Here is a 44658-nt window from a genome sequence, read left to right as displayed (position 1 = left end):
CCGCATAGGGGATTTTGCGGAACGTACGCAGCCGTTCCAGGTTTTCAGGAGAAATCCTGTTATCAACCGGTTTATTCATATCCTGATTGATCGTCAGCTTCCATATGTCCAGTTTATCGGCATCTCTAAGCATGTGGGCCAGAGTGTGTTCGTCAGGTTGCAGGTTTTCCGGGACGATTGCATGGTTATGATGTATGATTGCTGTTCGGATAAGGTTTTGCTGAGCTTCCGGATGTTGAGACAACAGGTTGAATTGATCGATGATAACGGTGCCCAATGCTGCGTGATCGATAGAGGTTCGATCATCATATGTTCCAAATGAAGCATATTGCTGGAATCTCCCGATGTCATGGAGTAAGGCGGTGCATTTGGCGATGTCAGGGTGAATGAGTCCATTATTGCCGTGTTCGGCAATAGTGCGTATTTCACGGACAACGCGAAAAGTATGCGCTATTTTAAGTTTTATCGGAGCTGAAAAGGTATTGTTTTTGTCTGCAAAGCGTTTGAGATACATCATGAATGCTTTGTGAAGCGATGAAAAAAGTTCGGTTGTTCCTTGTTTCTGCATCACATCTCCGGAGTCTTGGGTCTTTCATACAATCAATAATCGCTCGATGCAGGTAAAAGGTTCACATCTGAACTTCCTTTGTCCTACATTAAGAAGAAAGCGCTGCGTTCACCGAAGTTTTTGTTGTGAACCGGAAGATGGTGTGTCATTTGACTTTTTTTCCTCATATTTTTCTGAAATGTTGCTATAACAATGTGTTATGGATATTTGTGTATGAACGGGATGAACAGGTTTACAAACAGGATATTTTCCTTTTTGCAAAAAACAGTTGCTGTTTTTTGTATCGCGATCACTGTCGTGCTTGTGACCGGGGTCGATGCTTTTTGTAACCCGGAAATCGACAAGATCATGAAAGAGCGGAAGAAGCTCGAGCAGGATCTGACGAGTTTAAAAAAGCAGCTGCAGGAGTATCAGACGAAACTCAAGCAAACAAAAAAGGAAGAGGCGCAGTCGATAAAAGCGCTGGAAAATTATAACACACAGCTCAAGTTGCTTGAGGAAATGATCGCGAAGAATAACGCCAAGTTGCGCAGTCAGGATATGGAAATCAAACTTCTCAAAGATCAGTATGCGAAAAACCAGAGCAAATATGAGCGGATTGTAGATGATTTCAGGCGTATAGCTGTGGCTGTTTATAAAAGTGGATCGAAACATGATATCGAGTTACTGTTTGCTGCGACATCTCTCAACCAGGCTATTGTCAGATCACGCTATATCGGTTTTTTTTCCGAGGCTGTTGTGAGAACGGTGAGTAATCTCCAGCAGACAGCAAAAGAACTCGAGAAAAACAGGGCGGCTCTTGAGAAAAGTTACCGCAAACGGTCAGGGGTTGTGAAAGAACAACAGACTCAGGTAAAGAGCTTCTCGGAAAAGAAAAAGGAAAAGCAGGTTGTTCTCGGTACTCTGCAGAAAGACAAGAAAAAGTTCACGGGAGAAATACAGGCCAATCGGAACAAACTGCAAAAACTTCAGACAAAAATTGAAGAGCTGATCAAGGCGGAGCAGATTGCGATTGAAAAGGAAAAAGAGCGGCAGAGACTCGAAGCCGAGCGCAGAAGAAAGGCAGGTCAGGTTCCTCTTGACAGTTCTTCTGAAGCGGATCTGGCAAAAATCTCCAAAGATTTCGATAAGGCTATCGGGTTGTTGCCCTGGCCGGTTGACAATGGTGTAGTTGTCAGGAAATTCGGTAAGGTTAATGATCCTGATCTGCATATTGTGACGACAAACAATGGTATAGATATCGCAGTACCTTCAGGGGCTCCGGTTCGTGCTGTTTCAGGTGGAAAAATTGCGCAGATTGCATACCTGCCGACCTATGGGAATATTGTTATTATGCGCCACACCAAAGCGTATCTGACGGTCTATGCTAATCTTGCCAAAATCAATGTTGCCAAGAACGACGTCGTTGCCAGTCGTGAAATTATTGGTTTATCCGGGTCCATGCCCGAGGGAGGTTCACTGGTTCATTTCGAGATATGGAAAGGAAAAGTGAAGCAGGATCCTCAGAAATGGCTTAAAAAATAGAGTACCATGAACTCACAGTACCTACATCTCAATTATGCTTTGGTTGAGGATATGTTGCTTGCATTTATCCGTAACGAGATCAGTAAATTCGGATTTCGGTCGGCATTATTCGGGCTTTCCGGAGGAATTGATTCGGCTGTTGTTTGCGAGCTTGCTGCAAGAGCTCTTGGGCCCGAAAATGTTCTTGCAGTACTCATGCCTTACAGGACAAGCAGCCCTGAAAGCGTTCGGCATGCTCGCATGATGGTCGAGAAAACAGGAATTCAGTCTGAAGAAGTTGATATTTCTCCTGTTGTCGATGCGTTTTTTCAGGGGATTCCCGATGCCGGCAACCTGCGTATGGGAAATGTGATGGCAAGGGCGAGGATGCTGTATCTCTATGATATTTCGGCAAGGGATGGCCGGCTGGTTGTCGGGACGAGCAATAAAACCGAGCTTTTGCTTGGTTACGGCACTTTGTTTGGCGATATGGCATCCGCTGTCAATCCGATAGGTGATCTTTATAAGACCCAGATATGGGGACTTGCTCGTCACCTGAAGCTGCCTGAGGAGATCGTGGCCAAAACACCATCAGCAGATCTTTGGGAAGGGCAAAGTGATGAAGAAGATCTCGGTTTTAGTTACGGGGAGGTGGATTTGTTACTCTACCTGATGCTTGAAAAAAGAATGGATAAAATTGCTATCCTGCAGGAAGGTATCGAACAATCGTTTTACGATACAGTCAGAAAAATGGTGGTGAGAAACCAGTATAAAAGGATGATGCCGGTTATTGCGAAGGTATCCGCTCGAACGCCCGGTATTGATTTCCGTTATGCCCGGGATTGGCAGGAGGTGAAGTGAGAGATCGCTCCGCTCAGTGACAAGTTAGTTTCCGGCTGTCTTTTCAGAACGACCGCTGCTCGGTGTCTGTGAGAAAATGCTTGTCATCGGTTTTCGGGTAGTCGGTCGTATAGTGTAACCCTCTTGATTCCCGGCGCATGATTGCTCCGTCTATAATGAGGTTGGCCACCTTGATGATGTTGCGGAGTTCGAGTATCTGGGTTGTAACCTTTGTTTTCTTGTAGTACTGCTCGGTCTCTTCCTTGAGAAACTCTATCCTTCGTTTGGCCCTCTGAAGCCTGAGGTCACTGCGTACGATGCCTACATAGTCGTTCATTACCTGCTGAGCTTCTTTTTTGTTGTGTGAAACAAGAATCCACTCTTCCGGGTTGACGGTTCCACTGTCATCCCAGTCCGGAAAGGGAGTGTCGTTATGGAGTGTTATAACGGCTTTCCTGATATCGGTAAAGGCCCGGTGGGCGAAAACAAGTGCTTCGAGAAGTGAGTTGCTCGCCAGCCTGTTCGCACCATGAACTCCCGTACAGGTTGTTTCTCCACAGGCATAGAGGCGGTTGATACTCGTTCTTCCGAAAGAATCTGTTTTAATACCTCCACATGAGTAATGTGCAGCCGGTACCACCGGTATCATCTCTTTTGTAAGGTCAATGCCATACTCAAGGCAGGTTTCGTAGATGTTGGGAAAGTGCTCGACGGTTTTCTGAGGGTCGAGGTGCGTAACGTCAAGAAAAACACACTCATCACCGGTTTTCTTCATTTCGGAATCAATCGCGCGTGCAACGATATCCCTTGGTGCAAGATTTTCCCGTTTATCGTACTTGTGCATGAATTCCTGGCCGTTTTTCAGCTTGAGAACCCCTCCGAAACCACGTACTGCCTCGGAAATAAGAAATGATTTTGCCTTGGGGTGATAGAGTGAAGTCGGGTGGAACTGAACGAACTCCATATTTGCTATTGTTGCCCCGGCCCGGTATGCCATTGCGATGCCATCTCCGGTCGCTATGGAAGGGTTTGTCGTATGCAGATAAACCTGGCCCAAGCCGCCTGAGGCGACCATGGTTATTTTGGCAAGTATTTTTTTCAGTTTCCTGTTTTTCGAGTCAAGCGTGTATGCGCCATAACAGTTGATATCATTGGTTTTGATGCCAAGATGGTGTTCCGTTAGAAGCTCTACTGCGAAATGGTGCTCGAGCAACGTTATGTTCGTATGATGGTTGACTCTTTCAAGCAGCGCCTGTTCAACTTCCTGACCGGTGAGGTCTTTGGCATGGACGATTCTTTTTCTGGAGTGCCCACCTTCTCTGCCAAGGTCCAGGTTTTCACCGTTTGTCGTCGTGAAATCAACACCAAGTTCAATCAGTTTTTTGATATGTTGCGGGCCCTCTCTGACCATGAGAGAAACCATTTCATGGTTACACAGCCCTGCACCTGCATCGAGTGTATCCTCTATATGAAGTTCGGCGCTGTCGTTTTCACCAACAGTTGCAGCAATACCTCCCTGGGCCCAATTGGTATTCGAAACACAGCTTTCTTTTTTTGTAATAATGGTTACATTTGCGTAGTCGGCGATGTGCAGTGCGAAATATAATCCTCCGATGCCGCTGCCGATGACCAGGACATCGGTTTTGATTTCTTCTTTCATAAATGACTATGGGGATATGTTACGAGGAATAGTCGGCGAGGTTGTTGTGTGTTTTCGCTGATACATATTCCAGGAAAAACACAAGAATCAGCCCTGTTGCCATCAACAGCATAACGGAAGTGACCATGGGGTCGGACCCGGTGGCCTGAAGATAGGTTTCCGGCATGACGTTGGATGAGAAGAGCAGAGCTTTTTTGCCGTCGGCTACTGCATCCGCAACAGCTATTTTCCATGGCCATACCTTGGTTAGTGAACCGATCATGATACCGGCAAGCAGCATCATTGTCTGGTCATGGTAACGTTGCAAGAGCTTTGAAAGAATTCTGACGAAACCAAGCAGTCCAACGAGGCATCCCACTCCGAAAACAGCAATGACGGCAACGTTGAACTCTTTGATGGCTTCAAGAACAAATGAGTATTTCCCCAAGAGCAGTAAAATGAAACTGCCGGATATGCCGGGTAGTATCATGGCACATATGGCGATTGCGCCTGAGAGAAAGATGAACCACCAGCTTTCAGGGGTTGCTACGGGGGAGAGGCTCGTTATTAGAAAGGCTGAAAGCATCCCTAGTAGTCCTGCTGTCCAGGCGATAAGGGAATGTGTTTTTACTTTCCGAACGATAACTACAGCTGATGCGATAATGAGTCCGAAAAAAAACGAGAGCAATAGCAATGCATGGTTTTCGAGCAGAAATACAATCGTATTGGACAATGTGATGATACTGATGAGGATACCGAGAAACAAACTCAGTAGAAAGCTTCCGTTGATGGTTTTCCAAAAAGAGCGAAATTCAAAACGGAATAACTTTCTTAGCGCCGAGCTGTTTATCGATTTCAGTGAAGCTATAAGGGTTTCGTAAATTCCGGTGATAAACGCAATGGTACCGCCGGAAACACCCGGAATCACATCTGCTGCACCCATCAGGATGCCTTTGATGGTTACAGGAAGATAGTATTGTACTATTTTTAAAACCATTGAGTTAATCGTATTCGGCGTCAGTTCCGGTTGTCGTTGTTTTTCTTCCTGAGATATTTCACTGAGTTGGCAATAATGATAATGATACCCACAAGAATAATATAATGTACAAAATCAACCAGATCGGGGAACAGGGCTGCAAGAAAATAACCGGCCGAAGTAAAGCATAGTACCCAGACGACAGATCCTGATATGCTGTAAAAAAGAAAAACCGGGTATGGCATTTTAGCCACACCGGCAAGTGTTGCGGTAAAGCTTCTTACCACAGGAACGAAACGTGCGAGAAAAACCGCTTTTGAGCCGTGCTTTTCGTAAAACCGTTCTGTTTTGTCGAGATGTTCTTTGCGGAAGAACATCGTTTCTTTTTTGTTCAAAAAGGCTCGTTGAAGCTGTGAGCCGATGAAATAGCCGGTCGAATCTCCCATAATTGCGCCGAGACAGAGTGTTGCAACAACAAGTGGGAAATCGAGCTGGCCGGAAGCTGCAATCAGTCCTGCTGTAATAAGCAGGGAGTCGCCGGGCAGGAAAAAACCTGCAAAAAGGCCTGTTTCTGCAAAAACGATTGCAAACAGCAGGGCGTAGCCTCCCCAGATGATAAGTTCTTCAAGCGTGTGAATGTCTTGCATAAAAAATAAGCCGCCATCATGGCGGCTTGGGTTTTAGTTCAACAAGGTATCAGGGTAACAATACTGCACAGGCGATTACGGTTGTCCATAAACCGTTTTCACCTTCTGCTGATTGTGTAATATTGAATGAATTGATGATCTTGCCGCTCATTTTATAGATTCCTTCCCGTTCATCCCAGTCTTTGTTCGGGTCAAACTCGATGCCGAGAGTTGTTGCAAGCATTGTTGCAGCAAGGTCTTCGGCATACTCTCCAGATTGTTCGGAGGTTTGGCCGTAGGGATGGTGTTCCGAAAGGTATCCGTAAAGTGATTCATCTGCCGGCAGTGCAACGCCAATTGATGATGCTATGAGACGGCCATGTTCGTTAGTGGAGTTCCTTGCCATGACAGCAAAGGTGATTTCACCGGGGGAAAGCAGTTTCAGCCCTTCTTCGACGTTCAACCGTTTGCATTTCGGAGGAAAAATACTTGATACCGTTACCAGATTGCATTTTTCAATTTTTGCGTCTCTCAATGCGAGCTCGAAAGAGGAAAGATACTCTTTGTGTTTTCCTACACCTTTGGTGAAAAATACTTTTTCAGGTACAAATGACAACGCCGTTCCCTCCCGATAATATATTTGTGAATGATGCTATAAAATTGAGCAAGTATAGGAAAAAGCCGGGTTATTCTAAATCATTTTTTCATGGCAATCTTGAAAAATTTTCGTTTTCCTGCTTTCAGTACCTTCGGTTCTTTTTCAAGACGAACCTCGAAGTTTATGTCATTGATTTTTGTTTCGTCGATCTGGACGGCGTTCTGGCTGATGAGTCTGCGCGCTTCACTTTTTGACGAAGCAGCGTTCAGTTCCACCAGCAGTGTCACTAATGGAATCGACTCGGCTTCAAATGTAAACTCCTCTATGTCGGTCGGCGCTTTTTTATGAACGAAAACCCTGTCGAAATGATCTTCCGCTTTTCGTGCAAGTTCTACAGAGTGGTAGGTCGATACGATCTCTTTTGCAAGTGTTCTTTTTGCTTCTCTCGGATTTTGTTTGATAATTTCTCTGAACAGCTCGATCGACTGTTTCGAGCTTGGCAGGAGAAGAGTGAAATAGGTTTCGATCAGTTCATCCGGAATGGAAAGGATTTTTCCATAAATATCTTCAGCTGTATCGTTGAAGCAGATGGCATTGCCGAGTGATTTCGACATTTTTTCCACGCCGAAAGTGCCGATAAGCAGAGGCATGGTGATGCAGACCTGAGGCTGAATACCATACTCGCGTTGCAGATCCCTGCCGACAAGCAGATTGAATTTTTGATCTGTTCCACCCAGTTCGATATCGTTGCGCAAATGGACCGAATCCATGCCCTGTGCAAGAGGGTAAAGAAATTCGTGTATCGAGATCGGCTCACGTAGCTTGTAGCGTTTTTCGAAATCATCTCTTTCAAGCATTCTCGCTACCGTATAATGACTGGAGAGCCGAATGACATCATCAAAAGTCATCCGGCCGAGCCATTCCGAGTTGTAGCATATGGTTGTTTTTTGGCGATCGAGAATCGTTGAGGCTTGTTCAAAGTACGTTTGACCGTTTTGCTTGGCTTCAGCTGCTGAAAGCTGGGGTCTTGTCTTGCTTTTGCCTGACGGATCACCGATCATGGCTGTAAAATCACCGATGATAAGAATTGCTTCATGGCCTAAATCCTGAAAGTCCCTCAGCTTTCTCAGTACGACGGAGTGGCCGAGGTGCAGGTCCGGCCTGGAAGGGTCGGCACCGAGTTTGATTTTCAGGGGTTTTTGGGTTTCAAAACTTTTGGTCAGTTTCCGTTCGAGCTCTTCTTCGCTTATAACCTCGACGGTGTTACTGACAATAAGGTCGAGCTGTTCTTTGACTGGTGGGAAACTCATGGTTGAAATCGTTCTTTATCTGGATTGTGACAGGTTTACATTACCCTGAAAAATAATCACAGGAGATGTAGTAATGCTTGTTGAATTATAGTAAGAGAAACGTCGGATCACCCTGTCGAAAAAGTGTTTTATTTTTCGGGAGGTATGACGATGAAAGAGAGAGGGCAAAGTTGTTCCTTTCCGTGCTCTCTTCGTGTTCGAGCCGGGGAATCATGGTTCCGGAAGGATTACGGCTAACGTGCCACATGCTGTGCGGCTGAACAATTTTGACTTTTTCGATCATTCGTTACAGGTTTCTTGTTCTGTTCACGGATAGTTCCACGTGCATCAGTACTGCTGTTTCAATCTCTGTAATTGGCGTTCGGTGTCCCGTGATTTGATGCTTTCACGTTTATCGTAGAGCTTTTTTCCTTTCGCGAGTCCAAGCTCCAGTTTCAGAACACCTCTTTTGTTGAAGAACGCTTTCAACGGTACCAGGGTGAGGCCTTGTTGCTGCAGCTTTAATTTGAGTTTTTCTATTTCATCACGTTTAAGAAGCAGTTTGCGGCTTCTTTTAGGGTCAAGTGGTTCGATATGGTTGTGTTCGTATGCCGATATCTGCATGTTTTCCAGCCATACCTCTCCTCTGTGAATTATCGCATAGCTTTCATTAAGGCTGGCTTTTCCCAGACGAACGGATTTAACTTCACTGCCTTTCAATGCAATACCAGCAACCATTGTATCGAGTATCTGGTACTCGTGTCTGGCTTTACGGTTGAGAATCGTTGTTACGTATTGTGCTTTTTTTTGCTCTTTTGCCACGGTTCGGTTGTCAGCCTTTCTTGGAAAAATACTGTACTGATAATGTAGAATTCCCGGTTCAGGTTTGGTAGTAGTGTTCCGGGATCAGGTTCCCCATGTTGAGGACAAGGTGCGGGTCGAAGGTCTTTTTTATTCTTACCATTTCCTGTATACCTTTGTCGCCAAACATCTTGACAAGATACCCCGCCTTTAGCTTTCCGATACCGTGTTCGGCTGAAAGCGTTCCCCCCAATTCAAGGGCTTTTTCGACAAAACCCTGATACAATGCTTTTGCGGTGATGAACTCGTCATGGTTGGCCGGCAGGATGTTCAGGTGGACGTGTGCGTTACCTATATGTCCAAAAATTATATAACGAAATCCGTGTTTTTCACAAGTATGCCGGTAAAAATTGAAAAGTTCGATGAAGGAGGCATCGGGAACGGCCATGTCGGTACTTATCTTGCTTTCCGTTTGCTTGCTCAGCCACTCGTTGACCTGGACAGGAAGTTCATGCCGAAACGTTTTCATCGCTCTTTGTTCATCGACATCGAGAGCAATCCAGGACTCATCTGTCATGGCATTGAAACTTTCCATGAGTTCGAACCATGCCTCGAGCGTTTCTTCCTCTTTTTCCTGCCCGGTTTCCTGTTCGAAGAAAACAGCCCCGGCTGTGTTCACAGGAATTTCGGGGTACACCTTGCGAAGAAAATCAAGAGAGTTGCGGTCGAAGAACTCCAGTGCTCTCGGGTCAACCTCCTTGTTTTTCCTTTTTGCATTGTCCACAAAAAGAAACAGGTCATCAAGAGTGTTGAAATAAACAAGGCACGAAATGATTTTTTCAGGGATCGGAATAAGCAGAAGGTCTGCCTCTACAATAACACCAAGGGTTCCTTCGGAGCCTATGAACAGATCGATAAGGTCCATGCTGCGGGCAGAATAATAGCCTGCATTATGTTTTGAGGTAAGAGGAAGGTGATAGCCGGGAACTTTGAACTCCATAGTGCCTGCAGATGGCAGGTCGAGACGAAAGGTGTCATCTTTTCCGGTACTATATTTTCCTCTCGGAATATCAAGAATGTCTCCGGACGCCAGAACAACGGTAATACGTGCTATGTGATTTCTCGTGGGTCCGTACTTGTAGGTGCGTGCACCCGATGAATTGTTGGCAATGGTGCTGCCGATAAAGCATAGTTTTTCTGTAGGGTCCGGAGGATAAAGCCAGCCGAAGCTTTCAGCTTTTTTCTGAATATCTTCAAGCAAAGCTCCCGCACCAACCGTCATGACAGCCTCGTTCCCGTCACATGAAACGGGATCTTCTATCCGGTTGAGTTTCTCCATGGCAATGACATAGTCACCGAAAGGTATCCTGCCTCCGGTGGTGCCTGTACCGTTCCCTGCTACCACGAACTTTTTTCCGGAAGAAACGCTTTCTCTCAGCAGCTTTGAAACATCCTCGATGGTTTCAGGAAAATACACGCCGGGCGTGTGGCCGGTTTTGATATTGCTGGTATCTTCCAGAAACCCTTGAATAAGATCAGGATCGTCTTTATAAATCATTTCTTTGCGGTTCATTTACACTGCTGTCCATGTGTCCTGCGGTCAACGATAAACTGTCAACGGCAGTGGTGTCAGGACCGTTAACATAATAATTAATCAGTTTTCCGGCTATAGGTGCAGAGACACTTCCACCATAGCCGGCATTTTCAACCAGTACGGTGATGGCAATAGATGGTTCTTCAAAAGGGGCGAATGCAACGAACCATGCATGATCTTCACCGTGCGGGTTCTGTGCTGTACCGGTTTTACCCGCTACCTTGACATTTTTCACCGCAGCAAGTCTTCCCGTGCCTCTTTCGACAACGCCAAGCATTGCCTTGCGGACCGTTTCAAACGTTTTTTCAGAGATCGGCAGTTTGTTTTTTCTGAAATCAAGCGTTTCGATAGTGTCACTCTCGTCAGGAAGGTAACCTTTGACAAAATGGGGCTGATACCAGGTTCCTTTGTTGGCTATTGTAGCGGTAAATGCCGCAAGCTGGAGTGGTGTAGTGTTCAATTCACCCTGGCCTATAGCCAAACTGACAAGGTAGCCTCTGGTCCACTTTCCCTTTCCGTATCGTTTGTCATAGTAGTCAACCGACGGTAGCGGGGATGAACGCTCTCCGGGCAGGTCGATGCCACTGGTTTTTCCGAATCCGAACATTCTTCCATACTCGGTCCATTTTTCAAATCCGAGATCGAAGATCAGATTGTAGTAATACGTGTTACACGACTCGATGATCGACCGTTCCAGATTGACCGGACCGTGTCCCTGTCCTCCATGGCATAGGAACCGGCCTCTACCCAACCTGAAAACCCCGGAGCAGTAGATCGTTTTTTCCGGTGTTATGGCTCTTTCTTCAAGAGCTGCAATTGCAAGCAAAAGCTTGTAAACGGAACCCGGTGGATACGATGCCTGCGTCGCACGGTTGAACAAAGGTTTGTCCGGGTTGCGAACGATCTCGAGCCACTTTTTGCTGTCGGTTGTGCCGTTCAGGATTTCAAGGTCATAGTCAGGCTGGCTCGCCATGGCCAGTATTCCACCGTTGCGGGGATCTATAGCTACGACAGCTCCGGATTTTCCGGTTTCTTTCAAAAGATCTTCGGCAAGTTTTTGGAGGCCGGCATCGAGCGTTAGATACAAGTCGTTACCTTTGATGAACGGACGATCCCTGGCTCCGTTTTCAAATTTTCCAGCGGACTTGCCGATTGAGTTGACCAGTTCGAACCGCGTACCTTTCTCACCTCTCAGATAGTCCTCGTATTTTTTTTCAAGCCCTTTGCTACCTGTTTTGTCATCCGGTGTATATCCCTTTTGAGACATCTCTTCAAGCTGGTTTTTGGAGATGAAGTTCAGATAACCGAGGATATGCGATGCTCCAAGTTCCAGTGGGTATTTTCTTTTATTTTCGACCTCTATCATAACTCCCGGCAGTTGCCAGAGATTTTCGCTGAGACGCATCATTTCCTGCGGCTCTATGTCTCTTCCTACAGCAACAGGAGCAAAGCGGTTATACTTGAATCCTTTCTGTATCCTTTCCGAGAGTTCTTCGAAGGTAATATCCAATAAGCCGGCAAGCATGTTTTTTTTCAACGAGTCGGTAAATTCTGCGGGGACGACCTTAACCGAATACAGCGGTTGATTGTCAACGATCACGGTATCGTTTCGGTCGATCATCCGTCCTCTCGGGGGTTGTACCCATACTCTTCTCAGGCTGTTGGCATCCGAAATGGAACCTAGTTCCTTGTATTCGAAGATTTGAAGATAAATGAGGCGCGAAAAAAGGACTGCAAAGACCGCTATGACAACCAGCGAGACGTTGAATGCCCTTTGCCGAATTTTATCCATGAGCTAAACCGTGCTTTTCAAATTTTATGGAAACAGAGCAACAAGCGAAGGATAGAAAAAAATAACCGGTAACGGTAGTTGATCAGAGCTTGTCACTACTTACTCGTTTCTTGGATATGAACTAATTGTTTACAAGGATTTTCTTAAAAAACATTTGATAGGCAAATACAGCAGCAATCATCGTCAACAAGGTTGCAATTCCTATGGAATAGGCCATGTGCAATGTCGCAGGTAACGAGAGTACATTGATCATGACAGTATACAGTACTCTCCCGGTTACAGCGGCAAGCAAAACACCTTTGTAGTACATTTGTTTTTTCTGTCGTGAAGATGCATGGCTGTCCTCCGGGATATAAAAATAACCGGCAATAAAACCTTCTATGGTTTTTGTAAGTGCTTCGGTTCCGATGCTGCCGCTCAGAATTCCGGTTGCAATGCCTGCAATGAACCCATACGTTGTGCCTTGTTTCTGGCCGTATTTTATGGCCGTAAAAGCAATGTAGATGGTAACTATGTCCGGAAAAACCCCGAAAATAACCAGGCGTGATACCGCATACTGTTGTACGATGCAGAGTACAATGAGCAGAAAGGTGTCGAGTATGGTATGTTTAAACACTTTTTTCTTATTGTTTCATACGTTTGAACGATCGTTTCCCCAGCTTGGTTCAAGGATTTGTTCTGTCTGCCTGTGAACTGTTTTTCCCGGTATCCGTGGCATCTCTCATCAATTCAACTTTTTCCGAATCCACAGTTTTTTCGGCTACCATGACATGAGTCAACGTTGAGAAATTCACGCCCAATTCGATATCGATTCTGTAAAACTGTTTTTCCGGTACGACCTCAATAACTTTTCCCACAGGTATACCTTGAAGGGCAAAGGTACTGAAATCGGCGGTATAAATCTTTTCTCCGTTATACATCGAACTGCTGAGCGGAACATAATGTATTTGTGCAATCTGTTCCTGTTCTCCATTCCACCTAAGGATACCATGTGTTTTGCTGCTGTCGGATACCACGCTGACACTGAATTCCGAATGTATTACCGGCATCACCTTTGCATAATTTCTTGAAACCTGAACGACCCTTCCTACCAAGCCATCCGGAGTGAGTACGGCCATATCTTTTTCTATACCCTGTTTGTTGCCTACATTGATGATCAACACGTTTTCACTCGTGTCGAACCTCCGCTCGACGACCCTTGCAGGAACAAGGTGAACAGGAGTGTCGTCCATAAAGTAAGCTGCACGGTTGATACTGGCCGTATCTCGCAAGGCGTTGCCTTTTACAATAACATCGGCAAGCAGTGCCGAGTTCTGCAGTGTCAGTTTTTCATTTTCTTTTTTGAGATTGACATAAAGACTTACATCATTCAAGCCCTTTGACAGTGTCGCTCTCAGTTCAGTTCCTCTTGACAAGAGGCTTTTAAGTGAGTAATCGTCCTCAAACCTGATGAGGAGGCCCGCTATACTGCAGTATAACAGGAGAAGCAGGTAGGCGTTGTTGTTGCTGAAAAATTTAAAAAGCTTCGGCACGTTATCAGAAGGTTGCTCTTGTTATTCTTTCATCTTTTCTTTAACGAGTCGTTCGTCCTCAAGCTGAATCGTCACATGATCAATATTATACTTTTCCTTCAACTCTCTATGGATGGGAGGCAGAAGTTTCTGCCCTTCCTGAAGGTCGTCTACCTGAAGATGGCAGCTTAGCGCATTGATCCCGTTCGTGAGCGCCCAGACGTGCAGGTCGTGAAGGTTTTGAACATGATCGAAGTGCAGCAACGTATTTTCTATATCTCCAATGTCCAGTTCTTTCGGAACAGATTCCATGAGAACATTGACTGCTTCTTTTATGATACCGAGTGAGCTTCTCACAATGAGCACTGCAATAAAGAAACTGATTAAGCTATCCAGAACCATCAAGCCTGTCAACTGAATCAGGAGTGCTCCTCCGACTACACCGACCGATCCTGCAAGATCGCTTACTATGTGAATATAGGCAGCCTTGACATTGACACTGTTATTCTTTTCTTTTCTAAGCAAGAGAGCGTTGATGCAATTTGCCGCAAGACCGATCATACCGAAAAAAAGCATCTCTATGGTTTGGATCTCTTTCGGCATTGCAATACGTTTCCAGGCTTCTATGGTGATAAATAACGCGGTTACACAAAGAATCACTCCGTTAATAAGCGCTGCGATGATCTCCAGCCGGAAATAACCGTATGAACGTTGTTTTGTCGATGGTTTAACGCTGAGTTTAATGGCAAGAAAGCTGATCAGCAGAGCGAAAAGGTCTGTAGCCATATGTCCGGCATCAGCTATGAGCGCAAGGCTCCCGGAAAGCCAGCCTCCGACAAGCTCAACAAAAAAGATTACGGCAGTGATTGCAACTGCATATTTCAATCCTTTTTTGGCTCTACCACTTCTGAAGGTTTGTTCCGAGCGAACCCTCTCGTTATGTTCCATTCTTCATCAGAAAATGCTTGCGACAGCATTGTTGCGGGAAAATGAATGTTCGATTCATGTGAATCGGCCGATTTGGCTGGCACCTTGATTTTATTAAATTTACCGGTTTATAGCAGTATTCAGGAATGATTTTAAATTATGAGTTTAAACGTAACTGACAAATTTGTCGTTGTCGGAGACCGGGTGCTGATCAAACCTCGATCAGGCGATGAGAGAACGAAGTCCGGTATCTACCTGCCACCCGGTGTTCAGGAGAAAGAGAAGATACAAAGCGGTTACGTGCTGAAAATCGGACCGGGATATCCTGTCGGTCCCCCTCCGGAAAGTGATGAGCCATGGATGGAGGAGATTTCAACCCCTCAGTACATACCTCTTCAGGCAAAGGTTGGTGATCTGGCGATATTTATTCAAAGCAGCGCTCATGAAATCGAGTACGAAGGGGAAAAATATCTCATTGTTCCTCATGCGGCGATATTGTTGCTCATCAGGGAAGACGATGAACTTGAGTATTACCTGAAGTAGCTGATCCCCCGGTTGTGAGTTTCACGTTTTTTAGCTGTTTCTAACATCACCGTTCCTGAAGGATCGGGTTCTGAAGAAATTTTTTTCGATTTATCATGGAAGCATTTGGTACAAGCAACGATATATCTTCCGATGCACGGACTAAAGAGTTTGTTCGGCGCATTGAAAATCTGAAACAAGAAATGCGGGCAATAATTCTTGCCCACTATTACACGGTTCCCGAGGTGCAGGATGTTGCGGATATCGTCGGAGACAGTCTTGCTCTTGCCCGTGCTGCGGAGAGTACCGAAGCCGATGTGATTGTTTTTGCAGGTGTGTATTTCATGGGAGAAACGGCAAGCATTCTCAATCCTGATAAGCTTGTGCTCATGCCCGATGACCATGCCGGGTGTCCACTTGCCGACAGTTGTCCTACTGAGGAGTTCAGGGCATTCAAGAGACAATACCCTGATGCGCTGGTTATAAGCTATATCAATTCGACTGCGGAAATCAAGGCCGAATCGGATATTATCTGTACATCTTCCAATGCAGAGCGTATCGTTCGGCAGGTTTCTGAAGACAAAAGGATTATCTTCGGTCCGGACAGAAATCTCGGGGGCTACGTCATGAGGAAGCTCAACAGAAAAATGATTCTTTGGCAGGGTTACTGTTATGTTCACGAAGCGTTTAACTGGGAGGTCGTTAAGAGCGCGGTCGAGGCACATCCCGGAGCCGAACTGATCGCTCATCCTGAATGCCGGGAGGATTTGCTGCAACATGCGGACTTTATAGGATCTACCAGTGGGTTGCTCGAATATGCAGGGCGGAGTTCGAGCGAAACGTTCATTGTTGCTACTGAACCGGGCATTTTACATGAAATGCGAAAACGTTCACCTCAAAAAACATTTATTCCTGCCCCTAAAGATGCTTCTCAGCCCTGGAGTACCTGCACACAGATGAAACAGAATACTCTTGAAAAGCTGTTGCGGTGCATGGAAAGCCGTCAGCCGCAGATAGTTGTTGAAGAATCTCTGCGCCAAGCAGCGCTGAAGTCCATCCGGCGCATGCTCGAAATGTCTTAGGAGGCCTCAAAAATGGTCCTTTTGCCCAATCTCTGCGCCGTGTTCAGACTTCCCTCACGTATTCAGACATACGCTCTGCTTCGGCTTCTGAACATTCTTTGATCTTGAAAAAAAACCTCATTTTTAAGGTATCCTCGCCCATTGTGCACTATTGACTCTCTTCCTGTCACTTGTTTCTCGCTTGCCCTTGAACCCTTTGCTACTGCTATTCAAGGCGATCGTTTTTTTTGCTGCCTACTATTTCGGTATTGAAATGCTCTGCTTCTCCATGTGCATAAATGAACCCTCCTCTGCCGAGTTTGTCGACAACTTCTTCGATTTTCGAGGGGGTAACGACAAAGCAGCCGTTACTTCGGCCAATTCTTGGACCATTGAACGTCAGAAGGTTCTCGATGATGACGGGGATGGAGACGTAGTCTGCCGAGTGCAGGACAATGTCTCTTGGAAAAGCGTTGCTGTTTTTCAATGAGTCGAGCCCGTGAAGCCTTATGGCGAGTCCGTGATCTCCCCTATAAACGTTGCCTGTTTTATAGAGGCCGAGGCTGCTCATGTTCGAGCCAGAGATGTTTGAAAATCTCCGGGCCTCGAGAGTGCCGCTCTTTGCTGCATGTGCAACGCGGTAGAAGCTTTTTGACCCGATGTTCATGTCGATGATGACCATACGTTTGAAAAAAGAGGGTTTTGTATAATCCACGATGGCCAAGTGCTGCGGAGCAGCATCATGGGGATGACTACTCCTGTATTTTGAAACAGCCCTGTATGCCGATTGGATCGCTTCATCCGAAACAGCGGGAAGAGAGAGCAGGAAGCCGGAAAGGGTGCCTGTGAAAAGAAGGACGGCTGTGATACTGAACGCAATAAGCAGGGCTTTTCTTGTCATGTGTCTGCCTGGTGCTCCTTGAGGAACGTTCCGTTATTGTACTCTTCGAATGCTGTTTGCAATTCTTTGCGGGTATTCATGACAATTGGCCCGTGCCAGGCGATGGGTTCGCGCAATGGACGGCCTGAAAATAACAAAAATCTCACAGGACTGTTTTCGGTTGACACATGGACGTGGTCTCCCTCGCTACGGTACAGTACCAGAGTTTCATTATCCATCAGCGGTCCGGTTTCCATGTCAAAGTAACTTACGCCTTCGGTATCAAAAGAAAACGGTTCCGTATTGTGACTGAAATAACCTTTTCCGGCAATGATATAGGAGAAAGCGGTGTGACCTTCTTGTATCGGATGATTCCAGGTTCTTCCGGCAGGGATCGTAACATCGAGGTACTCCGGATCGGTAGTGATTCCTTCGACCGGTCCGGTTACTCCTTCTGCTTTTCCGCAGATAACGCGAATAGATACACCGCTTTGCAGATGTATTTCCGGAATCATCTCTCTCGTAATGTTTCTGTAATGTGGCGGTATCATTTTCTGAGAAGCGGGAAGGTTCCCCCAAAGTTGAAAACCGGCAACGCTGCCTTTACTGTTGCCGAAGGGCATCTCTTCATGGATTATTCCGCTGCCGGCAGTCATCCACTGAACTTCGCCAGGGTGGATCACTCCTTTGTTCCCCAGACTGTCGTGATGTTGAACACTTCCGTCCAGAAGATAGGTGATGGTTTCGATGCCTCGATGCGGGTGCCATGGGAAACCTTTCAGATAATCCGTTGGATTGTCGGATCGAAAATCGTCAAGCAAAAGAAACGGGTCGAAAAGAGGTGTCTGACTGAAACCGAACGCTCGCTTGAGCTTAACACCAGCTCCTTCGGTAACCTGCGTGCTTTTAAAAACTTTTTTTATGATCCTTGGCTTTTCCATGTCAGCGTTTCCGTTCTTTCATCAGCGGTCGCCATATAAAAAACAATTCACGGGTTTCATTCGTTCAGCTCGATATTTTTCGGCCGTAATGCTTGTATCTACAATAGATTGTGTAAATTCACCCAAACTATAGGTCGGTATCCGGTCTTACAAAATTGTATAAACTGATCATGGGAAAAAACACCGCTACTATTCTGTTTATTGGAGATGTTGTCGGCAGGCCCGGCTTGCAAATTGTCGATCATCTTTTAAAGGGACTCATTACGAAGCATTCCATAGATTTTGTTATTTGCAACGGTGAGAATACTCATAACGGCAAGGGTATCAGCAAGGAAGCTCTGCACCAGTTGAAAGAAGCAGGCGTTGACGTTATTACGGGTGGTAACCATACATGGAATAACTTCAACTTTTTCGAAACACTCAAGAGTGATCCTTCTGTCATACGACCTTTGAACTATCCAAGAGGGGTATACGGAAAAGGGTACGGCATTTTTCATATGGGTAACGGCCTTGGTGATATAGCGGTGGTAAATCTTCAGGGAAGGACATTCATGTCTCCAATCGAATGTCCTTTCAGAACGGCTGACTGGGTGATAAAACAACTGAAAGAAAAGGTTTCCTGTATTGTTGTCGATATGCATGCAGAGGCAACTGCTGAAAAAATTGCACTGGGTTGGTATCTGGATGGGAGAGTTTCTGCAGTTCTCGGTACGCATACGCATGTGCAGACGGCTGACGAAAGAATATTGCCAAAAGGGACGGCGTATTGCTCGGATGTCGGTATGACAGGGCCTTTCGAGTCGATAATCGGTATGCAGATCAAAGCGGCAACGGATCGCTTTCTCTACCAGACACCTCATAAATACGAATGTGCCGAGAATGACGTTCACCTTTCAGCCGTTCTTCTGCAACTTGACGTTGAAACGGGAAAGGCTACCGGCATCAGCAGAATTTTCTATCCGGACTTCAACCGGGGAAATCTTTGAAATTTGAAAGAAAAGGCAAAAGTGATTCCGACATTCCACTTTTGCCCTTTGACTTTCCTCTTCTACCTTTTCCCCTGCTCGAACTCTTCGGCGATGAGGACGTCATCTTCACTGCCGATATAAAGCGGGGTACGCTGATGCAGTTCTGCGGGGTCGATATCGAGAATGCGTTCCCTGCCATTGGTAGCTCTGCCGCCAGCCTGTTCGCAGATAAAGGCAAGAGGGTTTGCTTCATACATCAGGCGAAGTTTGCCGTTGGGGTGCTTTTTCGTTGCCGGATAGACGAAGATGCCGCCCGTAAGAAGGTTGCGGTGGAAGTCTGCGACGAGCGAGCCTATGTAGCGGGTGCTGTAAGGCCGTCCGGTTTCCTTATCCTCTTCTTTCAGATAGTCGATGTAGTTGATTGTTGAATCATGCAACTGGTGAAAGGAACCTTCATTGATCGAGTAGTATTTTCCCTTTTTCGGTGTAGTAATATTCTCATGGGAAAGCAGGAACTCACCGATGGTTGGGTCATAGGTAAATCCGTGCACACCATGGCCGCTGCTGTAAACCATCACCACGGATGATCCGTAGATCACGTAACCTGCCGCGACCTGCTGTAACCCTTTTTGCAGGCAGTCGTTTATATCCGCTTTTTTGGGGTTGTCGCCTGTTAGGCGGTAGATGGAAAAAATTGTGCCGACACTGACGTTGACGTCTATGTTGGATGAGCCGTCGAGCGGATCGAAAAGAAGAACATATTTACCCGTTTCGTTTTTTGGCGGGGCGATAGTCCCTTCATTTTCCTCGGAACCCATGATTGCAAACCTGCCGTGCTGACCGATCGCATTGATGATTTTTTCATTTGCAAACAGGTCGAGTTTTTTCACCTCTTCTCCCTGGACATTTGTCGTTCCTGCCATTCCGAGAATATCGACCAGTCCGGCACGAACCACTTCTCTTCTGACAAGCTTCGCTGCAAAAGCTACATCGTATAGCAAATCAGTCAGCTCCCCGGTTGCATGGGGATTGAGTTTCTGTTCTTCGACAAAGTGTCGTTCGATGGTGATCAGTTTGTTCATCTGTTCTTGTGTGTATGGGTTCGGAAATGTCTCTCTATGTTCAACCGCTTGCTAATGTAGTGTTTTTTTACAGGCATTTCAAGGTTGATGGTTGAAGCCAATGGCGAAGAACGTCTTCAATTGGCCAGCAAAAGTCATTTGTCCACCCGTAATGAAATGGTTATATAAACCGGTGGTAATTGATGCTCGAAGTTCACCACCCTTATCTCATGAAACGATATCGATGGAATATTCTCGTGTCCGACGAGGAAAAGTCGGCAAAACTTTCGCGTGACATTAATGTCAGTATGCCAATCGCAAGGGCATTGTGCAACCGCGGGATTTTTTGTTTTGAAGATGCGAAAAAGTTTTTCAGACCGAGTCTCGATTTGTTGCCGTCGCCGTTTCTTTTCAAGGATATGCAGAAGGCTGTCGACCGGGTCCGCAAAGCTGTGGAAACCGGAGAAAAGATTCTCGTATACGGTGACTATGATGTGGATGGAACCACCGGGACAGCGCTTCTTTACCTCTTTTTGCACTCTTTGGGAGCTGAGGTGTCGTTCTATATCAACGACAGGTTTTCTGAAGGATACGGTTTGTCCAAAGCCGGAGTGGCTCATGCAGTGAAGCTTGAAACATCGCTGGTCGTTACGGTTGACTGTGGCATGGGGGCTTCCCATGAAATAGAACTGCTCTCGGCGGAAGGCATAGAGGTGATTGTCTGTGATCATCATGAGCCCGAAAAACTGCCTCCGGCGTATGCGATTCTCAATCCCAAAGTACCTGGCTGCAGTTATCCGTTTCGTGAGCTCTGCGGCTGCGGAGTAGCCCTGAAGCTTATCCATGCTTTCACCGAGTCCATGAACCAACCATCTGAAAAATGGCAGCAGTATATCGATCTCGTTGCTATTGCAACTGCAGCAGATATGGTGCCTCTTGAAAAAGAGAACAGAATATACATGCACAAGGGAATGGAGCTTTTGAAAAAAAGGCCCCGTGCCGGGATTCAGGAAATGCTTTCCCTGATGGGAATAGAAGCCGGTCTGCTTGGGACAGGACATATCGCTTTCGGAATTGCACCGAGAATCAACGCTGCCGGCCGCATGCATACAGCAAGAACTGCCGTTGAGTGGCTTATTGCCGGTTCCAAGGATGAAGCGAGGGTTCATGCAGCAGAGCTTGACCGTTTGAATAAAGAGCGGCGGCAGATCGATAGTTGTATGCTGAAAAGCGCAGAAGCGATGGTTGAGGGTCACTTTGCCAGTTTCTGTTCGTCGATCGTACTGTATCATGAAGAGTGGCATCTCGGTGTTCTCGGGATTGTGGCGTCCCGGTTACAGGATAAATACTATCTGCCGACAGTTGTCATGGGTGGAGGTGACGGGGTGGTTAAAGGGTCGGTGCGAAGTGTTCGAGGGCTTAATATTTTCGAGGTTCTGCAACAGTGTGACACTTTTCTTGAAAAGTTCGGGGGGCATGACGCTGCGGCAGGTATTACGCTCAAACCGGAAAACATTCCCGGGTTCCGTAAGCGGTTCGACAGAATATGTTCTGAAAAACTTTCACTCGAAGAGCGGCAGAAAGAACTTCAGGTCGATTCCCGCTTATTGCTCGAGGATGTTTCCGGTAAATTTCTCAATGTCTTGAAACAGTTCGGCCCTTTCGGGCAGGGTAATCGGGAACCTCTGTTTTGCAGTTCGAATCTCAGGCTTTCCGGGTTGCCGAGATTGCTGCAGGGTAAACATGTGAAGTTTGCCGTGAAAGATACATCCGGACGGATTCATGATGTTATTGCATTCGGCAGGGAAGACATTTATCGTGAACTCGAGCGAGGCTCACGCAGGATGTTCTCTATGATTTATTCGCTTGAAGAAAACGAGTGGAACGGTCGAAAAAACGTTCAGCTCAAGCTCAAGGATATGGGATTTGATGAATGAGTCGCTCTTCGATATCCTTAATTTTTAACCCGTGAGGGGATGATCCCGATACATTTTTGGGGATTGAGTTATCATCTGTTTAGCTCTTTTGCCGCTTTCGAATTTTAGAGATTTTTTGTTTGTTATTTTGTGAAATAAGCGTATTATTCGTGTGATGTATAGGTAAAATATATCACTTCGATATATTGTTTATATATCCAATCGTATCCGTGCATCCTCATCGATATCCCTGGCTTGAGAGTTCCTATCCGTGCTCAAGTGCCTTGTTAAGGAGCTTCAAGAGAATTCTGTTTTTGTTTTGCATGTTTACCTATAACTTTTTGCCTCATGAATAGTTACGTATTGCACATCAAAGATCAACACCCCATTTCTGTGACGTTTAAAGATAAGGCGCAAGGAAGTAATTTTCTTAAAGAAGGTGAGAGCATCCTGACACTGAGTACGGAGAAAGGCTCGATGTTCGTTTCTACCTCGAGTTTTGTGGCATTGATTCCTCAGGACATCGGACAGCCGGCAACAACCATGGAAACGGAAAAGGAGGAAGTGGAGTGATCACGCCGAGGTTCATACACAATTTGCCGTTAGTCTCGTTCCTTGCCATATGATTGTCTTTTTTGCTATTCCCGGGTTCTGTAAGCGGTTCGACAGGATATGTTCTGAAAAACTTTCGCTCGAAGAGCGGCAGAAAAACTTCAGGTCGATTTCTGTTTATTGCTCACTTGAAGAAAACGAGTGGAACGGTCGAAAAAACGTTCAGCTCAAGCTCGGGGATATGGGATTTGATGAATGACTGAGCGAGGCCCCTTTCATTATCTGCAGATTTTTCCCCTTAAGCAGATGAAGTGATGCATGACCAATCATAATCAATAATTATCATCTATTCACACGTATTATTCGCTTTTATTTTTGCAAAACTTTGTTTTTGGGTGAAATAGGTGTATTATGAATGTAGTGTATAGATAGAACGTATCGCTTCTACAGGCTATCAGTATGCCGTTTGAATACCCTGTACCCCATCAGTATCCGTTATTTGAGTATTTATTTTTGTTCCTGTGCCCAGCGAAAGAGTGATCGCACAGTGGGTGGTTTTGCATGTTTACCTACAAATTGGGAGACATCATGAACAGTTACGTTTTGCATATCAAGGATCAGCATCCCATTTACGTTACGTTTAAAGACAAGGCGCAAAGAAGCAACTTTCTGAGAGAAAGTGAGAACATCCTGACGCTGAATACGGATAAAGGCTCAATTTTTGTTTCCACCTCGAGTTTTGTGGCATTGATCCCTCAAGATATCGGGCATATGGAAAAAGAGGAAAAGGAAAAAGAAAGTGTGCTGAATTTGTGCAGTGGTTGAGTGGTGTTTTTGCCGATTTTCGCTATGGTGTCATGTTCTGGCGAACATGGTTCCGTTACTTCATTACGGTGTGCCGTGGTAAAGGGATAAGTATAGTGGAAAATGCGTGTCGATGAGCTTTTGAAAAAACCACGTTCAGGTGATGTACTGTCTCACCAAGAGCTGGTTTATTTGCTTGATCTGGCACCGGATTCGATGGAATCCTATATGGTCATGGCTGAAGCAAACCGTTTCTCGAAGGAACTGTCGGGAGGGAAAGCCGAGGTCCATGCTCAATTTGCCGTTAATCTCGCTCCCTGCCCGTATGATTGCCTTTTTTGCTCTTTTGCAAAGGTGAACGGTGTTTTCAATGAATCCAAAGAGCTGAAACCGGAAAAAGCCGTGGATTATGCTCTTCAGTTTGAGCGTGATGGGGCAAATGCCGTGTTCTTGATGTCGACGGCTACCTATCCGTTCGGGCGCTTTATCGAAGTGTCGCAAGAGGTGAAGAGGAGTCTTCAGCCGGAAACAACCTTGATTGCCAATGTCGGTGACCAGACGCTCAAGCATGCTGTCAAGCTCAAGGATGCAGGCTTTTCGGGAGTGTATCATGCGGTTCGTCTTCGTGAAGGCAAGGATACCCGCTTATCCGTAAAAGGCAGAAAAGAAAGTATCGCGAATTTCAAGGAAGCCGGTCTTGAAGTGGGGACATGTGTCGAACCGGTTGGACCTGAACATACCAATGAGGAGTTGGCCGAGATGATAGCGTTTACGGCATCTTTCGATCCGGCATACAGCGGTGCTGCTCGGCGGATTCCTATTCCAGGAACTGCGATAGCACGGCTCGGAACAATCAGTGAAGCGCGAATGGCTCAAATAGTTGCGGTTACCAGGTTAGGGATGCCGCGGTCGGTTACGGGTAATTGCACTCACGAGCCCTGCACTCTTGGAGCGATCGGTGGGGCAAATCTTTTTTGGGCGGAAGTCGGAGCCAATCCGCGGGATACAGAACAAAGTACAGAAAATGGCAGGGGAGAGACGGTCAGTAGCTGTCATGCTATTTTCAAAGAAAGCGGCTGGGATGTCGGCAATGGCCCGTCACGCTATTACAATAGTGTCACAACAGAGTATTGATGACACCTCGATTTATTTATTCCGCACTTCAATTGCTTCGTTGGTCCCGACAAGCCGGGATCAAAATCCTCATGTACTCTGTGTACACTCCGGTTTCTGTGCTCCGTTCGCCTTGCACTTGAATCGCTCATGACAATAAATAAAGGTGTCCTTGAGTGTGACGATAACCCCCCCCCACCGCTTAGACCCTCGCTTCATAATTCTTTTTCCCTTTTTCATGTTTTTCCCCCGCTCTACCTTGCAGGAACATACCGATAAGTGCTGACAGAGCTCCAATTGCAAAGAAAATGAGTGAGAGGGCTACGCCGGAATTCGTATCGAGTCCGAGAGGTTGCAGCAGGTAGAAGAAGGTTATTTCCCTTGCCCCGGCACCACCTACGGTAATCGGCAGCACAACGGCAACCGTTGAAACAAGGAAAATGGCAAGGTAGTCGATATGGTTCGACGGCACGGAAAGCGCCAGAAGAATGAGCCAGGCTGAAAGCGCTTGGGCGGCCTGGATAAGTATGGATTCTCCCGCGGTAATGAGAAAGATGCTGTTGAACTGTTTGTAAAGAAGCCTTGTGAGCAACCATGACAAAGGGTAGGAAAGTGCGATGACCGCATAGGTTGCAGGAACATACTCAGTGTAAAGCTTCGCGAAACCGCTCGGTATGAGAAAGACTGCCGTCAGGAACGCCAGCGCGAAAACACCAGCGACCCGATCCCAGAGCACAGCATTGAAAACGTTTACCATCTTGATGCTGTGGTTCTTTTGAAGAATGTAAATCTTGTAGCCGTCACCGCCGATCCCGCCGGGCAGAAACATGTTGTAGAACATTCCCAGATAGTATAGCTGTAGATTATAGAGCTCTCTGAGGTGCAGGCCGATTGCCCTGAAGAACCTGTTCAGTCTGAGGGCGTTAAGGATTTTCGAGATGTTGAATACCACGAATGCAAGCATCAGGTAAAGCGGGTTGGCCGTACCGATGATTTCCAGAAGCTTTTCCGTATCGGTTTTTATCAGGACTATGGACAGGGCGACACATGATATGAGGATTTGAATGACTGTCCTGACAAGTTTTTTCTTACTGACGCTCTTTTTTATCAACTATTTCTCTTATGATGTAGGGTTTCTTGTTCTGGGATTCGTAGTAGGTTCTCATGATAAACTCGGCAATGAACCCCGTTGTGATCAACTGGAGGCCGGTAAGTGTCAGAATCACACCAAGCATCAAGAGGGGGCGTCCTCCTATCTCTTGTCCCGTGAGCTTAACGATGAGAAGATAGAGGTTGATCGCGATGCCCAGAAAAAAAGCAAGAAAACCCAATGTTCCGAAAAGGTGCATTGGTTTTTGGCCGAATTTCTGGAAAAAGACCATGAAAAGAAGGTCACTCAGTACCTTGAAAGTTCTGCCGATGCCGTATTTGGAAATACCGTACTGTCTCGCGTGATGCTTGACATCCATTTCGGCCATGCGTGCACCGTAAAGCTGAACGAGTACAGGAATGAAACGGTGAAGCTCACCATAGAGCCCTAGGTTTTTAGCGACTTCTTTTTTAAAGACTTTCAGGGTACAGCCGTAATCCCTGATGTGAACATCCGTCATGGTTCTGATCAGGGCATTGGCGATCCTGCTCGGAATTTTTCGAAGAAACATGCCGTCTTTCCGACCGGCTCTTCTGCCTGCTATGACATCGAGGTCGTTTTCTTCAAGGTAGGCGATCATGGCCGGAATATCGTTCGGATCGTTCTGGAGGTCGCCATCCATAGTCGCTATCAACTCACCGCCGGCATGGTCAATACCTGCTGCAAGGGCGGTTGTCTGCCCGTAATTTTTATTGAAAATTAAAATTTTCGTGTTCTCTGGAGCAAATTTTTGGGTGGTCGATACGGTTGCATCGGTCGAGCCGTCATCGACAATGATGATTTCGTGTTCAATACCGGATAAAGCTGATTCGAGTGCTTCAAAGAGCGGTTCGATACTTTCTTCCTCGTTCATTAACGGTATAACAACCGAAAGTTTCATAAAGCAGGGTTCATTGAACTCTTTGTGATCCGCCTCGATTGACAGAATCAGGAGTTTTTGCTAAAACAATGCCGTTTTTTTCATAAATGACGATAGGGTTTTGGAGCCTTTCGAGGTATTTGACATTCGTCAAAACAATTTCCCCCGGCTCCGGTTTCCGCCTTTCGGTCAAGGTTTCGGAATATACTAAAAAAGAAGGGTTATTGATTTTCCACATGACGATTTTATAACCCCGTTCTTTTGCGATAAATGCGGCTTCTTTTACCGGTTCCTGCAAAAGTCTCGCGGCAAGAGGCATAATGTGGAAATTGATTGTAAGGCAGAAAATGATCCCCCCTGCGATAAAACGGCTCGGGACAGATACGCCGGAGAAAAATGAGCATCCGATGACTGTGGCAGCTGCGATTGAAAGCAGTAGTACGTGTCCCGACTGTTCCATGAGTGCTGTTGCGCTCTCGAGAAGAGCTGAAATATAGAGGTCATCCGTATGTATGTGACTGACAAACAGGGGTGCACATGCGAGCAGTAGAAGGAACGTTGCAGGCCATAGGTTGATCAGGAAAGCCCGGCGGATAGAATGCAGTCCCTGAGCCATAAGGATGAAAAGTGGGGTATAGCCGTAAATGATGTAGTGGGGCAGTTTTGTTCCCGAAAGAGAGAAAAAGATAAAAACAAAACTGAACCAGGTCAGCAGATAGCTATTAAGAGGATCGGTGGTCAGGGGCCTTACTTTTCGAAAAACCGGCCCGAGCAGCCCCGTAGCGGGTGAAATGCCGAGAAGAAGAACGGGGATGTAATACCAGAGTGAGCCGCCATGCTGTTCCATCGGGCTGCTGAATCTGCCGATGTTGTGTTTGAAAAAGAAGCCTTCAATGAACGCCATTCCCTGGTCGAGGTATTCAAGAGTGTACCACGGTAGAACGATTACTGAAAAGAGGAGTATTCCTGCAGGGTTGAAAATTGCTTTGAACCATGATTGAAGGTCTCGCCGGAGCAGAAAAAAAATAAAGGAGACGGCTGCTGGTATCAGTATGGCTACCGGTCCTTTCGTCATGACTCCAAGACCTATAGCTGCAAAAGTAAGCAGAATGTATTTCTGTTTTCGCTCTTTGTAGTATAGAAATATGGTAAACATGCTGAGGGCAAGAACAGCGTTGAGCAGTGCGTCGGCAATTGCTGCTTTACCGATAATGGTCACCTGAAGAGAGAGAACCATGGTAGCGGTAGCGAAAAAGGCTGTAGATCTATCAAACATTCTGCGGGTAAAAAGATATACTGCACTTCCCCATACAGTGGATGCAAGCGCTGAGGGCAGGCGGAAAGCAAATTCGTTCAGTCCGAAAAGTTTTACGCTCAGTGCCTGCAGCCAGTAGATCAGAATCGGTTTATCGAACCGTGGTTCTCCATAAAGATAGGTGGTCAGGTAATTACCGCTTGCCAGCATTTCACGGGTTGCTTCGCTGAAAGCCCCTTCATCGACGTCGAAAAGAGGACCGGAGCCCAATCCGGCAAAGAAGCTCATTATGAAAAGAGCAGCCAGCACAAGTATGTCCAGGCAGGTAGAATGTTCAGAATGGCTTGTCATACATGGTTTTCCGGAAATATTTGTTGTAAAGCAGGATGGTTGTGGCTAAACCGAGGATTGAGCCGGCTATGACATCACTGAGCCAGTGTTGGGCAAGAATGATTCTGCTCGCAGCAACGCTAACCCCTACGATATAGAAAAATATTTTGTAGCGTGGGAAAATCAGAGCCATCGCAGAGGCTGCTCCTATCGCTGTGGCTGAATGGCCGGAAGGAAATGATTGCCAGGCATACTCGAGGTGAAAAAAATCAAATCCATAGATTTGATGGTGATCATAAAGCCTTGGCCGTGCTCTGCCAAGAAGGCTTTTAAGGGTATAGGCAACGATTCCCGACAATGCGACGGAACTCAGGAGCAGCAGGCCGCCACCCGCATTGAGCGGATCTTTTTTTCTGTAGAACAGCCATAAGAGTAACCCCCCGGCAAGGTACCATTGAGATTCACCAAGCCTTGTGATCTGCTTGAAGATCCGGTACAGCATGCTTTCCTGGAGGTCAAGAAAAAAATCGGTAACAGGACGGTCAAGCCAGATATAGCTTGCAGTACAAACGAGGATCAGGGTAACAAGACCTGTGATTGCCGAGACGGTTTTTGACATGAACAAATTAAGCAAAAAGTCGGGTATTCTACCAATACGGTAGGGTAACTGCAAGGGTTTTCTTCAACGATGTGCCGAATTGTCAGAAGTTTTCTCTCGTACGGGACATGACGTTATGACAAGACACGATACCTCCGTTTTTTGAGAGTAGTATAAGGATAAGCATAACTCATTGCAAGCGGGGAGCTAAGCGTTCGCACGTTCGAGTGGAGGTGTGTTCTTCTCATGTCGAGCGGCAGGGTTCGGGTTGAAGTGCAAGGCGAACGGAGCACAGAGACCGGTGTTTAAACAGGGTGCATGAGGATTTCGATCCCGGCTTGTCGGGACCAACGAAGTAATTGAAGCGCAGGATACAGAGAGGAGCCTCTATGAGTCGGTCAGGAGTTCAGGAGGGGTCTGCCGGTGCTGCAGTGACCACATTGAAGCGTAGAGACCGTTTTTTTTCAAAAGCTCATGATGAGCTCCCTGCTCGACGATACAGCCTTTTTCAAGAACAACTATCTTGTCGAACTGTGCCATGTCGCGCAGGCGATGAGTGATAACGAGCAAGGTCTTTGCGGGTTGTTTGTTGCATAGTCCCAGAATGCTCTGTATCACACTTTTTTCAGTGACTGTATCGAGATTTGCCGTTGCTTCATCAAGCACGATAATCGGTGCATCCTGCAAAAGCATTCTTGCAATTGCCATTCTTTGTCTTTCTCCACCGCTCAGTTTCATGCCGTGTTGCCCTACCCATTGATCAAGCTTGGTTGTAAACGATGAGAGTCCGGCGAATGTCAGTGAATTTTTCAGTTCTTTGTCATCTGCATCCGGTTTTGCCAGAAGCAGGTTTTCCCTGATAGAGGTGCTGAAAAGATAGGTTTTCTGGCTGACGATACCGATGTTTTTGCGGATCGTTTCCGGATCGAGGTTCCTGATGCTTCTATCGCCTATACAGATGTCTCCCTGTGACGGCTCCCAGAACCTCAACAACAAGCTGGTTATGGTCGATTTGCCCGCTCCACTTGGTCCGATAATAGCAACCTTTTCCCCTTCTTCGATCTGCAAAGACAGGGATGAGAGTGTTGGTGTGAATGTTTGTGGATAGGTGAAAGATATATTTTCGAACTTGATGGAATGAACGTCCGGAAACCGCTCCGGATGATGAGGGGATGGGACAGCAGGTTTCGTGTCTATAATTTCGAAAAGCCTTTTTCCGGCTGTTGCGCTGGTTTCAAGATGGTGGGTGGCGTCCGGCAGGGGGAGAAACGCCTCGAAAGACGCCATGACAGCGATAATGATGACAGCGGTATAAATTCCATCGATGGTGCCGTTGGATACCTGTGGCGTCAGAGTCCATAAAAGGGCAAGAACGGCACTGTTCATCAGGAGCCCGATCAGCGGTTCATGCAATCGTTGAATGAGTGCCTGCTTTCTTTGCAGCTTCAGCTCATCCGTTTTCAGTCGATACAGTTTTTCCGTGTGATCGTCAAGCCGGTTGAAAAGCATCAGGTCACCAAGGCCCTGCACAAAGTCGATAGTCATACTCTGCAGTTCGGCCTGGATTCCGGCCATCTTTGTTGCCGTTCCCCGGTTGATGTGACCGGTAAAAAGCGGAATACCTACTGCTGCAAACGCATGAAAACAAAGTAGTGTAATGGAAAACATCGGAGAAAAGCTCCCCAAAAGAAACCAGAGCAGGGCCGAGATCATGATTGCTGTCAACGGGGGGGCAATGACACGTGAATAGAGGTTTTCGAGTGAATCAATGTCTTTTGTTATTCTTTGCAGAAGATCCCCGCTTTTGTATTGAAGAAGCCTTGCTGGGGCGAGAGGTTCGAGAGATTCATAAAACCAGACCCGTAATCCCGAGAGGATTTTGAAGGTTGTGCTGTGAGAAACAAGTCTTTCTATATAACGGAGAACGCCTCGTGCCAGACCGAAGAGTCTGACTCCGGCAATACCGAGCTGGAGTTCGTGAAATGGCAGTTGCAATGCAGCTTTGGCGATTATATACGCTGAAGACATGAGCAAGCCTATACCGCTTCCGATTGTGGCGAAACCCAGAGTGGCGGCAAGAATCATCCACCAGTGATATGTCCGAATGATACCGAGAAGCCTCAACAGTTCTTTCATGATGTTGAATCCTCCTCGAAAACCTGTAAGGCGCTTTTGTAAAATCCTTCTTCTTGCAAAAGGGAGGAATGTGTTCCGGATTGTATGATAGATCCTTTGTCGAACACAAGGATTTGGTCGGCGTTTTCAACCGTGCTCAGGCGGTGAGCGATCAGTATGGTTGTTTTGCCTTCGACAAGCTGGTTCATCGATGCAAGAAGCTGCTTTTCAAGGCCCGGGTCGGTGTGTGATGTAGGTTCGTCAAGAATGAGGATCGGTGCATTTTTCAGGAATGCACGCGCAAATGAGAGGCGTTGGGCTTCTCCTCCGCTTATTCCGGCTCCCTGTTCACCTACAGGCGTATCGAGTCCTTTGGGAAGAGAGCTGATAAAAGAGCCGAGGCAACTGTACTCAATTGCTTGCATCAGCTCTTGTTCAGAAGCATCTTTGTTTGCAAGAAGCAGGTTTTCACGCAGACTTGTATTGAAAATATACGGGTGCTGTGGTACCCACGATATCATTTTTTGCCACTCATCACGACCGATCTTTTGCAGATCGGCCGTTCCGAGTGTGATTCTTCCCTTTTGGGGATCGATGAAGCGCAGGAGCATATTGATGAATGTGGTTTTACCTGCTCCACTAGGGCCGGTCACTGCCGTGACGCCGTCAGGAGCTATCCTGCAGCTGACATTTTTCAATGTGTACGAACTGTCTCCGGTATAGGAAAAAAAGACTTTTTCGAAAATAATCGGCTCCTTCGATATGTCTGGTAAAGACGAGGGAGTGGCTGCTGATGTTTTCTGAAAACCTTTTTTTTCGAGCACGTTGAAAATATCTTTTGCAGCACTTGCCCCCTCCATTCCTGCATGAAATTTTGTGCCGAGCTGGCGAAGGGGGAGATAGAAATCAGGAGTCAGTAGAAGAATAAAAAAAGCGGGCTTGAACGCTATCGATCCTGTGAGGAGCCGCAAACCGATTTCTACAGCAATGATTGCCGTACTGATGGTGCTTACAAGTTCGAGGGCTAAAGAGGAGAGAAACGCGACTTTCAGGACCTTCATAGTGGAATGACGGAAAGATTCGCTTATTTCTGATATGGAGCGGACTCTTTCTTTGCTTCTTCCAAACAGCTTCAGAGTTGTCAGCCCCTGGAGTACATCCAGGAAATTGCCGCTCATTCTTGAAAGAGCCTGCCACTGTTTTTCAGTTGCTTTCTGTGCGGCTTTTCCAATGAGTACCATAAAAACCGGAATGAGAGGTGCTGTCACAAGCAAGATGAGAGCGGTCAGCATATCTGCAGGAAATACCGCGAAAATAATGAAAAGCGGTATGAGAAGGGATAGAGCTATCTGAGGAATGTACTGGCTGAAGTACGGATCAAGAGCCTCAACGCCTCTGAGCAGTTTCGCACTGAGCTGTCCACTCCCGGTCGATCCCGTGTAAGGAGGTCCAAGATCGGAAATTTTGAGAAGCAACCGTTTATGAAGCAGTTTCTTTATTTTCAGGGTTCCCCGGTTTGCTTCACTCTGACTGGCCCAGCTGAAAACGGCACGACAAACGCTGATAATCCCGAAAAGTCCGAGTAAGCTAAGAATGTTAGTAAGCTCGGCATTTTCCAAAAAAACGGCACTGATAACACTGCTCAAAATGGCTGCCTGACCGATCAGGAAAGCTCCTCCAAGAACACCGAATACTACCGATGCGATAAATGGGAATGGATATTGCTTAACCAGCAGGAGAAGCCGCCTGTCAAGATTCATAATGATGTCTCATTTTGCTTCGACTAATGGTAAGCAATTAATTTGGCGTGTACAATTGAAGCCGGAAAGAAGGGCCAAAGAGCGCTGAAGGTTTCGGGATGAAAATCAACCCCACATTTTGATTTTGCCTCCGACATTTTTTTAGTATTCGAGTTCCGAATCGGGCCCGAGCCTTTTACGAAAAATCCAGTATGTCCATGCTTGATAGATCAGCACGATTGGCACGAATACCAGGGCGACGATGCTCATAATGCTCAACGTATATGCAGATGACGAAGTGTTATAGATGGTCAGGGTCCATTCCGGGTTAAGGCTCGATACCATAACTCTAGGGAACAGGCCGAGAAAAATGGTGATGGTTGAAAATGCTATTGCAATACCGGTCATGGCAAATGCCCAGCCGCTTGCATTATTTTTCAGAAGAAAAAAGACCGAGGCTAGCGCAACGACGCTGAAAACCGGCACAATACCGGGGTTGATACCGAGTCTTGCAAACAGATCGGTTTCTATAAAGGTATAGACGGTAAAAGCAAACGAAAGCAAGGTGGCGGGAGCCCAGCTTTTTTTTGCAAAACTCATTGATTTCTCATGTAATTCACCTTTGGTTTTCAAGGTGAGAAACACCGATCCATGAAGGGTGAAAATGCAGAAGGAAGCTATGCCGCATAGAATAGCGTAAGGGTTGAGAAGATCAAGAAATCCTCCGACATAATTCATACTCTGGTCGATCGGAACTCCTCTTATGATATTGGCAAAAGCGATACCCCATAACAGGGCAGGCACTGCGCTACCGAAAAAGATCCCCCAGTCCCACATGTTCCGCCAGGCGGGATTATCGCTTTTGCTGCGGAATTCGAAGGCTACCCCCCTGATAATGAGCGCAACAAGCATCAGTATCAATGCAAGGTAGAAGCCACTGAAAAGGGTTGCGTACCAATGTGGAAATGCGGCAAACATGGCTCCACCTGCAGTAATCAACCAGACTTCGTTTCCATCCCAGAACGGACCTATGGTATTGATGACCGTTCGACGGTCGCGATCTTCTTTGCTGAGAAAAGGGAGCACGATGCCTACTCCATAGTCGAATCCTTCCAGAAAAAAGAAGCCGGTAAAAAGTACTGCGACAAGAACAAACCAGATCGTTTGCAAGGTTTCAAGGTCCATTATATTCTCCCTTCGGTTGGTTCCTGAGACTGAAGCCCGGCTATAGCAGATTTTTTAATCAAAAAAATGTTAGCAAGGGTCAGGGCACTGTAGATCAACACAAAAACAATCATGGAGAACATGACTTCGCTACTGCTGACAACCGAGGCCGGAGTGACAGCTTCTTCGGTTCTCAGCAATCCGAAAACAATCCATGGCTGACGTCCTATTTCAGCTAGAATCCACCCGGTAGTGTTTGCCAGGTAGGGAAGCAGGAATGACCAGAGCATAAGCTTTTCTGCCCATGAAGGAAACATGTAACGGTTTCTGATTACGTAAAACAGTGACAGAGATGCAATGACGAGCATAAGCGTTCCTGCACCCACCATCAGGCGGAAACTCCAGTAGGAGATGGCTATGGGGGGGACGTAGTTGCCCGGTCCGTAGGTTTTTTCGTATTCAGCCTGCAACTCTTTGATCCCTTTGACTTCACCTTCAAATGAGTTGAAGGCCAGGAATGAGAGCAGGCCTGGGATTCTTATGGAAAATACATCCCTGAGTTCCTCTTCGTTTCCGATTGTAAAAAGCGAAAAGCTGGCGGGATTTTCAGTTTCCCAGAGAGCTTCGGCTGCAGCAACCTTCATCGGTTGCGTTCTGAGCAGATCTTGCATTTGAGTGTGTCCGGCTAAAGTGACAAGTATGGTGCCGGCAAAAGCATAAACCGCTCCGTATCTGAGTGATTGTTTAAAAGGTTCGTTGTTTTCTTTTTTTCTTGTGAGGTGATAGGTGCTTATGGCGATAACAAGAAATGCCCCCGTTGTAATTCCTCCGGCAATGACATGTGGGAACTGGGCCCAGACATGCGGGTTGAAAAGCAGAGCCCAGAAATCGGTCATTTCAGCTCTTGAACCATCTTCAGACAAGCGATATCCGACAGGAGACTGCATGAACGAGTTTGCGACGAGAATCCATAGAGCGGATAGATTCGATGCAATCGCTACGATCCAGATAGTTGCGGCATGAAGTTTTTTGGAGAGTCTGTCCCATCCGAACACCCATATGCCGAGAAAGGTGGATTCGAGGAAAAAGGCCAGTAAAGCTTCTATGGCCAGAGGGACTCCGAAAATGTCTCCTACGAAGCGGGAATATTCCGACCAGTTGAGGCCGAACTGAAACTCCAACACAATTCCGGTAACAACACCGACGGCGAAATTTATCAGAAAAATATTGCCCCAGAATTTAGTCAATCGTTTGTACATATCGTTGCCGGTTTTTACATAGGCAGTTTCCATAATGGCAACGAAGATTGAAAGGCCAAGGGTCAGCGGGACAAAAAAGAAATGAAATACCGAAGTCAGAGCAAACTGCAGCCGGGCCAGAAACAGTGCCTCCATGAGAGTGCTTCTTTATGAAAAGTTACAGGAAGTGGGCAATGTTTTAATGCATAAGAAAAATATGAAATTAACGGGATCTTTTTTGCACTGTTTCTCTGATCACTTTTTTAAGGGTTTCTATATTTTCAAGAAGTGTCGGAAGAAGCGCCTGTTGCTCGGCCCGGTCTTGTGTTTTTCCGGATTTTTCCATTGCATAAGCGCTTTCATACAGTGCAGGTGCGCTGATGTTGCCCGATTCACCTTTGATCATGTGTCCAATCTGCCTGACAGTTTCATGGTCCCCTGATTCGACGGCTTGCCGGAGTTTTTCAGCGTGTTGTCCGATCAGTTCGGTGAATTCTTCCAGGATACTCATGGCGAGTTCTTTGTCTCCCATGACGCGATCGAGAAAATCATTGTAATTGAAAACTTGCAATGAATGACCGGATGACTCGCTGTGATGAGATTCTTGTTCTCCGGTTCTGTCTTTCTTTAACCAGTGTTTCATCTCTTAATTGAATGTTCTGGGTGGAAAGCCTGCTTCTGTCTGCGACAACCCTTCTACGGGGAAGGCTCTTTCCGAACGTCTAATGATCATTATGGCAAGAATTAAATGTGTAGGGGGCTGCGGGATACAACATAACGCTTGATTTCCTCAGTACAGAAGGTTTTCAGCTGTAATAAAAAGTATAACGAACAATTTCGGAATAACAAAGAGGCAGATACCAAAGGAAGAGACCAGGTAAAAAAATAGAACAGAAGAACGGCTGAGAGAATAAAAGAGCACGAAAGCAAATCAGAACCATAGACTCAAAAGAAGCGTCAAGTCTGCCGTGTTCTCTCAGATTCATACCCCACGTGATGCGGTACCCATAGAGACTCTCGTCAAAAGATAGATCCCTGGTCAAAGACCTGTAAAATAGTTGGTTATTATTTCACGGGTCAAGCCCGAAGATGACAACCACGAGGGGTAGCGGAGTTATTAACGATTGTCTGCTCGAAAAACGAGAGGCTGTCCTTTTGAGACAGCCTCCTTTGTCAGTTTGTTTACAGGATGGGTCAGGTTATGAGCTTTTTCAGGTCCTCGGCGTAATTGCCGACTACGGCTTTTTTGTCGGTAACGATGCCCCTGATGTATTGGTTGGGAGTTACATCGAATGCGTAGTTCAGGACAGGAGTGGAAGGTGTTGCAACCTGGGTTCCGAAAATTGTTCTGAGTTCATCGGCACTGCGCTCCTCGATTGGAATGTGGGAACCGTCTTCAATGGTTATATCGATAGTCGATACTGGCGCAGCAATGTAATATGGTATGTTATGAGCGGCTGCGCTGACTGCATGGGCGAATGTCCCGATTTTATTGGCCGTATCACCATTTGCCGCAATTCGGTCAGCTCCTACGATGCCGAAATCAATCATACCTTTCTGCATGAGGAACGCTGAGGATGAATCAGAGATCGACAGGAACGGTATGTTTTCCGTTTCAAGCTCCCATGCGGTCAGGCGAAGTCCCTGAAGCAAAGGCCGACTTTCAGCAGTGATTACTTTTTCAATCAGACCTTCCTGCCAGGCCTGCTTGATGACTCCCAGAGCTGTTCCGGATCCTCCTGTGGCGAGTGTGCCTGTGTTGCAATGTGTGAGGACGTTGAGTTTTCTGGTCTTGAGCGTTTCTGCAAGGTCATGCCGAATGAGTTCCACACCGTGTCGGGCCATGGCATCGCAATTGGCAATCTCGTCGGTATGAATTTTTCTTGCAGCAACAAGCATCTTTGCAAAAAGTTCTTCAAGAGAGTCCGAAGTGAAGCTGGTGTCGTAAACTGCTTTCATACATGCTGTTGCGAAAAAAAGGTTTACAGCGGTTGGCCTCGATGCCTCGACATCTTGAATGAGTTTTTCGAAATAAAGCGGAAACTCATCCTTCGTTCCCTGGTAACTGTTCAAGCCCAGTATCACGGTATAGCCTGCAACTATGCCGATGAGAGGTGCGCCTCTCACCGCCAGAGTTTTTATTGCTTCAATAGCTTCGAGATGGCTTTTGGTTTTGATATACTCTTCTTTCAGTGGCAGAAATCGCTGGTCAAGGTAGCCGAGAGTATCGTTTTCGAAAGAAACTGCGTCGATCATTGTTGTTGCGTATTTATTGGTTAAAGTCTTTCGACAACGTTTTTGAAAATGGTTGTCATTTTCGGTTCAGCTTCATTTGACACTTCAATGATTTCCTCGATGCTTACAGGTTGGAGGCTGTCGGGAAAACATTCATCGGTAATGATCGACATACCGAATACCTCGGTTCCCTGGTGAACGGCGGCAATGACTTCCGGAACGGTCGACATGCCAACGACATCCGCACCTATGGTTCTGAGCATACGGTATTCTGCACGAGTTTCGAGGCAAGGACCTGAAAGAGCGACATAAACTCCTCGCTGAACCTTGATCTTGTTTTCAAGAGCGACCTGTTCGGCTATATCGAGAATTTTCGGAGAGTATGGAGCGCACATATCGGGGAACCTCGGTCCGATTTCCTGATCGTTCGGCCCGATCAGAGGATTTGTCCCCAACAGATTGATGTGATCATCGATGAGCATGATGTCGCCTTTGTTGAACGCAGGGTTGAGACCGCCACAGGCATTGGTGATACCGAGCGTTTTAACACCGAGATGTTTCATGACTCTGACCGGGAACACAATCTGGTGCATCGAGTAGCCTTCGTAAAAGTGGAAGCGTCCTTGCATGGCGACTACCTTTTTTCCGGCGAGTGTTCCAAAGATAAGCTTGCCATGATGGGTTTCTACTGTTGATATGGGAAAGTAGGGGATATCTCCGTAATCAAGAGACAGTTCTACATCTATTTCTTTGGCCAGTGCGCCGAGACCGGTTCCGAGAACAATTCCGACAGGATATTCGTCGCTGGTTTTCGAACGGATAAACGAAACAGCTTCCTGGATTTTGGCACGTTGTTCGATCATGATGAATAATTTGGGTTTATGGTAAGTTGGTGGAAAAGATTACTGGTATTGTTTTATGAAATCGCCAAGGTCACTGTACACTTTTTTCAGGGTTGACACATCGGGTAAAAAAACAACCCTGAAAAACCCTTGTGAAGGATCGGTTCCGAATCCCGAGCCATGAACAAAGAGGATTTGTTTTTCCTGCAGAAGCTTCAGTACAAAGTCTTCGTCGGAACGAAACGGAAGCATATCAAGATCGACTTTTCCCATAACATAAAAAGCCCCTTTCGGATTGTTACAACTGATACCCGGGATTGCATTCAGCATGTCGACTGTAATATCACGTTGAGCGTGCAAGCGCCTCATAACGCATTCAATATAGTCCTTTCTCAGTTTCATGGCGGCTTTTATGGCATATTGCGGAGACATTGGTGCACAGAGCCTTGCGTCCGCAAGCTTGATGAACGCGAAATGCACATCCGGAACAAGATGACTGTTTGTGATTGCAAACCATCCGATTCGCCATCCGGGCGCCATATAGTTTTTTGAAAGGCTGTCGATAGTGATTACCGCAACATCTTCCTCTGCCATGGACGCAAGCGGAATATGTTTTTCTTCATAAACAAGCTTGTGGTAGACTTCGTCGGTAATGACAAGCAGGCGGTGTTTGCGGGCTATTTCGACCAACTTCCTGATCAATTCGGGAGGATACAGTTCTCCGGTCGGATTATTTGGATTGATGACAACGAGAATCTTTGTGCGAGAGGTGATTTCGCGTTCAATTTCCTCCGGATCAGGATGCCAGTTGTTATCAGGATCAAGTTTATACTGAAGTTCTCTGGCATTCAGCTTGGCGATTATCGCATTGTAGAGCGGATAGCCGGGGGAAGGACAAAGTACCTCGTCTCCTGGGTTCAACATCGCAGTGCAGACAAGATCAGCGGCCTCTGATGCACCGAACGTTATGATGATGTTTTCCGGAGAGGTGGGGATACCACGTGAAAGAGCGTCTTCTGCGATCGCTTCAACCGCATCCTTTTTTCCGCAAGAAGGTGAATAGCCGTTATGTCCCTGCCTCAGGGCCAGAACGGTAGATTCAATGAGCTCTTCGGGTGGCTGAAAACCATACAGTATCGGGTCGCCGATGTTCAGGTAGGTAACTGTTTTTCCTTGTTCTTCCTGGTGCCGCGCTTTGCTGACAATGTTACGGATCGCATAATGATAATTCTGGACACGCTGAGCTGGAATAAAGACAGGTGAATTTGAATAAGGCATATGGTGACTGAAACCCGGGCGTTTAAAAACTGCAGTTCAAAAGCAAATATCTTGCAAAATAATCAGTTCCACAATATAAAATCCTGAGTTGACCGATTCAAATTGTGTTCGATAATAAGTGATATTTGCAAGGCAGGGTTCACATGCGGCAAGCTGTACCGTCACTTGAAGCGGATGCTTTGATTGCGGAGGGTCAATCCGAAAATAACTTGTCGATGATTTTTTGTTTTCTCCTGTCGTCAAGCTCTCCGGTCAGCACGCCATCAGGCAATGGCAACACTGTTCAACAATCTTTTTTATCGTTGCCGTGAGCCGAAAATAGCCGTGCCTATGCGGATCATTGTTGCTCCTTCCTCTATGGCTATGTCATAATCCTGGCTCATACCCATGGAGAGCTCTGTGAGGAGACCGGGGTCGGGTGAGGCCTCCCTGAGCTGTTCAAGCAGATCGGCCAGCATCCGGAACTCATATCGGGCTTTTTTTCTGTCCGGAGAGGCTATGGTCATGAGGCCTCTCAAACGAATGTTCGGAAGATTGAAAAAGTGAGCAGCCTTGGGAAGAAGTTCATCAGGAGGCAAACCAAACTTTGAAACCTCTCCTGAGGTGTTTATCTCGACGAGATAGTCGACAATGATGTTTTTTCGAGAAGCTCGTTTTGAAAGTTCTTCGGCTGTTCCAAGTTTGTCGATACTATGAACCAGTGATACTTTGCCGACAATATCTTTGACCTTGTTTGACTGAAGGTGTCCTATAAAGTGCCAGCGTATCGGTAGCTCTGAAAGCTGATCGGAGCTCTCTTTTTCAAGGAATTCCTGGACGTAGCTTTCACCGATATCCATTTGGCCTGCATCATAGGCTTCTTTTATGAGGCCTGCCGGCTTGGTTTTTGAGACGGCGATCAAACAGATATCCGAAGGATTGCGCCCGGATGTCTTACAGACTGACCGGATTTCTTCATGTAAGTGTTCGAGATTATGTGCTATGTTGTTCAATGTGCTCTCGATTATGCAGGATCATTGATTGTCTCGATTGTCTCGATAGTTACAGGATCCACAGGATTGTCATTGAAATCTTTTTCAACAACCGCGATGTTATCCACAACGTCGATCCCGTCGGTTACAATGCCGAACACGGTATACTCTCCATCAAGAAAATCATTGTCAGCCTGGTTGATATAAAACTGACTGCCGGAAGACGCTTTTTGAGGGTTATTGTCCCGTGCGGCAGCAAGAGTTCCTTTTACATTAGGGTGTTTAATTTCTGCTGGGATACGATAATCAGGGCCACCGGTTCCATGCAGCATACGGTTATCATCGTTCCTCGACAGAGGATCGCCAGTCTGGATCATGAAACCTTCAATGACCCGATGAAAGCGAATTCCGTCATAGTAGTTCTCACTGACGAGTTTTTCGAAGTTTTGTTTATGCTGAGGGGTATCATCATACAACGATACGGTGATGTCGCCAAAGTTTGTTTTAATTTTGTACTTGGTGCTCATTGTTACTGCTGTTAGTGTGAAGTTGTCGAAGATGAAATATATGGACTTCTTTTGCTCTATAGATCGATATTTCCGGTTTTTCCGGCAATTGCCAACAGGGATTCCTGTGCTTTTGCCGTTGCGGTGAAACCAGGATATTTTTTGATGATCCGCTTGTAGAGGTCGACCGCCATATCTGTTTTACCGAGCAGAAGGTAGGTGTCTGCCGCATCTGAAAGATAGGATGCCTTCAATGCATGGTTCGCAGCTGTTTCCGATGCTTTTTCAAATGCTGCAGCAGCTTCGGGAAAAGCCTTTTTATGAAGAAAGCAGGCGGCTTCACCGGCTTTCGCGGAAGCTGCCAGGTCAGGGTTTTTCCCTGTATAGGTCCGATAGTATGTCAAGGCGGAATCGGCCTCCTGCAGAGCCAGAAAGCTGTCTCCGATCAGAATTTTTGCATGGTTTCCACTCGGCGTTGATCCGTATTCCTGGATGATTTGTCTCAGCCCTGTCAGGGTGCTGTCTCCATCAACGGCGTGCTGCCAGTTTCCGTTATCGACATGTGCCTCGACCTGTGAAAGCAGGCTATAGGCGACAGACTCGTCTGACTTGTTTTGTTGCTGGTAGAGAAAAAAAACTCCGACAATGGCGATAACTCCAAGAGTCGCTCCGATGATCAGATTTTTATTGATGAAGAAAAATTCAAACAGACGATCAACCTTTTCTGCACGGTTGTCGGTTTCAATTGGTGGTACCTGTCCTTCCGGTCTTTGCTCAGACTGTTCCATATCAAGTGTCGTTGTTTTGCAAACTGTAAGTCCCGGTCAGCAACCTAAGCAAGTCTCTGCGTATTTCAAAGTTTCATCTGTTTCTTTTTTCCCGAGGTTCCTTCGTGACTGTTGGTATGGAGAACAGGTCCAGGGCTGTGTTTTTTATGATTTCAGCAGTTGCTTCAAGCGGAAGTTCTTTGATCTCGGCAATCATTTTTGTTATGAGCCCTACATAGGACGGTTCGTTGCGCTTTCCCCTGAAAGGAACGGGAGAAAGCCATGGGGCATCTGTCTCTGTAAGGAGGTCTCCTGTTTCAAGATCGCTTACAACGGTAGGGAGAGTGGATTTTTTATAGGTAAGCGTACCGGGGATGGATATCTTGAACCCAAGCCTGATACATTCACGGGCAATTTCAGTGTTGCCTGAAAAGCAGTGCATGATACCACGAAGGTTTGACGTTTTTTCTTCCCTGAGGATGTCGAGGGTATCTTGCCAGGCATCTCTGCTATGAATTACGACAGGTAAGTCGAGCTTTTTGGCAATTCTTAGCATTGTACGAAACGCGTTTTTTTGCCGTTCCGGATCATACTCGTCATAGTGGTAATCAAGGCCTATCTCTCCTATGCCGACTACCTTGGGTGAAATGGCAAGCGTCTCGAGTTCACCGAACGTCGGTTCGGCTACTCTGTCGGTGATATCGTGTGGATGCAGTCCAACCGTCGAGTGGATGAAACTGTAACGGGCAGCCAGCTCGATCGAGCGCTTACTTGTTGCCGGATCGGCACCGGTGTCTATGAGCAAGGAAACATGTTGTTCCTTCAAACGTTTTATGACTGCTTCGCGATCGTTGTCGAAATCGGGAAAAGACAAGTGGCAGTGGACATCTACGAACATGATTCATTCATGGGTTGAAAATACGGTTGTACAAGAGTAAAAGGAGGCAGGCTCCGACGGTAATTGCGGAATCGGCAATATTAAAAACCGGCCATAATGATACCCATGATCCGAAGAGGTATCCCTGATAGATGTCCACATGAATGAAGTCGACTACTCTGCCTACTGTCGCACGATCGATGAGGTTTCCAATACCGCCGCCTAAAATAAGTCCGAAGGTTACAAGAAAGGCCGGTTTACGGTTTTTCGACAAAACGACATAAACAAGTAGTGCAACAAGGATAAGTGCGGTAATGGTAATAAGCACTGCCTGTGAACCGAGAGATACGCCGAACGCTATGCCAGAATTTTCCGTGTAGGTCAGTTTCAGCCAGTTGGCGATGAGTATAATGCTGCCCTCGTTCTGCATCAGATAATCGACAGCAAGTTTTTTAGTGAACTGATCGAAAGCGACAACTATAATCGCAATGAAGAAAAACAATAACATGGTTGGTCCGGGTAAGGTATTATCAAACGAAATAGAGGATGGTACTCGAAATATGGTAGTAGGTATTACATGTTTTTCAAGGCAATCGGTTGTCTGTTGCAAGCATTTTCCGAAGCCGTTCTTTAACCGAACCGGTAGGCATTTGTTTTCCAGTCCAGATCTCGAATGACCGGGATGCCTGGGCAACAAGCATCTCGATTCCGGGGATGGTCACAGCACCTGCCTGGCAAGCCATTTGTAACAGCCGGGTGTCTATAGGATTGTAGACCATATCGAAAATAATCTGGTTCTCGTGAATTGCTCCCGTACCGTCCGGGATGATGCTGTTGTCATGTTCTGTGCCCAGCCCTTTTGTACCGATTGGAGTAGCGTTGATCAGAAGTTTGCAATGACTGATCGCGGGATAGTCATCGAATGGGTGGATTGAAAAAGATACCGGTGGAATGCTATTCTGAAAATGATGACAAAGCGCTAGGCCTTTTTCCCTGTTTCTGGTAAACAAACGGATGACCGAAGGGCTGAAATTGCTGTTTAATGCTTCAACAGCCGCCATGGCAGCACCTCCATTGCCGAAAATCCCTACAGGTTGTCCTTTTATCATTGACAGGTAAGGTTCGAGAGGCGTAACGATTCCCGCAATATCCGTATTGTAACCTGTAAGAATTCCCCTGTCATTGACGATGGTATTGACTGCGCCGACAGCCTGCGCTTCGGGAGAGAGTCTGTCCATGCAGGCAACAACATCTTGTTTGTATGGAATTGTGACGTTGAAACCTGCTATACCGAGTGCTTTTGCCCCTTCAAGTGCCGGAGGAACCTGATCGGAAGACGAGATGTTGAAAATCGTATAATAATAGGGCAGCTGCAGTATTTCCGCAGCTGCATTATGAATGTAAGGCGAATAGGAATAGTCGACGTTTCTGCCGATCAGCCCAAGAATTTTTTTTGCGCTGTACATACAGTCAGGTGCAGGTGCTCAAATTATGCCAAGTATTTTGCGAATGGAGTCCTGATTGTACAGCTCGGGAAAAGTGCTTTTGAAAAGTTGTTTTTTCCCGGGGTCGATGGTGAACGCTTTTGTCAATGCGCTGATGGTGCTTTTTTTATCACCGAGAGCGAAATAGGTGGCGGCTATTTCAAAATGCGCTTCTGCAGACTGTGGCTGAAGCTGCAGTGATTTTTCGAGAGCATTGATGGATTCAGTATATAACGACGCTTCTCGAAGAACAAGAGCGTAATCAACCCATATTTGTGGCGATTCGGCTTCCAGCTCAAGGATTTTCTCATACGTTTGAATCGAAAAATCCAGTTGCTCCATATTATAATAGGTCTCGGCTTTCAACAGAAGAAAATCGACCGATCCCGGAATATACTCGAGTGCATGATTGATGGATTGTAACGCCTTGTCGTAGGCTTTGTCGGCTTCATAACAACAGGCGAGAGCAAACCATGCATCGGCAAAGTCCGGTTTCAGTTCTATACAGCGCGAGTAATGGGAAATAGCGCTATCATATTCTTCAAGTTCTTCGTAAGCGATCCCGAGGTTGTAAAGAGCATTGATGTCGTCAGGTTCGAACTCGATGGTTTTAAGGTAACTTTCAGCAGCTTCTTCTATTTTACCGGTTATTGCCAGCACGTTTGCCCGATTGTACCATGCGGAACTGAAATCATCAGCGATAGCGATGGCCATATCGTAACACTCAAGGGCTTCGTCGTATTTTTTAAGTTTACTGAGGACAAGTCC

The 44658-nt window shown here is 46.4% G+C and carries 45 protein-coding genes (2 of these 45 only partly in view); 10 read left to right on the top strand and 35 right to left on the bottom strand.

The features are described from left to right. A protein-coding gene (locus CR164_RS10620) for an HD domain-containing protein (protein WP_110023970.1) crosses the window boundary here: on the bottom strand, nucleotides 1–568 show its 5' portion. The gene continues 254 nt to the left of window position 1, outside the view; the window shows 568 of its 822 coding nt (coding positions 1–568); its start codon is at nucleotides 566–568; its stop codon lies beyond the left edge, outside the window. A gap of 255 nt (nucleotides 569–823) precedes the next feature. Between CR164_RS10620 and CR164_RS10615 the strand changes: the two genes are divergently transcribed. After that, complete coding sequence (locus CR164_RS10615) at nucleotides 824–2092, top strand: murein hydrolase activator EnvC family protein (RefSeq protein WP_239994537.1); 1269 nt, start codon at nucleotides 824–826, stop codon at nucleotides 2090–2092. 6 nt (nucleotides 2093–2098) lie between these two features. Continuing rightward, entirely contained in the window at nucleotides 2099–2932 is an 834-nt protein-coding gene (locus CR164_RS10610; protein WP_110023968.1) for an NAD+ synthase, read from the top strand. A gap of 43 nt (nucleotides 2933–2975) precedes the next feature. Here the strand turns inward: CR164_RS10610 and nadB are convergent, their stop codons facing one another. The 12 genes from nadB to CR164_RS10550 form a co-directional block, all read right to left on the bottom strand. Further along, nucleotides 2976–4571, bottom strand: coding sequence for an L-aspartate oxidase (nadB, locus tag CR164_RS10605; RefSeq protein WP_110023967.1), 1596 nt, complete (start codon nucleotides 4569–4571; stop codon nucleotides 2976–2978). 19 nt (nucleotides 4572–4590) lie between these two features. Then, nucleotides 4591–5547: a DUF368 domain-containing protein gene (locus tag CR164_RS10600; RefSeq protein WP_110023966.1), complete on the bottom strand. Its 957-nt coding sequence runs from the start codon at nucleotides 5545–5547 to the stop codon at nucleotides 4591–4593. A 20-nt stretch (nucleotides 5548–5567) separates the two neighbouring features. Continuing rightward, on the bottom strand, nucleotides 5568–6173 hold the full coding sequence (locus tag CR164_RS10595) for a DedA family protein (protein ID WP_110023965.1): 606 nt from the start codon (nucleotides 6171–6173) through the stop codon (nucleotides 5568–5570). Between the two features lie 49 nt (nucleotides 6174–6222). Beyond that, nucleotides 6223–6768: a pyruvoyl-dependent arginine decarboxylase gene (locus CR164_RS10590; protein ID WP_110023964.1), complete on the bottom strand. Its 546-nt coding sequence runs from the start codon at nucleotides 6766–6768 to the stop codon at nucleotides 6223–6225. 80 nt (nucleotides 6769–6848) lie between these two features. Further along, entirely contained in the window at nucleotides 6849–8060 is a 1212-nt protein-coding gene (gene tyrS, locus CR164_RS10585; RefSeq protein ID WP_110023963.1) for a tyrosine--tRNA ligase, read from the bottom strand. A gap of 85 nt (nucleotides 8061–8145) precedes the next feature. Next, entirely contained in the window at nucleotides 8146–8343 is a 198-nt protein-coding gene (locus CR164_RS10580; RefSeq protein WP_110023962.1) for a hypothetical protein, read from the bottom strand. 44 nt (nucleotides 8344–8387) lie between these two features. Then, the gene (gene smpB, locus CR164_RS10575) at nucleotides 8388–8861 is read right to left on the bottom strand and encodes an SsrA-binding protein SmpB (protein ID WP_110023961.1); all 474 of its coding nucleotides are present in this window, start codon (nucleotides 8859–8861) and stop codon (nucleotides 8388–8390) included. Nucleotides 8862–8919: 58 nt separating this feature from the next. Continuing rightward, nucleotides 8920–10398, bottom strand: a complete 1479-nt coding sequence (locus tag CR164_RS10570; RefSeq protein ID WP_110024006.1) for an FAD-binding oxidoreductase — start codon at nucleotides 10396–10398, stop codon at nucleotides 8920–8922. Then, nucleotides 10388–12226, bottom strand: a complete 1839-nt coding sequence (gene mrdA, locus CR164_RS10565) for a penicillin-binding protein 2 (RefSeq protein WP_110023960.1) — start codon at nucleotides 12224–12226, stop codon at nucleotides 10388–10390. The genes CR164_RS10570 and mrdA overlap by 11 nt, the downstream gene beginning before the upstream one ends. Before the next feature lie 121 nt (nucleotides 12227–12347). Further along, entirely contained in the window at nucleotides 12348–12842 is a 495-nt protein-coding gene (gene mreD, locus CR164_RS10560; RefSeq protein WP_110023959.1) for a rod shape-determining protein MreD, read from the bottom strand. Nucleotides 12843–12891: 49 nt separating this feature from the next. Next, nucleotides 12892–13758, bottom strand: a complete 867-nt coding sequence (gene mreC, locus CR164_RS10555; protein ID WP_110023958.1) for a rod shape-determining protein MreC — start codon at nucleotides 13756–13758, stop codon at nucleotides 12892–12894. A 21-nt stretch (nucleotides 13759–13779) separates the two neighbouring features. Continuing rightward, a complete protein-coding gene (locus tag CR164_RS10550) occupies nucleotides 13780–14685 on the bottom strand; it encodes a cation diffusion facilitator family transporter (RefSeq protein WP_110023957.1) in 906 nt (301 codons plus the stop codon). 138 nt (nucleotides 14686–14823) lie between these two features. Here CR164_RS10550 and CR164_RS10545 point away from each other — a divergent pair, with 138 nt between their 5' ends. Then, the gene (locus CR164_RS10545) at nucleotides 14824–15207 is read left to right on the top strand and encodes a co-chaperone GroES (protein ID WP_110023956.1); all 384 of its coding nucleotides are present in this window, start codon (nucleotides 14824–14826) and stop codon (nucleotides 15205–15207) included. 95 nt (nucleotides 15208–15302) lie between these two features. Continuing rightward, nucleotides 15303–16268: a quinolinate synthase NadA gene (gene nadA, locus CR164_RS10540; RefSeq protein WP_110023955.1), complete on the top strand. Its 966-nt coding sequence runs from the start codon at nucleotides 15303–15305 to the stop codon at nucleotides 16266–16268. Nucleotides 16269–16473: 205 nt separating this feature from the next. On the opposite strand, the gene CR164_RS10535 is transcribed toward nadA, so the two are convergent. Further along, nucleotides 16474–17148 carry a murein L,D-transpeptidase catalytic domain family protein gene (locus CR164_RS10535; RefSeq protein WP_110023954.1) on the bottom strand — a complete coding sequence of 225 codons (675 nt, stop codon included), beginning with the start codon at nucleotides 17146–17148 and terminating at the stop codon, nucleotides 16474–16476. Beyond that, entirely contained in the window at nucleotides 17145–18068 is a 924-nt protein-coding gene (locus CR164_RS10530; protein ID WP_110023953.1) for a pirin family protein, read from the bottom strand. Before CR164_RS10530 ends, CR164_RS10535 begins: the two co-directional genes overlap by 4 nt. Nucleotides 18069–18238: 170 nt before the next feature. Here CR164_RS10530 and CR164_RS10525 point away from each other — a divergent pair, with 170 nt between their 5' ends. Beyond that, nucleotides 18239–19054, top strand: coding sequence for a TIGR00282 family metallophosphoesterase (locus CR164_RS10525; protein WP_110023952.1), 816 nt, complete (start codon nucleotides 18239–18241; stop codon nucleotides 19052–19054). A 62-nt stretch (nucleotides 19055–19116) separates the two neighbouring features. On the opposite strand, the gene fbp is transcribed toward CR164_RS10525, so the two are convergent. Continuing rightward, on the bottom strand, nucleotides 19117–20118 hold the full coding sequence (gene fbp / locus CR164_RS10520) for a class 1 fructose-bisphosphatase (RefSeq protein ID WP_110023951.1): 1002 nt from the start codon (nucleotides 20116–20118) through the stop codon (nucleotides 19117–19119). A gap of 209 nt (nucleotides 20119–20327) precedes the next feature. Here fbp and recJ point away from each other — a divergent pair, with 209 nt between their 5' ends. From recJ to CR164_RS10495, 5 genes are all read left to right on the top strand, one after another. Beyond that, nucleotides 20328–22034, top strand: coding sequence for a single-stranded-DNA-specific exonuclease RecJ (gene recJ / locus CR164_RS10515; RefSeq protein WP_110024005.1), 1707 nt, complete (start codon nucleotides 20328–20330; stop codon nucleotides 22032–22034). A 372-nt stretch (nucleotides 22035–22406) separates the two neighbouring features. After that, entirely contained in the window at nucleotides 22407–22586 is a 180-nt protein-coding gene (locus tag CR164_RS10510; protein WP_110023950.1) for a hypothetical protein, read from the top strand. A 49-nt stretch (nucleotides 22587–22635) separates the two neighbouring features. Beyond that, a complete protein-coding gene (locus CR164_RS10505; protein WP_110023949.1) occupies nucleotides 22636–22824 on the top strand; it encodes a hypothetical protein in 189 nt (62 codons plus the stop codon). 302 nt (nucleotides 22825–23126) lie between these two features. Further along, entirely contained in the window at nucleotides 23127–23390 is a 264-nt protein-coding gene (locus tag CR164_RS10500; protein ID WP_110023948.1) for a hypothetical protein, read from the top strand. Between the two features lie 102 nt (nucleotides 23391–23492). Beyond that, a complete protein-coding gene (locus CR164_RS10495) occupies nucleotides 23493–24503 on the top strand; it encodes a radical SAM protein (RefSeq protein ID WP_110023947.1) in 1011 nt (336 codons plus the stop codon). Nucleotides 24504–24684: 181 nt separating this feature from the next. Here CR164_RS10495 and CR164_RS10490 read toward each other — a convergent pair whose 3' ends face one another. From CR164_RS10490 to CR164_RS10400, 19 genes are all read right to left on the bottom strand, one after another. Further along, nucleotides 24685–25593 carry a lysylphosphatidylglycerol synthase transmembrane domain-containing protein gene (locus CR164_RS10490; protein ID WP_110023946.1) on the bottom strand — a complete coding sequence of 303 codons (909 nt, stop codon included), beginning with the start codon at nucleotides 25591–25593 and terminating at the stop codon, nucleotides 24685–24687. After that, nucleotides 25571–26512 (bottom strand): glycosyltransferase family 2 protein, encoded by a 942-nt coding sequence (locus tag CR164_RS10485; protein ID WP_110023945.1) that lies wholly within the window; start codon nucleotides 26510–26512, stop codon nucleotides 25571–25573. Before CR164_RS10485 ends, CR164_RS10490 begins: the two co-directional genes overlap by 23 nt. Before the next feature lie 10 nt (nucleotides 26513–26522). Then, complete coding sequence (locus CR164_RS10480; RefSeq protein WP_110023944.1) at nucleotides 26523–28097, bottom strand: ArnT family glycosyltransferase; 1575 nt, start codon at nucleotides 28095–28097, stop codon at nucleotides 26523–26525. After that, complete coding sequence (locus tag CR164_RS10475; RefSeq protein ID WP_110023943.1) at nucleotides 28081–28695, bottom strand: phosphatase PAP2 family protein; 615 nt, start codon at nucleotides 28693–28695, stop codon at nucleotides 28081–28083. The genes CR164_RS10480 and CR164_RS10475 overlap by 17 nt, the downstream gene beginning before the upstream one ends. Nucleotides 28696–29061: 366 nt before the next feature. Next, nucleotides 29062–30810, bottom strand: coding sequence for a thiol reductant ABC exporter subunit CydC (cydC, locus tag CR164_RS10470; protein WP_110023942.1), 1749 nt, complete (start codon nucleotides 30808–30810; stop codon nucleotides 29062–29064). Next, nucleotides 30807–32549 carry a thiol reductant ABC exporter subunit CydD gene (gene cydD, locus CR164_RS10465; RefSeq protein WP_110023941.1) on the bottom strand — a complete coding sequence of 581 codons (1743 nt, stop codon included), beginning with the start codon at nucleotides 32547–32549 and terminating at the stop codon, nucleotides 30807–30809. Before cydD ends, cydC begins: the two co-directional genes overlap by 4 nt. Before the next feature lie 141 nt (nucleotides 32550–32690). Beyond that, nucleotides 32691–33713, bottom strand: coding sequence for a cytochrome d ubiquinol oxidase subunit II (gene cydB, locus CR164_RS10460; protein WP_110023940.1), 1023 nt, complete (start codon nucleotides 33711–33713; stop codon nucleotides 32691–32693). After that, nucleotides 33713–35086: a cytochrome ubiquinol oxidase subunit I gene (locus CR164_RS10455; RefSeq protein ID WP_110023939.1), complete on the bottom strand. Its 1374-nt coding sequence runs from the start codon at nucleotides 35084–35086 to the stop codon at nucleotides 33713–33715. The genes cydB and CR164_RS10455 overlap by 1 nt, the downstream gene beginning before the upstream one ends. A 67-nt stretch (nucleotides 35087–35153) precedes the next feature. Continuing rightward, nucleotides 35154–35573, bottom strand: coding sequence for an Hpt domain-containing protein (locus CR164_RS10450; protein WP_110023938.1), 420 nt, complete (start codon nucleotides 35571–35573; stop codon nucleotides 35154–35156). Nucleotides 35574–36124: 551 nt separating this feature from the next. Beyond that, nucleotides 36125–37186 carry an S-methyl-5-thioribose-1-phosphate isomerase gene (gene mtnA, locus CR164_RS10445; RefSeq protein ID WP_110023937.1) on the bottom strand — a complete coding sequence of 354 codons (1062 nt, stop codon included), beginning with the start codon at nucleotides 37184–37186 and terminating at the stop codon, nucleotides 36125–36127. A 20-nt stretch (nucleotides 37187–37206) separates the two neighbouring features. Next, nucleotides 37207–38028, bottom strand: coding sequence for a purine-nucleoside phosphorylase (locus tag CR164_RS10440; RefSeq protein ID WP_110023936.1), 822 nt, complete (start codon nucleotides 38026–38028; stop codon nucleotides 37207–37209). Between the two features lie 39 nt (nucleotides 38029–38067). After that, nucleotides 38068–39285, bottom strand: a complete 1218-nt coding sequence (locus CR164_RS10435; protein WP_110023935.1) for an aminotransferase class I/II-fold pyridoxal phosphate-dependent enzyme — start codon at nucleotides 39283–39285, stop codon at nucleotides 38068–38070. 296 nt (nucleotides 39286–39581) lie between these two features. Further along, nucleotides 39582–40277 (bottom strand): YggS family pyridoxal phosphate-dependent enzyme, encoded by a 696-nt coding sequence (locus CR164_RS10430; RefSeq protein ID WP_110023934.1) that lies wholly within the window; start codon nucleotides 40275–40277, stop codon nucleotides 39582–39584. 11 nt (nucleotides 40278–40288) lie between these two features. Further along, entirely contained in the window at nucleotides 40289–40783 is a 495-nt protein-coding gene (locus CR164_RS10425) for a peptidylprolyl isomerase (RefSeq protein WP_110023933.1), read from the bottom strand. A gap of 56 nt (nucleotides 40784–40839) precedes the next feature. Beyond that, nucleotides 40840–41550, bottom strand: a complete 711-nt coding sequence (locus tag CR164_RS10420) for a tetratricopeptide repeat protein (protein WP_110023932.1) — start codon at nucleotides 41548–41550, stop codon at nucleotides 40840–40842. Between the two features lie 73 nt (nucleotides 41551–41623). Next, nucleotides 41624–42427 carry a TatD family hydrolase gene (locus tag CR164_RS10415; protein WP_110023931.1) on the bottom strand — a complete coding sequence of 268 codons (804 nt, stop codon included), beginning with the start codon at nucleotides 42425–42427 and terminating at the stop codon, nucleotides 41624–41626. Nucleotides 42428–42434: 7 nt separating this feature from the next. Next, nucleotides 42435–42914, bottom strand: a complete 480-nt coding sequence (lspA, locus tag CR164_RS10410; protein ID WP_110023930.1) for a signal peptidase II — start codon at nucleotides 42912–42914, stop codon at nucleotides 42435–42437. Between the two features lie 76 nt (nucleotides 42915–42990). Beyond that, nucleotides 42991–43872, bottom strand: a complete 882-nt coding sequence (aroE, locus tag CR164_RS10405) for a shikimate dehydrogenase (protein ID WP_110023929.1) — start codon at nucleotides 43870–43872, stop codon at nucleotides 42991–42993. 18 nt (nucleotides 43873–43890) lie between these two features. Beyond that, nucleotides 43891–44658 carry the 3' portion of a tetratricopeptide repeat protein gene (locus tag CR164_RS10400; RefSeq protein ID WP_110023928.1) on the bottom strand. The gene runs 633 nt beyond the window's last position, so the window shows 768 of its 1401 coding nt (coding positions 634–1401); its start codon lies off the right edge, out of view; its stop codon occupies nucleotides 43891–43893.

Origin of the sequence: Prosthecochloris marina (assembly GCF_003182595.1) — a bacterium.
GTDB lineage: Bacteria > Bacteroidota > Chlorobiia > Chlorobiales > Chlorobiaceae > Prosthecochloris > Prosthecochloris marina.
This window is presented reverse-complemented; position numbering and strand designations above follow the sequence as displayed.

Coding starts and splice junctions, on each gene's coding strand:
- CR164_RS10610 (WP_110023968.1), top strand. CDS start 2,099: ATGAACTCACAGTACCTACATCTCAATTATGCTTTGGTTGAGGATATG.
- nadB (WP_110023967.1), bottom strand. CDS start 4,571: ATGAAAGAAGAAATCAAAACCGATGTCCTGGTCATCGGCAGCGGCATC.
- CR164_RS10600 (WP_110023966.1), bottom strand. CDS start 5,547: ATGGTTTTAAAAATAGTACAATACTATCTTCCTGTAACCATCAAAGGC.
- CR164_RS10595 (WP_110023965.1), bottom strand. CDS start 6,173: ATGCAAGACATTCACACGCTTGAAGAACTTATCATCTGGGGAGGCTAC.
- tyrS (WP_110023963.1), bottom strand. CDS start 8,060: ATGAGTTTCCCACCAGTCAAAGAACAGCTCGACCTTATTGTCAGTAAC.
- CR164_RS10580 (WP_110023962.1), bottom strand. CDS start 8,343: ATGATCGAAAAAGTCAAAATTGTTCAGCCGCACAGCATGTGGCACGTT.
- CR164_RS10570 (WP_110024006.1), bottom strand. CDS start 10,398: ATGATTTATAAAGACGATCCTGATCTTATTCAAGGGTTTCTGGAAGAT.
- mrdA (WP_110023960.1), bottom strand. CDS start 12,226: ATGGATAAAATTCGGCAAAGGGCATTCAACGTCTCGCTGGTTGTCATA.
- CR164_RS10550 (WP_110023957.1), bottom strand. CDS start 14,685: ATGGAACATAACGAGAGGGTTCGCTCGGAACAAACCTTCAGAAGTGGT.
- CR164_RS10545 (WP_110023956.1), top strand. CDS start 14,824: ATGAGTTTAAACGTAACTGACAAATTTGTCGTTGTCGGAGACCGGGTG.
- nadA (WP_110023955.1), top strand. CDS start 15,303: ATGGAAGCATTTGGTACAAGCAACGATATATCTTCCGATGCACGGACT.
- CR164_RS10535 (WP_110023954.1), bottom strand. CDS start 17,148: ATGACAAGAAAAGCCCTGCTTATTGCGTTCAGTATCACAGCCGTCCTT.
- CR164_RS10530 (WP_110023953.1), bottom strand. CDS start 18,068: ATGGAAAAGCCAAGGATCATAAAAAAAGTTTTTAAAAGCACGCAGGTT.
- CR164_RS10525 (WP_110023952.1), top strand. CDS start 18,239: ATGGGAAAAAACACCGCTACTATTCTGTTTATTGGAGATGTTGTCGGC.
- fbp (WP_110023951.1), bottom strand. CDS start 20,118: ATGAACAAACTGATCACCATCGAACGACACTTTGTCGAAGAACAGAAA.
- recJ (WP_110024005.1), top strand. CDS start 20,328: ATGAAACGATATCGATGGAATATTCTCGTGTCCGACGAGGAAAAGTCG.
- CR164_RS10505 (WP_110023949.1), top strand. CDS start 22,636: ATGATTGTCTTTTTTGCTATTCCCGGGTTCTGTAAGCGGTTCGACAGG.
- CR164_RS10500 (WP_110023948.1), top strand. CDS start 23,127: ATGTTTACCTACAAATTGGGAGACATCATGAACAGTTACGTTTTGCAT.
- CR164_RS10495 (WP_110023947.1), top strand. CDS start 23,493: ATGCGTGTCGATGAGCTTTTGAAAAAACCACGTTCAGGTGATGTACTG.
- CR164_RS10485 (WP_110023945.1), bottom strand. CDS start 26,512: ATGAAACTTTCGGTTGTTATACCGTTAATGAACGAGGAAGAAAGTATC.
- CR164_RS10480 (WP_110023944.1), bottom strand. CDS start 28,097: ATGACAAGCCATTCTGAACATTCTACCTGCCTGGACATACTTGTGCTG.
- CR164_RS10475 (WP_110023943.1), bottom strand. CDS start 28,695: ATGTCAAAAACCGTCTCGGCAATCACAGGTCTTGTTACCCTGATCCTC.
- cydC (WP_110023942.1), bottom strand. CDS start 30,810: ATGAAAGAACTGTTGAGGCTTCTCGGTATCATTCGGACATATCACTGG.
- cydD (WP_110023941.1), bottom strand. CDS start 32,549: ATGAATCTTGACAGGCGGCTTCTCCTGCTGGTTAAGCAATATCCATTC.
- cydB (WP_110023940.1), bottom strand. CDS start 33,713: ATGGACCTTGAAACCTTGCAAACGATCTGGTTTGTTCTTGTCGCAGTA.
- CR164_RS10455 (WP_110023939.1), bottom strand. CDS start 35,086: ATGGAGGCACTGTTTCTGGCCCGGCTGCAGTTTGCTCTGACTTCGGTA.
- CR164_RS10450 (WP_110023938.1), bottom strand. CDS start 35,573: ATGAAACACTGGTTAAAGAAAGACAGAACCGGAGAACAAGAATCTCAT.
- mtnA (WP_110023937.1), bottom strand. CDS start 37,186: ATGATCGACGCAGTTTCTTTCGAAAACGATACTCTCGGCTACCTTGAC.
- CR164_RS10440 (WP_110023936.1), bottom strand. CDS start 38,028: ATGATCGAACAACGTGCCAAAATCCAGGAAGCTGTTTCGTTTATCCGT.
- CR164_RS10435 (WP_110023935.1), bottom strand. CDS start 39,285: ATGCCTTATTCAAATTCACCTGTCTTTATTCCAGCTCAGCGTGTCCAG.
- CR164_RS10425 (WP_110023933.1), bottom strand. CDS start 40,783: ATGAGCACCAAGTACAAAATTAAAACAAACTTTGGCGACATCACCGTA.
- CR164_RS10420 (WP_110023932.1), bottom strand. CDS start 41,550: ATGGAACAGTCTGAGCAAAGACCGGAAGGACAGGTACCACCAATTGAA.
- CR164_RS10415 (WP_110023931.1), bottom strand. CDS start 42,427: ATGTTCGTAGATGTCCACTGCCACTTGTCTTTTCCCGATTTCGACAAC.
- lspA (WP_110023930.1), bottom strand. CDS start 42,914: ATGTTATTGTTTTTCTTCATTGCGATTATAGTTGTCGCTTTCGATCAG.
- aroE (WP_110023929.1), bottom strand. CDS start 43,872: ATGTACAGCGCAAAAAAAATTCTTGGGCTGATCGGCAGAAACGTCGAC.